Here is a 57,671-nt window from a genome sequence, read left to right as displayed (position 1 = left end):
AAAAGCATAATGATCATTTTTAGCTAATTAAGAACCACAAACTAAAATGGCCCGGGCACACTGCATAAACAGAGTAACACGAGCCATTTAATCGTTAGCGAGCGCTTAAGTCAATGACTTATTATGCACCTTGCTGTGGATTCATGATGTCATCAAATGCTTTTTCAACATCAGTCACAGTTGCTTTAGCTAAAATAGCTTCAACAGCTTGCTCTTCCATTGCTACATTACGCATTTGTTGCATTAGTTGATCATTTGCTTTGTAGTATTCTACTACTTCAGTTGGATCTTCGTATGCAGAAGCTACAGTAGCAATCAATGCTTCAACTTTAGCGTCATCAACTTTGATGTCATTCGCTTTAATCACTTCACCTAATAATAGGCCAGTTTTAACACGTGTTACAGCTTGTTCGTGGAACAATTCAGCTGGAAGCTCTGGCATGTTTTGACCATTGCCACCAAAACGTTGAGCAGCTTGCTCACGTAGAGCGTCAACTTCTTGGTCGATTAATGCTTTAGGCACTTCAACTTCGTTTTGCTCTAAAAGACCTTTGATTGCTTGGTCTTTTACGTTAGCTTTAACCGCTTGGTCTAGCTCACGCGTCATGTTCTTTTTAACTTCTTCTTTAAGCGCGTCTACGCCGCCTTCGGTAACACCGAATTTAGTTGCAAACTCATCGCTTAATTCAGGTAATTCTTGCGCTTCCACTTTTTTCACTGTGATAGTGAATTGAGCCGCTTTACCTTTTAAGTTTTCAGCATGGTAATCTTCAGGGAAAGTTACATCAGCAACCACTTCTTCGCCTGCTTTTTTACCAACGATGTTATCTTCAAAACCTGGGATCATACGACCTTGCCCAAGTTCTAATGGGAAGTCTTCAGCTTTGCCGCCTTCAAATTCTTCGCCGTCGATAGTACCAACGAAATCAACCGTTACACGGTCGTTTGCGCCAGCCGCTGCATCAACATCAGCCCAAGAAGCGTGTTGCTTACGAAGTGTTTCTAGCATGTTTGCTAAATCTTCGTCCGTAACTTCTACCGCTGGTTTTTCAACAGCAATTTTCTCTAAACCTTGAACTTCAATTTCAGGGTAAACTTCAAATGTTGCTGAAAACTCTAAATCTTTACCTGCTTCAAGCGCTTTAGGAGCAAATGTCGGTGCGCCTGCAGGGTTAATTTTTTCAGCAACAATTGCTTCAATGTAATTACGTTGCATTACTTCGCCAGCAACTTCTTGACGAACAGCTGGTCCGAAACGCTTGTTGATTACTGATACTGGAACTTTACCAGCACGGAAACCGTCGATACGCTGCGTTTTTGACAGTTGTTGTAAGCGTTTTTTTACTTCGGTCTCAACGTTCTCTGCAGGAACGGTGATGGTCAGACGGCGCTCAAGGCCTTGAGTCGTCTCAACAGAAACTTGCATGATTTACCTCAATATTCAATTTTGGCGACTGTTCGCCTTCCTTACAAACAAAGTAATCTATAGGCGTCTTGATAAAATTCAAGCTTTGGGCTTAAAAAAATCCGTCGCTACCAGGAGATACCATTGCTGCTCTGCCCTTCGGGCACTATATTATTAAACAAATAGACGCGGCATTATAACCTAATATTTATGATAGTCGAGTGTAGGGGGCAATTATTTGGGGTAGATCAGGGTAGATAACGACTAAGCGAATAAAAAACAGACTAATTAAGTGAAAATACGATTAGTAAAGAAAAAATTAAGGGGGTTGCGTAATAAAAGTAGAATTTAGATGTGTTTTACTTAGGGGAAAATGGTCGGCGATGCAGGATTTGAACCTGCGACCCCTTGGACCCAAACCAAGTGCGCTACCAAACTGCGCTAATCGCCGATGTAGATATTTTCTCGAATACTCAAATTTAGGATTTAAGACCACTTATAATAAAGTGGTCGGCGATGCAGGATTTGAACCTGCGACCCCTTGGACCCAAACCAAGTGCGCTACCAAACTGCGCTAATCGCCGATATTCTTTTTTGTAAATTGGGGTGACTGATGGGGCTCGAACCCACGACAACCGGAATCACAATCCGGGGCTCTACCAACTGAGCTACAATCACCACGGCATTACAATGTTTTCAAAATGGCGCACCCAGAAGGATTCGAACCTTCGACCGACGCCTTAGAAGGGCGTTGCTCTATCCAGCTGAGCTATGGGCGCATCGAAAACTTCATAGTTCACTAGTAAGTTAAATTGTTATGAGTAAACATAAAAATGGTCGGCGATGCAGGATTTGAACCTGCGACCCCTTGGACCCAAACCAAGTGCGCTACCAAACTGCGCTAATCGCCGATACTTACTATTGTCTGCGAGTGACCTCGTTGACAACGGGGTGCATAATAGTGATTTGACCGGGTTAGGTCAAACGTTTTTTTAAAAAAAAAATCAATTGCTCATTTTTAGTTCATAATGCTCAAATATTACGATACAGGGATAAATTTTAAACTCTTTTTTTATAATTCGGAGGCTTATAATTTAAAAGCAACTTGGCGCTCAACCGCTTTTCTGCGAAAATAGTCGCCATATTAAAAAATGAGTAAGGTAAAGGTGTTTTTCTTTATCGGCATTTTAACCCCTATATATGCATTCGTTTTTTAAATGTATCGGTATCAAGTTAATTAACCTAATTAAAGGTCACCCATGACGGCAAACATCATTGATGGTAAAGCAGTAGCAAAACAAGTACGTAGCGCAGTGGCTGAACGAGTTTCAGAACGTGTTGCACAAAACCTAAGAGCCCCAGGATTAGCTGTGGTGCTGGTTGGACAAGACCCAGCAAGCCAAGTTTACGTTGGTTCAAAACGTAAAGCCTGTGAAGAAGTTGGTTTTATTTCTAAATCATTTGATTTACCCGCAGACACTACAGAGCAAGCACTATTAGCATTAATTGATGAATTGAATGTTGATGGCGAGGTTGACGGTATTTTAGTGCAACTTCCTTTACCTGCAGGCTTAGACGCGGAAAAAATTCTTGAGCGTATTACCCCGCATAAAGATGTCGATGGCTTTCATCCTTATAACATTGGTCGTTTGGCGCAGCGTATGCCAGCCCTTCGCCCATGTACACCTAAAGGTATTATCACCTTATTAGATTCAACTGGCGTGCGTTACAAAGGCATGCACGCAGTGGTTGTGGGCGCCTCTAATATTGTAGGTCGTCCTATGTCACTTGAACTGTTGTTAGCTGGCTGTACTACTACTGTTTGTCATAAGTTTACCCAAGATTTAGAAACCCATGTTCGCCGTGCTGATTTACTGGTTGTTGCCGTAGGCAAACCAGAGTTTATTCCTGGCGATTGGATAAAAGACGGTGCGATTGTTATTGATGTGGGTATTAACCGTTTGGACAGCGGTAAATTAGTGGGCGACGTTGAGTACGCCGTTGCAGAACAAAAAGCTGACTTTATTACTCCTGTACCAGGTGGTGTAGGCCCGATGACAGTTGCCAGCTTAATTGAAAATACATTAGAAGCGTGTGAGAAATATCACAGCTAATAAGCAAAAACAAAGCAATGAAGAGCCCGCTTAATTGCGGGCTTTTTGTATCATCATTCTACGTTTTATTAAGTCCAAGCCTTGTGGCAAAACCGAAAACACAATCATTAATAACATAATCGCGTATTGCCAATTTGCATACTGCTCGTTAATTAATATACCTGCACATAAAATACCGGCAATTGGGTTGGCTATAGTGCCAAAAGTAAATTCAACTACTGACATTCGTCCTAATAACCAAACATATAGGATGTAAGCCAAAGCAGTGTTAGGTATCACCAGCCAAAATAACGCCAGCCATTGGGTGCTAGTTATTGATGTAGTTAAAAATTGATACTGCTGTGGAGCAAAATAAAAAGCTTGAACCATAGCGGCAATTGCTAACAAGCTACCGCCAATGATTAACTGCCAGGTGAGTACCGTCCACCAGTGTACTTTAGCGGTTACTTTTTTTACCAGCGTACTGCCTATAACAATAGTTAATAGCGCCCCTAGCAGTGCCACTACTCCCAATATATTAAGTGCTACATGTTGTGGATCAAATAAGCGCCATGCTAAAACCACTAAAGCAAGGGCACAAAAACCTTGCACTAGCGCAGGCTGTTGGCGTTTAACAAGCCAGGCATACAATAATGCCACTACCGGTACAGACACCATACCCACGCCTGCAATAGCTGCAGGTAGGTTAATTGCCATTACAAAAATAAAACTAAAAAATAGCGCAATATTAATCGTGCCGATTAAAAAGATACCAGGCCATTGCTTTGCTGTTGGCCAAGAAGGTTTAAATAACAGCAATAATAAACCAGCAGGCAGTGCACGTATGGCTCCTAATAAAATTGGCGGCCACTCTGGGGTTGCGTATTTAGTTACCGCATAAGTTGTTCCCCATAAAAAAGCAGGGATCATGGCAAGTAAAATATTCATTAATTTTCCATTTTTAAACTGATGAATGCGAGTTTAAAACCTCAACCATAATTGAGGTCAAGAATATCAATTTTATTAAAAACATAATCAATTTAATGCAATTGATATAACCAAAAAAGGGTTACCCTATGGCAACCCTTTTTTTGTGATCCGCGCGTTATGGCTAAATCCGCAAAGGTTAATAACCTCTATGCTTTACGCCACGTTGTTTTTCCCGCTGAATCTTCAAGTATTACACCCAGTGCATTTAAAGCATCGCGAGCTTCATCTGCTGCAGCCCAATTTTTACTCGCACGTGCGTCATTACGTTTTACAATCAGTGCCTCAATTTCAGCCACTTCATCGTCGTTTTGACTGCCTTGTAAAAATGCCTCTGGTGCTTGTTGAGCAATACCAAGTATTTCACCTAAGCTACGTAGAATAAAGGCTAAATGTCCTGCTTTTTCGCTATCACTGTCTTTTACTCGATTTAGCTCTTTAGCAACTTCAAATACAACCGGTAATGCTTCTGGCGAATTAAAGTCATCATTCATAGCTTTTCTAAACTTAGCCACATACTCATTATCTTCAAGCTCACATTCAACTGGCTCAACACCACGTAATGCCGTGTAAATACGCTCAAGTGATGAACGTGCTTGGTCTAAGTTTTCTTGCGAGTAATTAAGCTGGCTGCGGTAATGGCCTGATATTAAAAAGTATCGAACCGACTCAGCGTCATATTGTTTTAATACTTCACGGACAGTAAAAAAGTTATCTAACGATTTAGACATCTTCTCTTTGTTAACTTGTACCATACCGGTGTGGATCCAAGTATTAACGTATTGGCCGTTATTTGCACAGCATGATTGCGCAATTTCGTTTTCGTGATGTGGGAACTGTAAATCTGAACCACCACCATGAATATCAAAATGCTCTCCTAAGTGCTTTGAACTCATCGCTGAACATTCTATGTGCCAACCAGGGCGACCCTCACCCCAAGGTGATGACCACGACGGCTCCCCTGCTTTGGCTTTTTTCCATAAAACAAAGTCAATTGGGTCGTCTTTATCTTGTGCTACTTCAACACGCGAACCTGATTGCAACATGGTTAAATCTTGTTGCGAAAGCGCTCCGTACTGCTCAAAGGTAGAAACATCAAACAATACATCACCATCGGCTGCAACATAAGCGTGGCCTTTGGCAATCAAACGCTCAACCATAGCAATAATTTCATCCATGTGGCCGGTTACGGTTGGCTCTATATCAGGACGTAGCATATTTAAACTGTCAAAGTCTTCATGCATGGCTTTAGTCATACGCACGGTTAAGTCGTTAATCGCCTCACCGTTTTCATTTGCGCGCTTGATAATTTTATCATCAACATCGGTAATATTACGTACATACTTTAAATCGTAACCTAAGTGGCGAAGGTAGCGAACAATTACATCAAAACCCACAAATGTGCGTGCATGGCCAATGTGACAGTAATCATAAATGGTGATACCACACACATACATGTCGATTTTTCCATCGACCATAGGTTTAAACTCTTCTTTTTGGCGTGTCAGTGTGTTGTATATTTGTACCATTTAGTTGCTTTCCTTCACGATTAACAGAAAAGCTATGTTACCACTTGCTAAGCACGGGCTCTAGCGGTTTATAACAAACCTAACATCTACTTTGTTAATCTGGGTCAACTACGATAAAATAGCGCCAATATTTAAACTAGCTATAGGAAACCTCATGGTTGTTCTACACACAAACTTTGGTGATATCACCATTAAAATGCACGAAAGCGAAGCTCCAAATACAGTAAAAAACTTTTTAGAGTATGCAAACTCAGGTTTTTATAACGGCACTATTTTTCACCGTGTAATTGATGGTTTTATGGTTCAAGGCGGTGGTTTTGCATCTGGCATGGAGCAAAAAGAAGTAAACGACCCAATTGAAAATGAAGCTAACAACGGCCTATCTAACAAAGTAGGTACTTTAGCAATGGCGCGTACGCCTGATCCACACTCAGCTACAGCGCAATTTTTCATTAACGTGAATAACAACGACTTTTTAAATCACAGCAGTGAAACATCACAAGGCTGGGGTTACTGTGTGTTTGCTGAAGTAGTGGAAGGCATGGACGTAGTAAATAAAATCAAAGGTGTTGCTACAGGTAGTAATGGTTTTCACCAAGATGTACCACTTGAAGATGTGGTAATTGAAAGTGTAACTGTAAGCTAAAACCTCCTTATTCTTCACAGAATACATAAAGCGGGTATTCACCCGCTTTTATTTAACTGGAATCACCATGACTCGCCAAACCTACTTTATTGCCGATTTACATTTGAGTGAAAATCGCCCAGATATTACAGCGGCATTTTTTAAATTTTTACACTCCCATATTGTTCCTCAAAAAGTAGACGCCCTATATATTTTAGGTGATTTTTTTGAAGTTTGGGTTGGTGACGATTATGTTAGCGAACTCTCAGCAGCAGTGGCAGAACAACTAAAAGCGGTTAATAACTTAGGTATTCCTATTTATTTTGTACACGGTAATCGCGACTTTATCATGCGAGAACAGTACGCCGATATGGCAGGAATGACCTTACTGAATGAGCAAACAGTGATCGACCTCTACGGCACTCCTACTGTCATTTTGCACGGTGATGAAATGTGTACCCAGGATGTTGAGTACCAAAAGTTTCGTCGAAAGAGCCGTGGTTGGTGGTGGCCTAAACTTATGCTTGCTATGCCATTGTGGTATCGTAAAAAAATAGCCCGTGATGCACGTGAAAAAAGTAAGCTCAGCCAAGCTAATAAGCCAATAGAAATACTGGATGTGGTGCAAAGCGCAGTACTCGAAACCTTCGCCAAACATAACGTGGCTAATATGATCCACGGCCATACTCACCGCCCTGATGTACATACCTATGAAGTTAATAACCAAACGCTTACTCGCACAGTATTGGGCGATTGGTATACTCAAGGATCGTATTTAGTGGTGACCCCTAATTTTCAAGAGTTAGTTTCGACCCCCTTGTAGGGTTTTTAGCCTTTATTGACTAATCGTAATGAGACTTTGCTTTTAAGTCAGGTAAAGTAATAATAAATTGTGTTTTAGAATAGGTATCGCTTTGTGGTTCTGAATGAAGTTTGATGTCCCCTTTTAAAACCTGGGTTACCCATTGATAAACTATATATAAACCTAAACCCGTGTTACCTTTACCTCTAGCTGTAGTATAAAAGGGTTCAAATATATCTGCCTTTATCTCACTATTAGCACCTTTGCCATTATCTGACACGCTCAGCCTCACCCTATTATTAGTCGCTTGTTCGACTTTTATTTCTATTACCCCTTCCTGCTTTTCATCAAAAGCATGGTTTAGCGCATTAACCACTAAGTTTTCGACCACCTGAGAAATAATACCTGGCAAGCTAATCATCTGTTTATTAAGTAAAAAATAGTTTTCACTTTTATTGGCGAGTTTTTAACCTGCAGTTTAATGACAATAATAGCTCTTCAATAATTTTTTCAATATCACATGCTATAAATTCATCATTATGGCGATCAATCGCCATTTTTTTTAAACTTTTTAACCTGAACTCTGGTTAAGAGATTTACTAACATATTGAATCAAAATGATATTTATTTTTATTTTCTCAAGCTAGAGATTTTTAGTGAAAACAAGGCGAAATTACGCGTCAATAGCTAGCCTATTGCAAGTAAATTCAACACAGTTAGCGCTGAAAATAGCTGCTTGAGATGGATTTATTATCCGGAGTTCAGGTTTTTTACTAATACGGCGGTTTTATTTAAATTAATTTTAGCCAGCGCTAGGCTCTCTCCAATACTTGTTGTAATACTTTCTAACGTTGATTTAGTCTGCCCCTGTTTCATCGCTTCATTTAATTTATTCAATGCCATATCTGCATTTGAAACAGAAATAACGGTTCCACCGATAGGCGTATTCATTTCATGAGCAACACCTGCCACGAGCAACCCTAATGAGGAAAGTTTTTGCGCTTCAATTAACCCTTCTTGCAGTTGCTGCTGCTTAATTGTGGCATCAAGCTCACGGTTAACGATATCTAGTTCTATCTTTTCAATATGTAATTTATGTGACAAGGCTAATAGCTGATTTTGAAACTGCTAATCTCTTTAAGCACAGCATAGGAAAGAGGACATATCGTGCTTAGCGTTAATACTTCTAGATGCTTCAAGTACCAGCTATAAACCTTGCTTAGCTGACCTAATTTGTGAAATATACTCCCATGTACGTATGTTACTATTAACAATTGATTGCAGCTTATCTGCTGTAATATCTGATTTATTCCAGTATTCATCGATATCGAGCATTTTCATGATATCGCTCTCTGGTGCAAAACCAGGTTGCCTCTTAACAGCACAATACGCATTTCTGCGTTACCGATGACCTCTCGAATAGTATTCACTAAACGCAGACCCGAGTCATCCTCCTCCATCACCACGTCTATAAAAAAAGTGCAATATCAGGGTGCATGCTCAACGGTTAATATTTTCCAAGTTTTCAGATCTGTATCTGCTTGTTCTGCTTCAGCTGCAAATACAAATAATCCTCTTTATCTTGCATACATTCTCACCCAATAATAAATAAGGTATGGCCCTTTTATTAAAATGAATCACAAAGCAATGTAAGCACTCAAATATACTAAGCACTTTTACTTAACGGTGTTCCACTGTGAAACTTAAAGTCTTCGTCATCAGATAAAATTAACTGTGCTTCTATTTCAGCAAATTCTTTTACCCGCTCGGTGATATCAAAATCAGCAATGTCTTGAGCAAGGGTTAAATAATCTTGGTAATGACGTGCCTCAGAGCGCAGCAATGAAATATAAAAATCCCCTAAGCGTTTATCTACATGCGGGGCAAGCTTGGCAAAGCGTTCACACGAGCGAGCTTCTATGTAAGCACCTACAATAAGCTTATCAACTAAGGCATTAGGCTCAAACGTTTTAACATTGCGTAGCATGCCTTTGGCATAACGACATGGCGTTATACTTTTATATTCAACACCGTATTCATCCATAATTTCGAGGACTTGATAGAAATGATGCAGCTCTTCTTTTATCAGCATTACCATTTTATCAATTAAATCTTGGCCATAAGGCGAGTTAGATTTAGGGATAATGGATTTAGTGAGTTTATTTTTAGCCGCTAAATCACGCCAATTTCCCTCACGTTTATAAATAAGCGTTTCAAACGGTTTAAGCCATTCAAGCAGTGCATCACTGCTGTCTTTATCTACTGCATACTTACGAATTAAAAACATGGCACTTTGCGCCGCTTTTAATTCACATATTAAGTGATCAATTAATATGATGGGTAAGTTTTCTTTTTTGATTGCTTGTTCAACCCACTCATCGGGAGTACTGCATAATAAAAAATTGTTAATTGGCTCTAAAAGCTGGCTATGTGGCACGCTGACTACTCATTGCTAAAAATTGCGATTATGGCATTTTAACATGAAATATTACGCTGAATAAAATAAACACTCGCTCTTATTGCAAGCATGTGGATAACTTGACTTTGTATACTTACTGAACCATAACTAAATGGACTGTATAAAAACAAACCAATTATAACCAAACAGTAATATATCCTTTTATGGAGAGCACGCAATGATACTAAATCACCTATGGGGCTTATACGCCCACCCACTCGAAGAATGGCAAACAATTGATAACCGTCACGAAAGCTTAACCTATAGCTTATCGCATATTTTGCTTATCGCTTTATTTCCCTCAGCAATGGGGTACTACTCATCGGTTTACTTAGGCTGGAGTATAGGTACAGGTAATCCGGTATTTTTAACCCATGAAAGCGCACTGATGATTGGCGCAGCCATGTATTTCGCTTTAATTGGCGGTGTATTTGCACTGGCCTATTTAGCCCATTGGATGGCGGTTACTTTTGGTGCTAAACCGACTTTTACCCAAACAATTGAGCTGGCAGCTTATACCGCTACACCGGTATTTATGTCAGCATTGGCTGCTTTTTGGCCTGAGCTGTGGTTTGTGGTGTGTGTTGGGTTAGTGGCCCTGGCCTACTCAGTTTATTTACTGTACACCGGCGTGCCAATTTTGATGCACATTCCGCAGGAGCGCGGCTTTATTTATGCAAGCTCTGTTGTTACATGCGGGTTAATTTTACTGGTTATTATATTAGCGCTTACCGCTATGCTATGGACCAACGGCATTATCAGCCCCATGTTTACTTAAATATTCCTTTATCATAGACGCAAAAAAGGAGCTGTTAAGCTCCTTTTTTTATTAGCCTTAAAATACTATCAGGCTAACATTACATTATTAATCAGATTCGTTTTCATCTTGATTATGTATTTCTAAACCAGATGACATCGCGTTTTCACGGATGCTTTTAGCTGAATCGTTGCGCAGCTTATCTATACGGTTTAAGTAATCTTGATCAATGTCGCCAGTAATGTATTGTCCGTCAAACACTGATGTTTCAAACTTAGTGATCTCTGGGTTTTCTTGGCTAACGGCAGCAATTAAATCGCTTAACGATTGAAAGATTAAACCATCAGAGCTAATGCTTTGGTTAATATCTTCTACTTCACGGCCGTGTGCAATAAGTTCTGCCGCAGATGGCATATCTATACCGTATACATTTGGAAAGCGTATTTCAGGTGCTGCTGATGCAAAGTAAACATTTTTAGCGCCTGACTCGCGTGCCATCTCTACAATTTGTGCTGAGGTGGTACCACGTACAATTGAGTCATCAACAAGTAGGACATTTTTACCTTTAAACTCACGGTCAATCGCATTGAGTTTTTGGCGAACTGATTTTTTACGTAGCTCTTGACCTGGCATAATGAACGTACGGCCAATATAGCGGTTTTTAACAAAGCCTTGGCGATACGGTAAGTCAAGCACGCGTGCCATTTCTAATGCAATATCACACGAGGTTTCAGGAATAGGAATAACCACATCAATGTCTTTGTCTGCCCATTCACGCGCTACTTTTTCACCTAACTTAGTCCCCATATTTACACGCGCTGCATACACTGACATACGGTCAATGGTTGAATCCGGTCGCGCAAAATAAACAAATTCAAAAATACACGGTGAGTAAGACACTTTATCTGCACAGCTTAAAGAGTGAAACTCTCCATTTTCAGTAACATAAATAGCTTCGCCTGGGGCAACGTCACGAACAAATTCAAAACCGTCAGGCTTTAATGCTACGCTTTCTGAGGCAAACATGTATTCAGTGCCGTTTGCTGATTCACGTTTACCAAACACCAATGGACGAATACCGTTTGGATCGCGAAACGCCACAATACCATGACCGATAATCATGGCGATAGTGGCATAACCGCCACTTACTTTATTGTTGACTTCAGTAACCGCGGTGAAAATGTCTTCAGGGTCTAATTTTAGTTTGTCTGATTTACTTAGCTCATGCGCCATGATGTTAAGTAAAATTTCAGAATCAGAAGTCGTATTAACATGGCGACGTGCCTCTGAAAATAACTGCTCTTTTAACGACTCGGCATTGGTTAAGTTACCATTATGCGCAAGCGCTATACCAAATGGAGAGTTTACATAAAACGGCTGAGCCTCTGACGAGCTTGAAGAACCCGCCGTTGGGTAGCGCACATGGCCAATGCCAATGTTGCCTTGCAAACGTTTCATATGACGAGTGTGAAATACATCTTTCACTAGGCCATTTGCTTTGCGCAAGCTAAATGTATTGTTCTCAATAGTTATGATACCCGCAGCATCTTGGCCACGGTGTTGCAAAACGGTTAAGCCATCATAAATCGCCTGATTAACTGGCGATGTTCCGACTATTCCAACGATACCACACATGTAATTTATCCTCGCCGATTAACGGTTTACTGAATTTAAAAAGCTCGAGTTGTTTTCTAGGTACGAAAAGAACCATTCAACTACAAAGCCAAATTCTGGAATCAAAATGGAGTTGCCCCACCAATGCGTATTAGGCGCACCAGTAAAAGCATCAAGAAAGAAGAGTAACGCGCTCACGACCAACACGCCTCGAAGAGCACCAAACACCACACCAAAAACACGGTCTGTGCCGGATAATCCGGTTCGCTGTACAAGCTCACCTAAAATATAGTTTAGTAAACCGCCTAACAATAGCGTCGCAAAGAATAATATGGCAATGGCCGCCGCATTTCTTAAAAGGGGTTCAGAAATGGATGTTAGGAAGGAAGCTAAATATTGATAAAATAAGCTGGAGATGATGAAAGCCCCTGCCCATACCGCTAATGACATAGCTTCTTTAACAAAGCCGCGTATTAAACCGATGATGGTAGAGAGTGCAATAATGCCAATAATGGCGTAATCAACCCAGATCATAAGAACCAATTAGTCGCTAATTTTGGGCGCATTCTATACCTAAACCTCCTTGTGATGCAAGTTTAAGCGTGAGATTACAGGTGAGTAAACACACACCATTATTAGATTAAAAATAGCGCAGATTCACCATTATAAAAACAACAAACATTTTGTTTATAGCGCATCTATTTTGCTATTTTTGTGTGGGCATTGATAAGTAAAGGTAGCGAGCTAAAAATGGGATAAAGGTCTAGTTAAACGTATAAAACAAGACGAGGTAAGTGTGTAATATCTTACGATAAACACACTTCCTTTTATTGAATTTATTTGGTCACTTCAAATTGAGTAACTTTACCGTTTAGTTTAGTTAGCTCTTTCAGCGCGGGAAGTTGAGACTGCAGCTCATTTTTATTTAATGACGGCCCTACAAATACTTTAGTTAAAGTACCATTTGGCGTTTTAATTGGCCTAGTAAAGCTTTTAAAACCTTTCGTTTTTAGCTTTGCCTGCAACGCTTTTACATTTGCCGCATGAGAAAAACTACCAAGCTGAATGACATACGCCATACTTGTTAAGTTTTCATTAGTATTACGCGTAGCGTTATTTTGCCCGGTAGTTACTGTGCCTTGCTTTGTATCGGCTATGACCGCTTCAACCATTGCTGGCTGTGCAGTAACGTCAGTTTCAGCAGAGCTGTTTTGTTGCTCAAATGCAGCATCATCAGGCTGAATATCTTCAATTTCATCCTCTTTTAATGGTTCTGTATTTGCCACTTGCTGATCAATTGATTCTTGTAAATCAATGGTCTTGAACTCAGAGCGTTCTGGAATCGCTTTAAAGCCTTCTTTATAGTGCGCTTTTTCACCATCGAGTATATTGGGAATAAACACAATTGCTGCGATCACCACAATACTTGTACCGACTAAGCGATTAATAAAACCTGAGTTCACCGACATCCTCTCTATTTTTTAAAGTAATGAATAGCGCCAGCCACGGTAAAAAATGAACCAAATACAATTAATAGTGTGTTACTTGGCTGGTTTGGCAAGATAGTATCCAATGCTGCCTCTACGCTATTATAACCCTGTTTAAAATAACTATTAGGAATACTTAAAAGTGCCTGATGTAGATTAGCAGCGCTATCGCCGCGTGGGCCCTCTAAGCTCGCAAACGACCATTCATCTACTACATCACTAGCTTCTTTAAGCACACCGACCTTATCTTTATCAGCAAGCATAGCGGCTAATGCATGAATTTTAAAGCCTTTATCTTTATAGCTTGCTAATTTAGTCGCTAAATAGCGAGCTGATTCAGGGTTATGTGCCACATCGGTATACACTAATGGCTCTGCACTTAGTTGTTGAAAACGTCCCTCAACGACTAAGTTCACTAAACACTGAGTAATCACCTCATCGCTCGGTAATAAGTTTAATACCGATAGTGCGGTTAGTGCCGTGGCTACGTTTTGACATGGAATTGCTGGTTTAGGTAACTCAAGATTATGCTCTTTAAATTGCCAACTAAAACTCTGCGCGTGCTCTTTAAAAATAAAGTCGCTGCCAGATAACACCATATTAGCGTTAATTTCTTTACCATAATCGGTCATTGTATGCGGAATATTTAAGTCCCCAATAATTGCAGGAGTACTCTCTCGAAAAATACCCGCTTTGTCATAAGCAACTAATTCACGCGTGTCACCTAAGTATTCTTTATGATCTAAGTCAATCGTGGTAATGATGCTGGCATAGGGGGTAACAATATTGGTCGCGTCAAAACGCCCGCCTAAACCTACCTCTAACAGCACGTAATCAACCTCTAAACGCTTGAATATTGCTAACGCGCCTAAGGTGCCATATTCAAAATAAGTCAGTGGGGTGTCACCACGACCTTGTTCTAATAAATTAAACGCATCGACATGGTATTGATCATCAAGCTCTGCGCCATTAACGCGCACTCGCTCGTTGTATCGAATTAAATGAGGGGAGGCATACGTACCTACGCTGTAACCTTGCGCAATTAATAACGATTCTAAACAGCGCGCAGTTGTGCCTTTGCCGTTTGTGCCGCCAATAAGAATAATTTTGCTGGAAGTGTTTAATAAGCCAATGTTGTTTGCAACAGTAGCGACGCGTTCAAGTCCCATCTCTATATTTGCAGGGTGAACACTTTCTAAATAACAAAGCCAATCATCAAGGCTTGATGATTGGCTAGGAATTGTTTTTGTCATAGCATGTAATCAGTAAAGCTGAAATTTACGCTACTCTATGCTCTTGTTCCGTAGAAGGCAAGTTCATAAATTTAGCAAGTACGCGTGCTAGCGTATCGCGCATTTCTCGTCGGTCTATAATCATGTCGATTGCGCCGTGTTCTAACAAGAATTCACTGCGTTGGAAACCCTCTGGTAGCGTTTCGCGAACAGTTTGTTCAATAACACGCGGACCGGCAAAACCAATCAAAGCTTTAGGCTCTGCAACGTTAATATCACCAAGCATTGCCAATGATGCTGATACACCACCCATTGTTGGATCTGTCATTACAGAAATAAACGGTAGACCTTTTTCAGTCATTTTAGCCAGTGCCGCACTGGTTTTAGCCATTTGCATAAGTGACATAAGGGCTTCTTGCATACGTGCACCGCCCGATGCAGAAAAACAAATTAGCGGCATATTATGCTCTAAACATTGGTCAACCGCGTCAACAAAACGGGCACCCACTACCGATGCCATTGAGCCACCCATAAATGAGAATTCAAATGCAACAGCAGCAACCGGAATACCTTTTAGGTTCCCTTTCATTGCGACAAGCGCGTCTTTTTCACCGCTTGACTTTTGAGCTGCATTGATACGATCTGAGTATTTTTTTGAGTCTCTAAATTTAAGCACATCTTTAGGCTCGTGTTGGGCACCTAACTCGTGACGATCGCCTTCATCTAAAAACTGTTCAAGACGTTTACGACCACTAACACGCATATGATGATCGCATTTAGGGCATACGTTCAGTGATTTTTCTAATTCTGCTTTATATAAAATTGAATCACATGACGTACATTTAGCCCATACACCTTCTGGAATTTCTTTACGACCTGAAGACTTAGTCGTTTTTGGTAAGATTTTTTCTAGCCAACTCATTTGCAACTCTCTTAATGCTGTTCTGTGTCGCGAGTCTACATGTTAACCATGCAAACAAATTTTTCCAATTAAAACATGAATTACGCTGTCACGGTATAAAAAACTGGTCTTAGTAGTTAGCAATACGAATAACAGCGTATAAATTTAGCCTCAAAATATACGCACCTCGTTACTTATCAAATATCACTATCGGCTAAAAACAATGGTCCTAGCGGCGTTCTAGGGATATTAAAATGTTCTGGATAATCAACATCCACTAAATATAAACCTGCTGCTTTTGCTGTAGCGCTCGCTTTAGCTCGCTCTTTAACATCTAGCAGCTCTTTTAACCAAATTGGTTCATGTTTATGTAAGCCAATATCCATTAAACAACCCGTAATATTACGTACCATATGGTGTAAAAACGCATTAGCTTTAATATCAATAATGACATAAGCACCTTGGCGCTGTACCGATAAATGATGAATCGTTCGCGTTGCCGTATTAGCTTGGCAGTGCAGCGCTCTAAACGAGGTAAAGTCATGCTCACCTAGTAAATATTGACACGCCTGCTGCATTTTCATTTCATCTAATGGGTGATGAAAATGTGTAACACCTTCATTTAATACCGCACCACGAAACGCATAATTGTAAATAACATAACGATAACGACGAGCAGTTGCACTAAAGCGGGCATGAAAGTCTTCCGCCACAGGTTGTGCAAAACGAATAGCAATATCTTTGGGTAATAAGGTGTTCATGCCTAATGTAAAGGCCACCATTTCACGTTCAGCATGTGTATCAAAATGCACTACTTGTCCAGTGCCATGTACACCGGCATCGGTACGCCCTGCACATACAATTTCAACTGGATGATTACAAATGCGCGACAACGCTTTTTCTACTTCTTGTTGTACACTATTTACGTGTGATTGACGCTGCCAACCACTGTAACGTGCGCCATTGTATTCTACTCCAAGTGCTACTCGCATAATTACTGCTTTACCTACTGTGCTAATCGACGCTGCATTTTATGCTATATGGCGTTCCAATAAAAGCAGCGAACTAAGGTTCCTAACTATGCGATACAAAAAACCCGTTATTAGTGTTAGCCAATAACGGGTTTTACAGCTCAGATATCCTTTTCAGGATTAGCTATTGTTAGTTTTTCAGCTTAGCTTTTAGGTTTTGTGCTTCTTCTTGCACATCGTCTGGGCCATTATTAATAATCTCATCTAAGATTTTAACTGCCGAGTCAGCATCATCTATCTCTATATATGCGTGAGCAAGATCAAGCTTTGCCGAGTAACCACCACTTTGAGTATCGACATCCATAGGGTTATCACCAGCAAGTAATGAATCGTAGTCACCTAAACCAACATCCATATCGACGTCGGTGTAGGGCTCGTGATCTATATCCGCATCATCACTTTGCTCAAGTAATGCATCTATATCAACAAAGTCATCTTGATCTAATGGCTCAGTAACCTCAGGTTGCTCAATGAGCTCTTGCAACGATGGTGCTTTATCATCAGCTAAATCTTCATTAAGTAAGCTATTAAAATCAACATTGAATTCACTGCTGTCGCTTAAATCAACATCATCAGGTTCAGCCAACTCATTCAGTAATGAATCAAAATCTGTTTGTGTTAAATCAGCCATGAACTCATCATCTAGTTCATCATCTGAAATCATTTCTGATTCTGACGGTACTGACGTTTGCGTTAAATCAGCTTCACGATCAGCATTTGTTTGCTGATCGGTAAATTCAGCTGACTCTGTTAACGCATCAAATTGATCATCGTCAAAATCATCATTAGAGCTAACAACTTGCTCATCTGCAGCTTGTTCAGTCAGATCTGCAGACTCTGAAATATCATTACCTAAAGCTTGCTCTATATCTAACTCTGAAAACTCATTGTTAAGTAACAGCTCATCATCAAACTCATCTTCTAAACTATCCAGGTCGTTACCTGCTGATAGAGCATTAGCAAGATCTTGCTCTGCTTGGCTGGGTGACATGCCTGTGGCATCACCATCTAAATTATCACCTTGTAGCTCTTCTGGGGTTAGTGATTGTTGTTCCTCATCAGATAAAGGCAGTTCATCATCCAGCTCTAACTCAGGATACTCCCCAAGTTCTTCACTTGGGGTGATTATTTCAGGCTCATATAGCTCATCGTCTTCTGACGATAAATCGTTGCTTTGGATATCGCCAGCAAGCGGATCATCGCCTAAATCAATTTCCTCTTCATCAAGATCATCGTCTAAGTCATCCATTGACCAATCAGGTACTTGTTCATCCTCATCGCCTGTTACCTCAAGCTCACTTAAAAGATCATCAACACTTTTGAAGTTTTCATCATCGTATTCGTCAGGCGCATCTTCTGGGTCGAGTAAGGTTGAAGACGTATCGGTTAAATCACCTTCTGATCCAACATCAGGCGCTGCTTCAAGCCCTGGTTCGGCTTCAAGCCCTGGCTCTGCTTCAAGTTCTGGCTCTGTTTCTGATTCAGATTGCTCATCTAAGCCATCAACTGACCAATCAGGTGCTTCTACATAATCATCACTTGTTTGTTCTAACTCGCTCAGTAGCTCATCAGCGCTATCGAGATTTTCATCGTTGTACTCATCAAGCGCGTCTTCTAGATCGAGTAAATTAGATGACGTATCAGTAAAATCATCTTCTGATTCAACATCAAGTTCAGGCTCTGCTGCAATTTCTTGCTCTGCTGCAATTTCTTGCTCTGCTTCAGGCTCAGGCTCAGCAAAAGATGAAGCGATAGATTCTACATCTTCACTATTTAACTCTTCTTGCGCGTCAGTTAAATCTTCAATTGAGTCCGCTAATGCATGATCTATTTCAGAATCATGAACATCACTTTCAGGTTGCTCTGTATCTAGTACATCGCCAATATCTACTTCGTCTTCATCAATTAAGCTGTCAATATCTGGCTCTTCAGTTTGAGCCTCATTAGACGGTTGTTCAGCATCGAGCAATTCATCAATATCAACTTCATCGTCTTCATCAACTAAGCTGTCGATATTTGGCTCTTCAGTTTGAGCTTCAGTAGCCGATTGCTCTGCATCGAGTAAATCGTCAATATCAAATTCGTCATTTTCATCAACTAAGCTGTCAATATCCGCGTCTTTACTCTCTACATTAGCGGGTTGCTCTGCATCGAGTAAATCGTCAATATCAAATTCGTCATCTTCATCAACTAAGCTGTCAATATCCGCGTCTTTACTCTCTACATTAGCGGGTTGCTCTGCATCGAGTAAATCGTCAATATCAAATTCGTCATCTTCATCAACTAAGCTGTCAATATCGGTTTCTTCACTCTGTGCAGTAGCGGGTTGCTCTGCATCGAGTAAATCGTCAATATCAAATTCGTCATTTTCATCAACTAAGCTGTCAATATCCGCGCCTTTACTCTCTACATTAGCGGGTTGCTCTACATCGAGTAAATCGTCAATATCAAATTCGTCATCTTCATCAACTAAGCTGTCAATATCGGTTTCTTCACTCTGTGCAGTAGCGGGTTGCTCTGCATCAAGTAAATCGTCAATATCAAATTCGTCATCGTCTGCTGATGTGTCAGTTGCCTGCTCATTATTTTCATCGAGTAAATCATCAATGTCGAAGTCTTCGCCCTCTTCGGCGAGCTCTTCACTGAGTGCAGCCATATCATCATTCGATTCACCTTTAGGTTCATCTGGCAGAGCATCGTCATCTTCTTCATCAAGCAGGCTATCTAAATCATCCGCACTTAAAATATCATCCGATTCGTCAAGATTAATTGCATCGCCCGTGTCATCTTCATCAGGGCTATCAAAATCTTGTTGCATGAAAACATCAAGTTCATCGCTCTCAGTATTTTCATCTTCAAAAACAACATCATCATTAAGTAAGCTTTCTAACTCATCTTGATCTAATAAACTGTCATCATCGAGATCATCATTAAACTCCACTTCATCAAGTAATACGTCATCCATGTTCTCATCTAACTGCACACTTAAATCATCAAGTGGATCGGGAGCAGGCGCTTCGTCAAGCGTGGGTTCTGGCATTTCATCTAGAGGGTCAGTATAAGCAGGCGCTTGTGATATAAATTCATCATTGTTACTCTCAGGCTCTTGGTTATTACCACGCTTACGCAGCCACATAACTACAGCAAAAATAATCAACAACGCTGGAATGGTCATTAATAAAATGAGTACCAAAGGATTCGAGAGTAATGCAGCAAAGCTAAATTCATTCTCTTGCTCTGCATCTTTTAATTTTTGCTGCGCAATAATCTCGTTTTGCTTAACGATTAATTCTTTTAACTGTTGTTGAATTTCACTATCTTGGCTTAGTTGTAAACGAACTTTTTCTAACTCGTTTGAAATACCTGTCAGCTGTTTTTTAAGATTGTTGTTTTCAACTAAAATCTCTTCTACGTTACTAACCGAACTTTTAAACTGCTGCTGAAGCTCAACTAATTTATTACCTTGATCTGTTTTAATCGCTTTTAATTCTTGTTGTAATTCTTTTTTGGCTTCATCAACGTCTGCTTTGCGGGCTTGGGTTACTTGTGTTTGTGCTGAATTGATCTCTGCTTGAGTGAGTGTGCCATTTTTCTTTTTTTCCCACAGTTCATCGTCTTGCTCAGAACGTTGCTTAGCTAATTGCGGGTTTACTCGTCTAATTTCTGCCAAAGTAGGTATTTTTAAATACGAACCACTTTGCATGTGATTTAAGTTTTGTTCTAAAAATGAGTTGGGGTTTTTGTTATACAAGGCCTGCATTACTTGATAAATGCTGACTGAGTTATCTGGGCGAACTTTAACGGCAATACGCCAAAGTGTATCGGTTGGTTTTATTGGCCCAATAGAGCGACTCTGCGCGCCATAATCTGCGCCTTTAGGCCCTCTTAATTGGGTACTGTCTTGAGAGTAAACAGTCGTCACCATCAGTGCAGACGCTAATATAATAAGTGAAACGAAACCGCGCATGCTGATCCTTTAATGTTTAAATGTTAACGCAGCGCTTTAAAATTGGCGCTTAAACATTGATTATTCTTGCCGTTGTTAGCCACGTGGCCAACGCACATTTTTATTACAATCTATTTTTATTGCAAGCTCTATTCCAGTTACAAACTATAAACCAGTTAAGCCATAATATCCATCGCAACGCATTGAAAATAAATACCTTAAACATCATGATAAAAATGTTTTTATGTTGTTTATCAAGATGTTTACACTCTCTCAGTTAATAAGTGGCAAAAAAATGGCGGTTAAAGCATAAAAAAACGGCAAACCACTGTGGTTTGCCGTTTATTGAAATCATCACTATTTTCAGGCTAATTACATATAATTAGCAATCAGTTCTTCTGCTATTTGTACACTATTGGTTGCAGCCCCTTTACGGGTATTATCACTTACTACCCACATATTTAATCCATGTGGGTGTGAAATATCAGCACGTAAACGGCCGATATAAACAGTATCATTACCACTGGCATCTGATACAGCCGTTGGGTAGTCGCCAGCATCATCAATTAACTCAACACCTGGCGCATCACTCAAGAGTTGCTTTACATGCTCAAAATCATAAGGCATACGCGTTTCAATATTAATTGACTCAGAATGACCAAAAAATACAGGGACGCGAACACAAGTCGGGTTTACCGCAATGGTTGTATCGCCTAAAATTTTATGCGTTTCGTTTACCATTTTCATTTCTTCGCGCGTATAGCCGTTATCTTCAAAGCTATCGATTTGCGGTATCACATTAAACGCAATTTGCTTAGGAAATATTTCGTTTTCCATTGGGCGTGCATTCATTAAATTTGCAGTTTGTTTAGCCAGTTCATCAACTGCCTCTTTACCCGCTCCCGACACCGCTTGGTAAGTTGAAACGTTAATACGATCAATGCCGTATGCATCATAAATAGGCTTAAGCGCAAGCATCATTTGAATGGTTGAACAATTAGGGTTGGCAATAATATTGCGATTTCTAAAATCGGCTAAGCTCGATGCATTTACTTCTGGCACAATAAGCGGCACTTCAAAGTCATTTCTAAAGTGCGATGTGTTATCAATAACGATACAGCCAGCGTCTGCGGCAATAGGGGCATATTTTTCAGATACACTGCCACCAGCAGAAAATAAACCGATATGCGCTTGGCTAAAGTCAAAGCCTTCAACATCACGTACTTCTATGGTCTCACCACGAAACTTTATATCTTCGCCAGCACTGCGGCTGCTTGCTAATAAAAACAGCTGATCGACCGGAAATTTACGATCTTCCAAAGTTTCAATGATTTGACGACCTACAAGGCCTGTAGCGCCGAGTACGGCAACGTTATATTTTTGCGACATATTTCATCCTCTGTAAGCACGATTAAAACAACCGTGCTAATTAAATTAGTTTGCTGTAGTAAAACCAAGCTGCGCAAGTGCAGTAAGCTCGGTGCTATCACCTTCAACCACCACGGTGCTAAATTCACGTCGGGTTGGATAATTTTTTCGTAAACTGTCAAAGCCTTCATCGGTCAAGTGACGCAGTAAAATGCCATCATCACGGCGTACGTCATAAACTAAATGCACTAAACGAGCTATATCTGTTTCGCTAAAACTATTTCCTAGGGCGACTTTTTTAATTGCAGGAGGCGGTAAAAAATCATCAAGCGATTTTATTGCGTTAACCCCTTTTAGCTCACACAAGCTTTGATACAACATTTGTGTGCCCCGAGCTTTACCCTCAAGAGTATGTCCGCCAATGTGCACACTGGCATAGCGAACATGCTCAAGTAACTCGGTTAAAATGTTAGGTTCGTTTTCCCACACATCCAACACTAAATCGAGCTCAGCGCCGGCTTCCATCACCTCAAGTAATGCTTGATTATCAATCACATCACCTCGGCTGGCGTTAATTAAAGTAAGCCCAGGTTTAAGCGTAGTTAAGCGTTTTTTATCAAGCATGTGCAGTGTTTTATGCGTACCTGTTTTTACTAACGGCACATGAAACGTGACTATATCTGACTGCGCTAATAGCTCATCAAGCTCAACGTGCTCGGTTAATAGCCCTTGCTCATGCTTTATTGGGTCGCACAATAGTAAATTAACGTTAAGTGCTTTTAGCTTGTGCGCGAGGCAACTACCAATATTACCCACACCCACAATACCAATTGTTTTCCCGCTTAATGGGCTGGCGTTTTCTTGACTTAATGCAAATAAACTACTGATCACATACTCAGCAACCGCAATCGCATTGCAGCCAGGTGCACTGGTAAAATCAATATTTTTTGCGTTGAGCAAATCGGTATCAATATGATCCACACCAATAGTGGCTGTACCTACAAAGCTTAGCTTATTAGCCTGTGCTAATAATTCACTATTGACCTGGGTGACTGAACGAGTCAGTAATACATCAACATCAATGAGTTGTTCTGGAGTTAATTGCCTGCCATCAAATCGCTCAACCTCACCCATATCTTTAAAGAATTGCTCAACTAAAGGCATATTTTGATCGGCAAGAATTTTCATTGTGAATCCGTTTGGCAAAATGAGACCCTATTGTAACGAACAACCGCCTATTTGCACAAACGAAAAAGCCGAGCATTTTGCTCGGCTTTAAAATAGTTAACGATTAACTTAACCTTTGTATTTGCTCATCACTAATGTGGCATTGGTGCCGCCAAAACCAAAACTGTTAGACATAACCGTATTTAGTTCAACGTCTTTGGCTTCAGTTACAATGTTCAAGCCCGCTGCTTGCTCATCTAACTCATCAATATTGATAGATGGCGCAACAAAACCATGCTCAAGCATTAGCAATGAAAAAATGGCTTCATGTACACCTGCCGCACCCAGTGCATGGCCTGTCATTGCTTTAGTTGCGCTGATCATTGGCGAGTTACCACCAAATACTTCTTGAATAGCGCCTAGCTCTTTAACATCGCCTACGGGTGTTGACGTACCATGGGTATTCAAGTAATCAATGCTGTCAACGTTTTGCATAGCTTGGCGCATACAACGTGCCGCACCTTCACCCGATGGTGCAACCATGTCGTAACCATCTGAGGTTGCGCCGTAACCGGTAATTTCAGCGTAAATGTGCGCGCCACGTGCAAGTGCGTGTTCCAGCTCTTCAACAACCACAATACCGCCACCGGCTGAAATTACAAAACCATCGCGGTTTGCATCATAAGTACGTGATGCTTTTTCAGGTGTGTCGTTGTATTTAGTAGAAAGCGCACCCATAGCGTCAAATTCCATTGCTAACGTCCAGTGAAGTTCTTCACCCCCACCTGCAAAAATAACGTCTTGCTTGCCTAGTTGAATTTGCTCAACGGCATGGCCAATACAATGCGCAGAGGTTGCACACGCAGAGCTGATTGAATAGTTAACGCCTTTAATTTTAAACGGCGTTGCTAAACAAGCCGAGGTGGTGCTCGCCATAGTACGTGGCACCATGTAAGGGCCAACGCGCTTAACGCCTTTTTCGCGAAGGATATCGGCCGCTTCTACTTGCCATTTTGATGAACCGCCGCCAGAACCCACTAATAAACCAGTGCGCTCGTTTGATACTTGTTCGTCGCTAAGACCCGCATCTTCAATAGCTTGCGCCATTGAAATATAAGAGTAAGCCGCCGCATCGCCCATAAAGCGCATTGCTTTACGATCAACATGCTCTTTAACATCAATATCAATTTTACCTGATACATTGCTACGCAATTTGTAATCAGCAAATTCTTGATTAAAAGCAATGCCACTTTTACCCGCTTTTAGTGACTCTAATACTTCTTCTTTATTATTGCCGATGCTTGATACAACACCGATGCCTGTTATTACGGCTCTTCTCATGGGTAATTCCCTTAGCTTAATACTTAATTGGGTTCTATTTTACGCGAATTTAATCATCTAAGTGGTCAGCTTTCTAGCGTACACTTGTACTCTGAACCTAAAGCTTATAAATAACGCCAGACTATTTCAAAGAAAACACGTAAAATAATTAAAAAATTATCTATAAAATTGAATTGGTCATGATAAAAAACGCCCATATACACTTTAACGACTTAGGCACACCGGTTGCTAATGACTTTGATGATGTTTATTTTTCTAATGACGACGGCCTCGCTGAGTCTCATTATGTGTTTTATCAACAAAACAATATAGAGTCACGGTTACAAAATCATGACCGTGAGCACTTTGTTATAGCCGAAACCGGTTTTGGTACAGGGCTTAATTTTTTAAATGCATGGCAGCAGTTTTATGACCACCTGCAATGCCCACAAGTTCAAAGTCAACAGCCTAATAACGTGCAACGACTGCATTTTATTTCTTTTGAAAAATATCCACTTAGCGTAAATGATTTAAAACAAGCCTTGCAAGCTTGGCCTAGTTTAAGTCATTTAAGCGCCCAACTCGTCTCCCACTACCCGATTAATTTAACCGGTTGTCATCGCCTTGAATTTGCCAATGGCCTTGTCGTGCTCGACCTCTACTTTGGTGATGTACTCGAATGTATTAACGCCATGAGCTACCCACAAAGTGGGCTGGTTGATGCCTGGTTTTTAGATGGCTTTGCGCCAAGTAAAAACCCCGATATGTGGCAGCAAAGTGTATTTAATGCCATGGTCGATATTTCCAGAAGCAACGCCACATTAGCCACATTTACCGCTGCGGGCTTTGTGCGCAGAGGACTAAACGAGGCAGGCTTTAGCATGCAAAAAGCTAAAGGCTTTGGCCGAAAGCGTGAGATGCTAATTGGCACACTCGCTCAGGCTAATCTAAAACAATCAGCCCCCGCCTATTTTGAACATCACCACACTCCCCTTACTAATGTGGCTGTTATTGGCGGTGGTATAGCGAGCAGTTGTATTCTTTATAGCCTCGCCAAACGCGGTATACCAAGCCACTTATTTTGCCAAGATAAACAACCGGCTATGGGTGCATCACATAATATACAAGGGGCGGTATATCCACATTTACAAGCAAAAAATTCGCCACACAGTGAACTATTTGCCCATAGTTTTTTATACGCAAAGCGGCTTTACAATCAATTACTCAACAATGGCTTTTTGTTTGATCACCAGTGGTGTGGTGTGCTGCAACATGCAGTAAAACAGCCATTGGCAGAGCGTCATCAAAATCTCGCTGATAAACAGCTGTGGCCAGAGCAGCTTATGCGAAATGTGACTGCTGATGAGGGTGATGCTATCGCTGGGGTTAAAACAGGTTACTCAGGGGTGTTTTTTGAACAAGGCGGCTGGGTTAATCCCCCCCAGTTAGTCTGTGCTATGTTAGATGCCGCACAGCAATTAAATGAGTTTGAGAGCCTATTTAATTGCCACATTGAGCAACTTAACAAACAACCCGATGGCTGGTACTTAACCACGCAAAAACAAACATTTGGCCCCTTTAGCGATGTGATTATTTGCGCCGGTGAGCACAGCGATGCATTTGCGCAAACTAAAACGCTCCCTATTGTTGGCGTACGCGGACAGGTGTCACATGTTCAAGCAAGCACGCAATCACGTAAGCTAAAAACCGTGTTGTGTCACAAGGGGTATTTCACCCCCGCTTACTTAGATCACCATTGTATGGGTGCCACCTTTGAAAAAAACAGTAAAAGTCGTGAAGTGACCGAGCAAGATAATCAAACTAACCGTGAACAATTACTGAGTTTTTATAACAACACTGAATTTGCCACCAGCTTAGGCAAAATTAGCTCAGCTAAAGCCGCTGTTCGCTGTAGTTTTATTGACCATTTACCTATGGCCGGTGAATGGATGGAGCAAACTGACTATACACATGCATTTGCTAATTTACGTTTGGGTAAGCGCTATCAATACCAAGCATTAAAAAAACCACAACAGGGCCTGCATATTTTTACCGGCTTTGGCGCGCGAGCATTATGCAGTGCACCGCTATCTGCCGAGCACTTAATTAGTAGTTTAAACAATGAACCTCGCCCACTAAGCGAACGCGTAAGCCAAGCTATTCACCCAGGCCGCTTTATTGTTCGTGACCTTATTCGCAATAAAATTTAAAGGTAATAATACCTACAAAGCTATTTACTGTAATTACCAAGAACGCAGTGTACGTATTGGCTTATACCACCGTAGCTTTGTAACCGAAGTAAGTATAATGATCGAGTAAAAAGTTCTAAAAAACGCCTTAAAAAATAGCTAATTTTAATACTCAGTTAAGTAATAACTTTTCACTAATATGTTTTTTTAAATAAGCTCGTTTAAATCCCATTTACTCTTTAAAAATAATTTCCTACCCCAAGGTCTGTTTGTACGAACAATCTTTACACCATATTGAGAAGGAATTAATTATGAGTAAGACTTTAATTATTGGCGCAAGTGGTCAAATTGGTAAAATGGCTACCAAACTACTTTTAGAAAATGAGCAAAATGTTGTTGCACTTGTAAGAGACAAAAGCAAACTGCGTGATTTAGATAGCCCATTTTTAAGTATTGTTGAACAGGATTTAGAAGGTGACTTTTCAAATGCCGTTAATGGCTGCGACCAAGTTATCTTTGCAGCAGGTTCAGGTGGAAGTACAGGCACAGATAAAACCGTACTTATTGATTTGTGGGCAGCGACAAAAGCAGCAACTTATTCTAAAGAGCACGGTGTAAAACACTTTATTATGGTCAGCTCTATTGGTGCAGACGATCCTGATGCGATAGATAGTGACTTAAAGCCTTATCTTGTAGCAAAACATATGGCTGATGAGCATTTAATTCACAGTGGACTCAATTACACAATTGTCCGCCCAGGAACATTAACTGACGAAAGTGCCTCTTTGGAAGTAACAACAGAGCGCCCTAGCGATCAGTCAAAGGCTAAAATTAGCCGCGAAAATGTAGCCAACGCATTGCTTCACGTTGCTACAAACTCATTTAATAGCAATCGTATTTTTGAGTTATTTGATGGCGATAAACCAATAAAAGCCGCTACTAAGTAAGCATTACACTCACCCCTTGCCATGCAAGCTGCATGGCAAGCAGAGTTAAAATCACTTTAAAAATAACCCTAAAACGCGCCACCGAGAGCCGCTTAAGTAAACGAATGCCTAACCAGGTGCCAATGGCTCCGCTTAAAATCATCGCCAGTGTTAACGGCAACCATTGCCAAAAGCTAAAACCTAGCCCCGCATAAACAACGGCTTTTAAGCTATGCTGCAAGGTCATAATACTTGAAAAAGTCGCGGTAAATTTAAGCTTATCGTAATGATTAATGTGTAAATAACTTGCCACCAGAGGCCCACTTGCTCCCACAAAAGTAGAAATAAATGCCGTAATTACACCCGCTATTAAACGCCCTAATCGTGAGTCTTTATTAAATTCAGGGATTGTTCCCCACAGTAAATAAATCACAAATAAAGCCACAAACAGCTTCATGCTATCAAGGTTAATATCGCTCACTACTTGGCTTGATAACCCGGCACCAATTAACCCACCCAGAGTAAAATACAACAACATAGGCTTATCAAGATGAGCAATACTTAACAATAATCGATTGGCATTAGAGCCTAACTGCACTAAACCATGAACAGGCACCACCACCGCCATCGGCATAACCGACGCCATGACCACCAACAGCATTAACCCGCCGCCCGCACCAAAAGCCGCCGATACAAACGAAGTAAACCCCGCCAGTAAAATGAGTAAAAGCGAAATTAAAGGGGAAATGTGTTCAGCTGTAAAAATATCCATATCAAAGCTCGCAGTTAATCATTGGCTCATAATACAAAAAATAGGTAAGTAAGCGACTAGTCTTTTAGTGGTATGGGGTTCGGGGTTCGGGGTTCGGGGTTCGGGGTTCGGGGTTCGGGGTTCGGGGTTCGGGGTTCGGGGTTCGGGGTTCGGGGTTCGGGGTTCGGGGTTCGGGGTTCGCAAGATAAACCAAAGCACAATAAATTCAATCATTTTAGCCATAAAAAAACCCGCGACTTGATTGCTCAAGTTGCGGGTTTTTTAGGGTTTTTAAACAAACGAATTTAAAAACCGTTATTGGTGGGCTGGGGTCATCTTAACCAACAACCTAATCACTTGAATAAAAATAAAAAAAATAAAATAAGACACATGAAGTACTACCTACGGTACTACTTGCATTAAAACTCAAATACATATTTTAGCTGCATGAACCTAAGTACGATTTAGATAATTTAAGCAACGATAGATGTATTCAGATTTTTTATGCTTAAAGTAGCTTTAGTCTCTTTATGAAAATCTATACATTTTTTTCGAGTTGATGCACCATGCTTTGGTATACGAGTAGTTACAGCGAAACACTCTTTACTGTAATCCTTGTATTTATTCCTAGTATGCACAAGTGTTGATTTTAATTGTGAAATAGCTTTATCAACGTCACACCCCTTAAGCTCTATGAATAATGCACGCTTATTAAGGTTATTAACTTCGATGATCCAATCACATTTTTCTCTGTGGTCATTTATGAGACACCCATCAACCTGAACTTTTTTTAAACTTTCACGCCTGCGATTATTAACTTCAAATCGGCTTCTATTCTCTTGAACGACAACCTTAGAATCTGTTGTTTCTGTACTACATAAATCATAATCCATTGATATTAATCCTTACTACAAGATAATAGCTTGTTCATAACCTCTTCGAAGTGCTCAGATATATTATCTAGTATATCTCCACCTATCATACGATAGCTTTCATCAGCAATGTTCTCAGTTTTTCCCTCAATAATAGTATAAGCAGATACATCCTCAAATTTAATCGGAGATCCAGTACCGTTGATCTTTTTAAATTCATCTACGGTTATTGCTTCTTTATCAAGAGTATCTCCAGCTAAAATAAAGTTGTTTAGCGCAGATAAAATATATGGACTATGCGTAGTTATAAAGAATTTTGTATCTAGAGATTCATGTAATAACGAAAGTATCGAAATAATATGACCTTGCGAAGTAGGAAATAGGTGAGCTTCAGGCTCTTCTATAAAGCATAAACCATTATCTTGCCCAGAAAGAATAGGCCAAACAGCTAGAACAAGTAACATAGGCAATGACTCTTGCTGTCCAGATGAGGCGTTAGCTAGGTTTATCTTTCTTCCTTTAGATATTAACCAATCTTGCTCGTCATGATACTCATATTCACCTTGAACTATTAATTCAATCAGTTTGTACAACTCATTTAATAAATTTTTATGATGGCGAACAAACATTTCATCCTTGTACCAGAATTTAGAGTTTTCATACATTTGACCAAACTCTTTCAGATAAGGGTCAATATCTAAGTTACTGGCTAAGAATGTAAAAATATTTTTTTGTAGATTTGCAAAAAAAGACCTAGACGCTGGTATGAAGAAAGAGTCAGAGAAAAAGCAAGGGTACAACTCTTTCAAAGGCTCATTTATATGCTCTCGCAATATTTGCCTTTCAACATGTCTAATACTAGGATTTTTTTTTCGAAGTTCTTTTTCTTCTTGTAGTTTTTTCTTAAATGCGATTTTTTTACTTTTAAACTTATTAGCTAAATCACTCGAATATTCGAGTGATATTAATGTTTTATTTTTTTGATTCTTTTTACCAGTAATTGAAAATTCTAAAGAGTCAACTTTATAAGTAATAGTAAAACTAGTACCCTCCCAAGAATACCTTGGAAATCGAGCTTCAAATTTTAAGATTATACTCCTGTCCAAGGCTCGCTTAGTATCACCTGTTCTAACTCCTTCAATAAACTCATGTGATAGGCTATTAAAAAAAGAAATTAGCTTAGCAATTAAGCTTTTACCATTGGCTTGAGGCCCAATAACCACGTTTATTTTTTTTAATTCGACTTCAGCATCTTTTATTACTAAGAAATTTTTAATTGTTAAACATTCACTCATATGAAAATCCCATTTTCTGATTGACCCCTTAAAACTATTAACAAAGTATATTCTCTTTATAATACATTACATTATAAAACTATTTATTATTAGCCCCAACTAATAATAAAAGTTATTAGCTACAATCATTATTTTTAAGTTAGGCTGTTTTTTTATGAATAAAGAAAAAACTCCCTCATGGTGTTACTTGGAAGTCTATCCTTAGAGCTACAACAACTGTAAAATTTAATTAGAGTGGCACTATTACCAACAGAAATAGCTTAATCACTTATAAGCCATTTAATTGCGACTTCATGTATCCCGGCGCTTTTTTCAAATCTAAAGGTCGAGTTGTTTGATTATAGAAGTCAGTTTTCAATGACTTTGCAATACCATCAAGTCCTGGGTAAATGGTTGATTCATTGATACCTAATAAGCTTAGTTTTATTTGGATTTGTGATTTAAGCTCGCCCGGAATTACAAACTTGTGAAGTTCACTTGTATCAAAGGCATTTCTAGGTTTATGGTGAACTGTGAACAAACCAGTTTGATTAACTACACGCTCAGATATACTAGGTCCATAGAACTCTAACGTTTCGGTCAAAGCAAACGGATTAGTGTGATAACTAGAATCGATATGTATATGGCTAATCAAACCGTAAACCGCACAATTACTAAGAACTGAAGAGCCATATAACTCCTCCGGTGAGTGCGCTGTTGCAAAGTAAAGTGCAACTAAGGGATTTACACTCCAATCGAGAAGGCGCGTTGGTAAACCATAGTGTTGAGCTAAGCTCAACCACTCCCAATCGTTTGATGGTAAGCACTGCACTCGAAGCGAACTTTTCATTTTGAACTGCTTCAGTAATGCCTTTTCTCTATCTAATTCTTCATCTAAGCTCTCAAGCTCTGGGAGACGACCCACAGATGGAATGAGTTCATATTCAGAGTTGATTACTCCTCTGAAAACCATATGATTATGAGGAACAAACTGAGTAGCGAAATTAAAAACTTTTTCAATCGAGTCAAGACTATAATTTTTCATTTAACCTCCATGGCTTATGATGCCTTTGGTGTGAACAATCATTAGCTAAATTGCAGAAAAACAATATGTTAACAGCTATAAATCTTACTCAATAACCTTTATCTGTTTAAATTTACACAATTGATTGTCTATCGAAAACAAAATAATTTGAACCCCTAATTCACATAAACAATTTATTGTTGCCTCATTTTCTAAGGGCTCTGGTAACACGACTATTCTATTAATGTCAGGTATACCGATACCATGCATGAATAGTTGACCAACTGCTGTATAGATTGATTGTGTATCGACTGATGTTTTAACTTCAAAAATTGATGTAATTCTGCCATTAAATTCAATTGCCAGGTCAATTTTTTGAGTATTAAAAACAGCCGAATATTTAAAGTTTTTTTCAACAAATTGTTTTAACTGGTCGACAACATACCCATGCATAACATTTGATTCAATAGGAGCTTTAGACTTTATTATTTTCTTACCGCTAAATTCTGAAGAAAAATATCTAGATCCAGACTCTTTAACTTTATTTATCTTCTTTTTTTCTATTTTGGAATCATATGATTTAATTGCTAAAGGTCTTATACGATTCCAGATTTCTGTATCAGTCAATCTTTGGAGGCGGTCAAATACTTCTTGATTAGCAGCAGAAAGTTTTTGTGGATGACTATCTTCACTCATCCAACCTGTGCGTTTATTATCTAGATGGCTATCAAAATGATCTCGAATGTTTTTTAAACTATTCTTAAATTCAACTTCAGTTTTATCACTACCAAAAGTAGCATAGAATTTCGAGTATGCTTCTTTCCATGAAGAAGCTTCAAGAATTGAGGGCGGCTCTTTGACTCCATACCTCGATAAAAAATAACCAACCTCAATTAGTCGTATATCAAGAATACTACTCATAACGTCCCTATTGACCTAACAGTTTACTCTACCCCATGCTGTAATTTATAACATACCAAAACGTCGGTTAATAATATTATTGAGGATAATTTCGAATTTTAATAATGTTCAATAATATTGTGGGTATGTACTTATGCGCCTCACAACTTATAGAAAAACTACAATACCTTGACTTAAAGAGCAAATCGTTAAAATGTGCTGTATGCGTTCCAAAAAATAAAAAATAAGCAAACAATATCAGTGACTTAACTTTCCACATTTGTTCCGAATTGTTCCGCGTTGTTCCTTTTTTTCTTAGCATATTTACTACTCTATTATGAAACTAACTTACTCTTAATACGGCTCGTCCCATAGTTTTTTGTCTGTGGTGGTTTGTTGCTTTTACTTCTTACTTTAGCCAAATAAGAAATACGCCATATAGCCTCTTGGAGTGAATCGAAATCACCTCGCATAATGTTGTAGTAGCAGTGCTTTGGGGTATATTGTGAACCTTGTAGCTGGTACTCCCAGATAGCTTTTACCTTAATCAAAATATCGTGCGGATGACGTACTTTATGACCATCGAGCATCAAAACGTAGTGGTAATGTTGTTGCTTAGCGGTTTCAATTTCACGGCACCAAATGAAGCCTATGCGCTTTAATTGATAAGAGCGTTTGAGCCATTTAAATAGAATTCGATTAAATTTAGTGATCACTTGGTTATTCGGCGAGTACTCGTAAAGGCGAAGATCAAAGCGAATTAGGTGTACTTTGCTATGGTGCTCTAATATCGTATCAACTTGGTTTATCATCCTCTTAGCCATAGTTAAGTAAATACCACTATGCTGACCGTTAACCCAAAATACCTGATTATTTACCTCAATAGCCCTAACCTTAACCTTATAAGACATACAACACTCAAGAGATATTATTAATTACCTAGTAGCATGTTAGTCACTACTAACGCTAATCAATAAGTGTGAATTTATAGCACCAGCGTTTTGCTAATAATTTATGGGGTTAAAAACCTATAATTAGCGACCAATAAGCGTTTTTTAAATCCATACATAGCACCCAAAGTAAGCGAGCACTAACATTGTTTAGGCAGGTAATTAGCGTTATGCTTAAAAGTGCTGGTGGTTTAACTTCCACATTGCGCCACCAGCACACCATTTATAAGTCGCATTGAAATTAACTTTCTTTGCGGCTTTCCTCGTTTTTATACAATGCTTGCTGCTCTTTTGTCATCGACAAAACCAATACCGGAAATGCTGTTAACCGCCCCGTTGAAGGGCACTCGGCCTCTTTATCTTCTACGGTAAATAAGTAGCCTTTTCGTTTAAGTGCATATACCACATCTTTCAGGTCATCAATTCCAATATAACGAGCCATGTTAGTATTTATTGTTAGCCCTTGGCTTATTACACTCAACACATAATTCGACTCTTTTTGGCAATCGCTTGGCTCTGGCAAGCCTAGCTCTAAGCATTTATTTCTACGGATCATAACTGCAACTCCTTTATGCCACGATTACTAATAATACTTTGTACTAATGCTTTTAATTGTTGCTCTGTGTAACCTGCAATCATCGCTTGGACTACTTTGTCACATTCGCTTTCCACAAAGCCAACAGCTCTTACTCCCAAGCTTATGGGCGTAGGAAATAGACCTTCATTAATGCGGTTATAGAGTGTCGATTTTGACCAGCCAGTTTTATTTAAAACTTCAGGTCTGCGGATAATTTTAGAAAAACTTTTAATGTTCATTTTTAATTGCCTTAGTACGTTATGAAATGGTTCAGGCACATTAAAACGAATGAATTCTGGGTTAGGCTAGTGAGTGAGTCAAAAAAAAATTAGGGTAACTCGAGTCACCCTAATCTTGAATAACTAAATTGGCTTGATAATTGACGCAATTGCTTTTATTTTTACCTTACTCATATGATGGTACGTTACACCCCGAGTCGCATGTGTTATACCTCGTATTTTACTTTCTGCTAATAACCACTCTTTAACTATATAATTCGGCGGGTCCTCTCTTTCTAATTTATCAACATAAAAGTATTTGTATGCATCTAGTATTAATTGCAATTCTGGTGGGTAAGTTGCTGGAATATTAGTCATATCTTCGTATTGTTCAGTCTTCTTATTTAGAGTCTGCTCAAAGGTACTTTTTGGTTTTTCTTTAGTTATTAGAGGAACTCCTAATCGATCACAACATTCAATGAACTCTATGTAATTAAAATAAATAGTTCTCTTTTCATCTTGAGCACAGGACTGCGTCATTAAGTCAGTCGCATAGCTTAAATCTGGGCGTGAACAATATTCACCACATTCATATGTGTAATGATAAATATTTTTCATTGAGTCACCGTCAACAAGCTTCTTTTTTTGTTTAATAAACCCGGCCACATAAGTTTTAATGTAGCCATCATCAAATGGAATTTCACTTACTATGCCTTCATAATAAATATAAGTATTAAGATCATTCATAACGTCATGAATCGGTATATTAATTAACGACTGTAGCTGCTCTTTGGTAAAAAAGTCATTTTTAAAATCACTTTCCATATTCATTTCTTTATTATCCATAATAACCTCAACCAACTATTTTTAGGGTGGTATTAGAGCTTCCTACTTTGCCTTGCTTAGCTAGTTCAATATATTCAGACCACCAGCTCATCATTACTCGTCTGCGCTCTAGATAATCAGTTCGGTTGTATGCTCGCCTTACCTCGTCTTTATCAACATGTGCTAGTGCAGCTTCAACTACATCACCTTCAAAGCCATGTTGATTCAGTGCTGTACTGGCTATAGCTCGCATGCCGTGAGCAACTAATCGATTTTCATACCCCATGCGCTTTAAAGCCATGTTAGCTGTTTGCGCATTAAGGTGAGTTCGAGGGTTTCTATCTCCTGGAAATACATGTACACGATGACCACTAATAGGCTTTAGTCTATCTAGTATATCTATTGCCTGATCCGTTAGTGGAACAGTATGTCGTCGCTCCGACTTCATTCGTCCAGCAGGGATCTCCCAGAGCTTATTTGCAAAATCGATTTCAGACCATTCTGTTCCTGCAGCCTCACTGGGCCTTAGCATCGTATGTAACTGCCACTCAATTAAGAAACGAGTAACAACCTTAATACTTGCATAATGAATCGCCCCGTGTTTGCCAGAGACTCAATAACTTGAGAAACTGGAACTATGAAAAAATCAAATCGCTATACATCAGAATTTCGTGAACGTGCAATTAGGCTTGTTACCACACAACAGCATGAATACCCTTCTCTTTGGGCTGCGCTCGTATCGATTTCAGATAAACTGGGATGTACCCCAGAAACACTTAGAGCATGGGTCAAGAAATCTCAAGCTCAACCGTCTAAACCCTCTTCTAATACGCAATCAACTGAAGAACGCCTTGCCGTCTTAGAGCGCGAGAATAAAGAGCTCAAGCGAACGAATGATATCCTGAGGCAAGCTGCCGCTTTTTTCGCCCAAGCGGAGCTCGACCGCAAACAGAAGTAATAGTGGATTTTATTGATGCTTGCAGAGAGCATTACGGTGTCGAGTCAATTTGCAAGGAATTGCCGATTGCACCATCAACGTATTATTCTCATAAACAGATACAAAGAGAGCCTGAGCGACTGTCTAACCGCAAAAAGCGTGATGCTGAGCTGATAATACTCATTCGCGAAGTGTGGGAGGATAATATGTCAGTTTATGGTGCAAGAAAAATATGGAAGCAGCTACAGCTTGACGACCATCAAGTCGCCCGCTGTACAGTCGAACGATTGATGCGAGTTATGGGAATTCAAGGTGTTCGTCGGGGTAAAGCACATAAGACAACGATACCTGACGAGCAACAAGATAAGCCACTTGATTTAGTTAATCGTCAATTTACTGCTGAGCAGCCAAATCAACTTTGGGTAGCTGACATCACCTATGTTGCCACATGGAGTGGGTTTGTTTATGTCGCTTTCGTGATAGATGTTTTTTCACGATACATTGTAGGTTGGCGTGTATCAACGACAATGCACACAGAGCTTATTCTTGATGCGTTAGAGCAAGCTATTTGGCATCGTGGCAACCCCGAAGGGTTAATTCACCACAGCGACAGAGGCAGCCAATATTTGTCTATACGATACACTGAGCGACTTGCTGAAGCTGGAATTCAAGCGTCTGTAGGCAGTGTGGGTGACTCTTATGACAATGCATTGGCTGAAACAATAAATGGATTATTTAAAACAGAGATTATTCGCAGAAATGGCCCGTGGAAGAATGTTGATGCTGTTGAATACGCAACGTTAGAGTGGGTCAATTGGTTTAATAATCAACGCTTATTATCTTCAATTGGGTATATTTCACCAGCTCAATATGAAACAGACTACTATGATAATTTAAACGAGTCAGGTAAAGTGGCCTGACTTAAACAAACTGGTCTCCGATGAACTCGGGGCGATTCATAACTAAGATCCTTCATCAGCTCAGGGAGTTCTTCTGGTGGGATAGTAGGCATGTTTTCTTTTACTGGCTTTTGAAATGCAGATTTTAAACCAGATAAAGGATTAGCATGTATTAACCCTGTATTGACAGCATAGGTCATAATTTCATTTAACCTCTGGCATAATCGCTTGACCGTTTCCAAAACCCCTTTAGCGGCTATAGGCTTAATTACATCAATAACTTTTGGTGCAGTTATTTTGCTTATAGGTAACTTTCCTAACTCTGGAAATAGGTGGTTTTCTAACGAGCGCCATAAATCAATTCCATAATTTTCGCTGACTTGTGTTTTCTTTATTTCAAACCAATTAGTAGCAACATGCTTGAAGGTGTTTGATACGGCCTCTAACTGTATGCGGTTATGATCTTCTTTGTATTCTTTGGGGTCGATGTCTTTAGCCAGTAACTCTCTAAATTTTGATTTTAATTTACGGGCATCCGCTAAAGATATAGCTGGGTAACCCCCTAAACCAATACTGGTCCGCTTTTTTGTGTAAGGTTTGTAATAGTCTAACAACCAAGATTTATTGCCGTTAGGCTTAACTCTAAGTTGCAAGCCGTCGCCATCAGATAATTTATATACCTTCTCTTTTCCCTTGGCTTGCTTAACTTCCGTATTGGTTAGTGGTTTTGTTTTTGCCATAAAGTAGTACCCGATTTACTTTAACTGAAGTAGTACTACCAAATGTACTACTTTAGAATCTGGATGTCACTGTTCATTAAAAACTCTAATTGGAACCTAAACCAGCAGGAAAGTGAGCTATACATGGAATTTAAGGAAAAAAAAAGACGCCTAAAAGGCGTCTTATTTTTTGGTTTGGTGGAGCTGGGGGGATTTGAACCCCCGTCCGAAAAGCCTCGACCGTCGGTACTACATGTTTAGTATTGTCATTTAATTAACCTTTAAATCCCGGACAAACACGGTAGATAAAGGCGAGGCCGCTTAGTTTTAACGCTTCAACCCCGGCCAGGGTTTCCGTCGCGATCAGGTGTTAGGGTGACACTCCAAAATCCAGTCCACAAGAATACATGGAAGGAGCGCTAGCCAGCCTAAGCTGCTAGAGAGTAGTTATCGTCGTTTGCGATTACTTTAAATTGCGGCTTTTTTACGAGGCAAACCGCACCTCGACATGCACCTCGGGCTTCTTGAATTCCGTCGAATCCTAATCAGCCCCTGAATAAGGTTACTCATTCAGAGTGTGCAAGCAGTATAACCGAGTAACCTACGAATACTCAACACCTTAGGCGTTTTATTTTATCAATTGGTTAATCATGCATCAAACACACATGTAAATGTAAAATATTGAACAATTAAGAAACAATTACTTAACAATAATGGTGCTTTATGCTCAAATGCAAGGCTAGACCTTGGTCTAATAAATTATAAAAAATAATAACAGACATATTACCTAGAGGATTTATAAATGTCGGTTTTTTCTTTTGATGAGCAAACGGGGTATATCTCTTTAGTTTCACACCCTCATGTTTCAGGTTTAGCCTCAACAGCAACACAGCTTATTGAATTAATTGGACAGTCAGAATATTGCGAGTGTGAGGTTATTGCTAGCAATATTGGTAAGCTGTTTGCTCAAAATAACGCCGAAGAAGCCCCCTCTTTAGTAATTGCTCAAGCCATTGATGCAAAGCTAACCATTAACATTGATGAAAAAAATATGCTTGTTGAAGCTACTCTTATTACTGCCAAGGGCGGTAAATTACTTAACATGGAACAAGCAATTGACGTGTTAGCTCAGGCAGGGATTGTAAAGGGTATTAGCTCTCATGCATTAGAACAGTTATTGGCGCAACAGTTTGAACAACTCTCAGGAAGCACGCATTGCGCTGAAGTCGCTTTTGGTCGTGCACCTAAAGTGGGTAACGATGCCAAATTTGTGCGTCTTTGCTGCACAGCGCAAGACCGCGTACTTAGCCCACAAGCTAAAGGCGGTGGTAAAGTCGATATGAGAAACCTAGGTGATATTATTACTGTAAAACCTGGTTGTGAATTAATGCGGCGCATTCCAGCAACATCGGGGGTTGATGGGTTTACTGTGTTTGGAGATGTGCTAACTGCAATCCCTGGCAAAGAGCATAAATTACAACCTTTTGACGGTACTAAAATTGCGCCCGATAACCCCAACTTACTAATTGCCGACTGTACTGGTGTACCGGTTGCCCTTCCCCGTGGTATGCGTGTTGATGATGTTTTATGTTTTCATAATATTGATCCCAGTACTGGCCATGTTGAATTTGATGGCAGTATTATAGTCAGTGGTGATATAAAAGATGGCATGCGCGTGACTGCTACCGGCGATATTACTGTTTTAGGTTTTGTTGAATCGGCGCAGTTAAAAAGTAATAGCGCTATCACAATAGTAAAGGGAGCAATTGGCAGAAAACGAGAAGCCGATGAGCCATTCACATGTTCTATTTTTGCTAAACGAACTGTTGCACTTGGTTACTCTCAATACTGTGACATAAAAACGGAGCAAAACTTATTAATAGAACGCCAGTCATTACATTGTGACTTGAGTGCTGGAAATTTAATTAGGGTTGGCAGCGCAAAAGCTCCTAAAGGGAAAATTATTGGTGGCCATATTCTAGACGCAATGCGCATTGAAACAGGTGAATTGGGCGCACCAGCAGGAACTAAAACCCGTGTTTGCATTGCACAGCGGTGGTATGTGCTAAAACAAAAACAAGCGCAAATCACTGACTTTGAAAAAGTTTTAATCAGTAAGTCAATTGAACTACAGCAAGCGCGCCAGCGAATTAATAAACAAGTTGCAAGCGCACAGCGTCAGCAGTTCTTGAATAAAATAACATCGAATGAAGAACACATAGCAAACCGAAGCGCCAGTATCAGTCAGGAAAAGCAGTTGCTAAGAAAGAAAATGGCGCAGCTTTTAGCGCTCAGTCGTTTAAAAGTTAATGAGCTTATGCACCCCGGGGTGGAGCTTAAAATTGCACGAGAATCAATTAGCTTTTCGCGTAATTATCCACCACATTTAATCACTCACAGTGAAGGTAAAATAACGCAATCTTTTTAATAACGCTTATTAAGACTGGCTCAACCCAAAAGTAAGTATTCACTATTGTGAACTTAATCTTGGTTACTTGCTTCGTCTAAGTTTTGTTGTGTTTCATCTATAGCAAGTGGCCAACCACCTAGTTGCTGCCAACGATTGACAATTAAACAATATAATTCAGCGGTGCGTTCTGTATCGTATAACGCAGAGTGTGCTTGTTTGTTATCAAACTCTATTCCTGCCGCGCGGCACGCTTTAGCCAATACTGTTTGCCCTAATGCTAAGCCTGCAAGTGATGTGGTATCAAAACTAACAAACGGATGAAATGGTGTGCGCTTGATGTTATTACGCTCAATAGCGGCATTTAAAAAGCCATGGTCAAAAGCGGCATTATGAGCAACCACCACAGAGCGCTGACACCCTGCGGCTTTTTGCGCTTTGCGCACTACTTTACAAATTTCTTTAATCGCCTCTTCTTCAGGGACAGCCCCTCGAAGTGCTGAAAAAGGTTCAATACCATTAAACTCAATGGCGGCTTGTTCAATGTTTGCGCCCTCAAACGGTTGCACATGAAAATGAACGGTATGATCGATACTAAGCAGTCCTTCGTCATCCATTTTTAAAACGGATGCTGCAATTTCTAGTAGTGCGTCGGTTTCTTTGTTAAAACCGGCGGTTTCAACATCAATAACCACAGGAAAAAAGCCACGAAAGCGTTGTGCGAAAAGTGTTTGCTCAGTATTTGCCATAGTATTCTTGGTTTATAGGGATTAGCTGTCTATTATGTCAAAATTGAGCCCCTGTCGGCTAGGGGATTTATTGATTAATTGCAGTTAAACTATAGGCATGTTACTTGCTAGGTAATTAACGTTTGCGCTGAATTATTTGCTGTTGCGTAATATTTTACGGTTTTTGTCACTTTTTTGGCAGAGCTAGATAACTGGAGAATTCTCGATGAAGTGTAAGTTGTTATTTATTAGCCTAGGCATTAGTAGTGTGCTGTATAGTTTGAATACAACTGCGGCAATGCGCCAGTACACGGCTAACCAAGATAATTCAAACTGGAACTTGGTTAAAACAACTCGCTTACAATGCCAATTAAATCATGAAGTTCCCTACTATGGTGAAGCTGTTTTTAAAGCATCTGCAAGTAAAAACAAAGATCTTACCTTTAATTTAGACATGGTGGTACGCCCAGAAAATTACGCGATTGCCGGTTTAAAAGCGGTGCCACCTAGTTGGCGAGCAGGTCGCCCTGCCCGTGATATTGCTGATATGAAATTACTTAAAAAGTTTGATGGTGAACTAGGTAATAAAACAGCGTGGGAAATGCTAACTGAACTTGAAAAAGGGAACCAACCTACCTTTTACTATCAAGACTGGCAAAATAGTGCCGACAAAATTGCCGTGGGAATCTCTAATATCAACTTTAAACAAGCTTATTGGGCCTTTTTACAATGCCGAGACGAATTGCTGCCATACAATTTTGAAGATATTTCGTTCACTATAATGAACTACGAATCGAATAGCAGTAAATTAACCAAATCATCGCAGCAGCGCCTTGATAAAATTGCTGAGTATTTAAAAAACGATCCCAGTGTAGAATCAATTAGTATTGCATCGTACACCGATAGTTATGGCGGTCGTTGGAATAACCTCGATTTATCAAGAAAGCGTGCTAAGGAGATTAAAGATTACATGGTTGGCTTAGGCGTTGATGAAGCTAAAGTGGTTACTGAAGGCTTTGGTGAAAAACGCTTTGTAGATACTAATGACAATATTTTAGGCCGTGATAAAAACCGCCGCTTAGTGATTCAAATCGCTAAAATGTAAATTGTCGTATTCCTTTTCGACCGACGGTGTAATGGATAACGCTTTCGGTCAATACATACCATTTTTGTGATGCCTATTTTATACATAGCAAACAGCCTCCCTTTTAATTATTAACATTTAGCTTTTTATTTTTTCATTTATATTAATAAGTTAAATTTCCTTTTTTTGATGATTTTGGCTTTTTTAGTACAGTTGTAAATAGAAGATTACATTTTATTTTGTCTCTTTTATGACAAAACTATTTAAGTTTTACACAACTAGTTATATCTTGCGTGTCTCTCACGTTTGATCAGGATCATTAAGTGCTTAAAAATAAAACAATAGGTAGCATGTTAATTGTTGCAGGAACCACCATAGGTGCAGGTATGCTTGCCCTGCCTATCGCCTCTGCAGGGCTTGGATTTAATACCGCGATGGTATTAATTATCGGTTGTTGGTTACTTATGACCTACACCGCTTTACTTATGTTGGAACTACATCAATACGCCCCTCGCGACGCCACTTTAAATACCTTGGCTAAGCTTTGGCTAGGTAAACGCGGTCAGTATGTGGCTAACTTTTCAATGATATTTTTATTTTATGCGTTATGCGCGGCCTACATAGCAGGTGGCGGAGCCCAGCTACAAGAACGTATAAACACTGGTTTTAACTTAAGTATTGCCCCACAGTTAGGCTCCGTTATTTTAGCGGTGGTGATTGCAGGTGTTGTCACTTTAGGCACCAGCAAGGTAGATAAGCTTAATAGAGTGCTGTTTAGTATAAAAATAGTGGTATTGGGTAGCTTATTTTATATGCTTACGCCTTATGTGCATGGCCAGCACTTACTTGAAATGCCGGTTGAGCAAGGGCTGATACTTTCGGCTATTCCTGTGGTATTTACCTCTTTTGGTTTTCATGGCTCTATCCCTTCTATTGTTAAATACGTTGGCCTTGAAATAAAAACTTTACGCAAAGTAATGATTGCAGGTGCCTCTTTACCACTGGTTATTTATGTATTTTGGCAAGTATTAAGCCAAGGCATAATGAGCCAAGCCCAACTTCTCGAAAGTGAAGGCTTAAGCGGGTTTGTAGCCAGTGTGGCAAATATTGCTAACAACACGAGCGTTTCTACAGCGGTTAAGCTTTTTGCTGATTTAGCGCTGGCTACGTCATTTTTGGGAGTGAGCTTGGGGTTATTTGACTTTTTTGCTGACACATTCAAAAAAGCAGATACGGGCGCAGATAGAATAAAAACCGCATTTATTACCTTTATCCCTCCTCTTGGGTTTGCCTTATTTTATCCGCAAGGGTTTATTATGGCATTAGGTTATGCCGCTATTGCATTGGTGATATTGGCTGTATTTTTGCCGGTGAGTATGGTGTATAAACAGCGTCAAGGTGTTGAAAAAAGCGGTTATAAAGTACGAAGCGGTAATATTGGTTTAGCCATAGCAGCATTGTGTGGCATTTTAATTATTAGTGCGCAATGCCTGCAAATGGCAGGCCTAATACCTGCAATAGGTTAATACCCAATAATAAGTAATATTCTATTGGCAATCTCCCCAAACAAGAGTTTGGGGGGATTGCCATGCAAACGCTAATGTTAAAACACGATTGCTTTTCCTCTACCGCTTTGCTCTGACGCCGCATCTAATTTACCATTACGATTAATAATCATATGCATATCACCAAAGTGGCGTTCGTCCACTGTGTAACCCATTTTTATCAGCTGTTGTTTTACTGATGGCTCCAAGCCGGCATGTGCTCTGATCACATTTTTTGGCCATAACTGATGATGAAAACGCGGGCTATTTACCACATCATCGGCGCTCATATTAAATTCAATCGCGTTGAGTATCGATTGATACACCGAGCTAATAATAGTAGTGCCACCTGGCGACCCTGTTACCATTTTCACTTGGTTATTACTGAGTAAAATAGTGGGGGTCATAGAGCTGAGCATACGTTTATGTGGCTGAATTTCATTTGCTTTGCCGCCAATGGCACCAAATACATTCATAACCCCGGGTTTAGCGCTAAAGTCATCCATTTCATCATTTAAAATGAAGCCTGCGCCTTCTACGACTACGCCACTACCAAACCCTAAATTGATGGTGGTGGTATTAGCTACAGCGTTACCCATGTTATCGACAATGGAAAAGTGAGTGGTTTGCTCGCTTTCTTTTAAACCGGGTTTAATGTTTTCGGTGGTTGAAATAGCCTTTAAATCTATACTGTTACTACGGTTTTTAAGATAGTTTTCTGCAAGTAGTTTTGCTGTAGGTACTTGGTAAAAATCAGGATCGCCTAAGTACTCTGCTCTATCGGCAAATACTCGCTTACCTATTTCAGCCAATAAATGCACATACCCTACTGAATTATGTTGTTGTGCAGGCGTTGGTTTTTTAAGCTCATACATTTTCAGCCATTGCAATATAGCAATGCCGCCTGAGCTTGGTGGCGGTGAAGTAAGCACTTGGTAGCCATTCCAATTCGCTTTTATAGGAGTCCGCGATTTAGCACGATAACGTTTTAAATCATCTTGGTTAATGATCCCGCCATGTTGGTGCATAAATTTTGCAATAATTGCGGCAGTTTCACCTTGATAAAAGCCATCTTGACCCTCATCGCGAATGCGTTTGAGTGTGGCAGCTAGCTCTGGTTGTTTAAAAAGCGCACCTGCCGTAGCGGTTGCAAAATAACTGGCAAAATTTACATTAATGTTTTTATTATTTAGATGCGCTATATAGCCTTCAATCAGCTGAGCCAACTTTTCAGGCACAACAAAGCCCTGCTCTGCTAATGTTACCGCAGGTTGCACTAACGCTTTCCACGGTAACGTACCATGCTTTTTATGGGCTAACCACATTCCTGCGACACTGCCAGGCACGCCACTAGCGTGTATGCCGTAAATAGATTTATTTTCAATTACTTGCCCCTGCTCATCTAAATACATATCACGATGCGCGGCACTGGGCGCAGTTTCGCGGTAATCTATAAAATCACCTTTTCCATCTTTATGGATAAGCATAAACCCACCGCCACCAATATTACCCGCTTCGGGAAGCGTAACGGCTAATACAAACTGAGCAGCAATAGCGGCATCAACCGCGTTGCCGCCTTGCTCTAATACGGCTTTTGCAGCGTGCGCACTAAATGTGTCGGGCATCGCCACCGCACTTTGTTTAGCCGCTACATTAAAAAAGCCTACTTGTATTATTAAGACACTGCTAATAATTAGCTTGCGTGGTGAAAAAAGTGATCCCATCCCATATCCTTAGGTTATTTTTATACATTGATGGCAAACATTAATGCACAGTAACAAACACGAGGTCAATATTTATAGGTCGCATTTAAAGAGCCTAGGATTGTTGTTAGATTATCCACATGACTTTGAATAAAGCACGGCTGTTAAATTTGAGCCATCCTCTGTATGAATATAATAATGTTTAAGCTGCATACCGAGTTTTTTCATAACATTAATTGAGCCAACATTTGAGGTCAGTGCTGTAGCGCTAATTGCCTTTACTTGGCGTTGTTTTTCAAGCTCTGAACAAATAGCGCCTGCAGCTTCAATAGCATACCCTTTGCCCCAACTCGCTTGCTTAAACCGCCAGCCCACTTCAACATCACTAAAATCAGGCGTATCTGAAAAAAAGCCCATCGGCCGAACAAGCACCCATCCTATAAAGGTATTGCTTTCACGCAATGTTACTTGCCATAACCCCCACCCTTGTTGCTCATTACGATAAGCAAGCATTCTAGGAATACTGACTGTTTTTATCTCTTCAAGCGAAGTGGGTTTACCTTGTGTTAAATGTTGCATAACGGCTGGGTCTTGATCAAGCTCGTATAATTGCAGCCAATCATGTTCGTCCATTAATTTAAAACTTAATCGTGTTGTTACAGCTATGTTCATTTTCATTGTTGTATAGTTACCCCTGAAATATAATTTTCTCTAAAGGAGATAGTAAATGAAAAAATTAGCAGGTTTAGCTTTATTAGGCACTTTAATTACGTTAACTGGCTGTGAAGATGCCAACGAAGTAAAACAAGATGCAAAAGAAACAAGCGCTCAAGTGAAAGAAAAGCTTGATGAAACTTGGAATGAAGTAAAGGAAAAAACCAATGAGCTTAAAAATGATGAATCATTTAATGAGCTACTTGAAGAGAGTAAAGAAATGGGCTTAGACATGTACGATGACGGCAAAGAAGTAGCTGTTGATGCATGGATTAAAAGCAAAGAAGCGGCTGGCGAGCTGACTGAAAAAACCAAGCAAAAAGCACGTGAAATTGCCGCAGAAATTGAGCAGGCACGTAAAGAACATAAAGAAGGTTAATTATTTTTAACCATAAAAAAGGTAAGCCATGGCTTACCTTTTTTGTTTTACTTTTAAAGTAAATAGACTTTGGTAATCTCTGAATAGTAAAGTCATCAGTTATTGCAATTGTGGTTCAAGTTCAATACATTGCGCTTTAGACTGACCTGCATTCTCAACGATAGTTACAAAGCCACCACACCCGCAGTTGGATCTGAGAATGGTAGTGCTAAGTCAGTGTAGTCGGTAACAAACATCGCAAGCATCATAGACACATTTTAATGTACTTGGCCTTTTAAACCAATTTCGTAGTTAACTGCTTTGGTTTCATCAAACGATACAAACTGATCTGGACCACCAAATGGGCGCGGAGGGAAACCGCCTGTTTGGTAACCTTTTTGAATTTGACCATAAACATTCATGTTATTGCTGATTTGATACGATGCATTTACATCCCATGTTACAGCGTCAAACTCTGCACTTACGTACTTACGTTCAGCGAATGTTGGAAAAATCGCATCGGCATCTTTCTCATCTTTAGAATAACGAAGGCCACCGCCAATTGTTAAATCATCCGTTAAGTCGTAACTACCGTTAATGTAAGCTGCGTATGAGTTTGTTTCTTGATTGATTTCAAAAAATCACGTTTACGAGCTGTAACTTCGATTTTTTCAAACGCGTCTTGTTTGGCAGTGGTTTTAGCTTCTTGTGCATTTACTGTGGTAGTAAGTGCAGCAATAATTGCTAGGCTTAACTGTGAGAGTTTGCGTAGTTTCAAAATTTTCTCCAAAGGATACCGCATAATTTAGTTATGCAAACTTATTGACTTAAGCAATAAGTTTTAGGCATAAAAAAAGACGCCTAATAGCATCTTTCCTCTGGATGGGTATTGTATTGCATATTTGTGAATAAATGTATAAGGTTTTCATTTTATAAACATATAGGTGCAAATTAATTATACTTTTGATTATTTTTGAATAACCTGTACTAAATAAAACCGCTTAGCTAGAAAGTGAGCGCGTTATCCGTACTGCGTTTGTGCGTACCTTAAATATTTACATACAAGCCTATCTTTATTCTATAAATAGCATCAATCTACATCCAGTTTAGTTTATTGAACTATACACTATGATTGATATTAACCAAAAATAGCAATATAGTATTAACAATACTTCTACGGACAGAAATTATGGATATTAAAAATACTCCAATACGCAATATAAAGTGCTTTAATAGTCCAGACTATACCTCACTCTTTTGTGTGGCAGCTAACTACAACATTTTATTAGTTAATTACCAAGCACTTAACGTAATAACAACCTACGACCTTATTAATCAATTTATGCAAGATAACGGCTACACAAACTTAGTTATATTTGATGTACCTAAAAATAGTGACGTATTAGCCTTAAAAGAATGGCCTAATTTAAAGGGGCTTTTTTATGAAAGTTCAGATGATTCACTTTTTCAACAGGGCCTCGAAGCCATTGAACAAGGAAAACTTTGGTTTCCACGCGATGTCACTGACAGCTGGATGAGACAAATGTTAGCCTCTGAACAGCAAACGGCCCTGCAATCAAGTAATCTCACTTGCAAAGAAATTAAAGTATTAAACTTACTTTTCTCCGGTCTACATTCCACCGCTATTGCAGATAGCCTATTTATAAGTGAAGCCACTGTAAGAGTACATCTACACAAGATTTACCAAAAAATATCTGTAAAAAACAAACAACAAGCATTGCTCTGGTGCCAAAAAAACTTAAGTAAAGTTAATAATTAAGTGGGCTTATTTGAAAACGAATAACATCTGAATATTCACCGGCTGCTTGGCGAGTGAAATCTTCCAGCTGAATGCTAAGCGGAATGAAAAACTCAGACTGACCAGAATAAGCAAAGTTTAAATTTGAAGCCTTTGCTAAGTTAATTTCTTCTGAACCTAGCTGTAATGTATAGTTAATACCATATTTAGTACTAAACACTGTGTGTATTAAACGGCTTTTATTCTCTGAGGTTACATTCAGCTGGATATCGGTATTTGTCACAATTTGTAAGCTAGGTAACATAGTGTATTTTTCTGCAGGACGCAGCTCCCCTAAAAAAACAGTACTAGAAAAAGTGTTATAGCCTAATAAAGATAAGCTTGTGCGAGGTTGAATAGTTGTTTCTATTTCAATTTCTACTTCATCAAGACTTTGCTTGTTCTCATCATAAAGTTTCAACTGAAGTCTATCTGTATAGTACCCTGCTTTTACAGGGGTGCCTGCAGGGATCACTAACCTGATATCTACTGAATTATTGTTAAGTTTAACTTGATTGTTGGTTTTGCTTAACAACTGATTTTCTAAACGAATTTGGTAATTAATAAATTGAGAATTACCTTTAAGCGCCCCTTGGTTTTGCGAAGAAAGACTAAAATACAAGGTACAATCCGTCGTATTTATTGTATCTACTCGAATTGTTTTCTCTGCATCGTTTTGTGATTTTACGTGATAAAAAGATAAGTCATCAAACAAATATGCTATTTCACCAATACTCGCATCGCACTGAGCATTAACTCTATTTGCTATAGATAGTAAGACTATACTTATTGCTAAATACACAATTTTAATGTACATAAATTACCCCTTTTCTTTGCAACTGTTCACCATCACGCACATCTATTGAAAATGTAGTTTTATCTTTATTTTGTAAAGTTACCTTATAATGGCATGGAGCAAGCCCTGTTATTGCAAAACGGCCTCGCTTGTTCGTAAAAAAAGTATACTCTTTGTTCGTTACTTTATTTGGGCAAATAGCCTTTCCAACCACTAAAGCTAAGGGTGACTCGTCTCGACTACGAAGAGTCGCAATAACAGAAATATTTGCTGCAGTACCAATTATTGCTTTGTGCCCGGTTTTGTATTTTGGGTAAAAGCTAAGCATTCCAGAGCCGATATCATAACCTGGGGCTAGATCATCAATATCTACAGGAATGTTGATATTGTCATATGAGCTCAAATCATTAAGTAATATGGTTTTGAAGTCTCTATTATCAGCTCTATATTCATTTTCAACTCGGCCTAACGTAATTACTTTGTTTTCTAGGCTTTTATGAGCGTTAACCAAAGCAAAGCTATCGTATATAGGCTTTCCAAATGCCCATGTATCATCTGCAAAAGCTATGCTAGATGCAAGACTTACACGGCTTTGATGATAAGCAGAGCGCGCATTTAAATCTTTATAAAAACTTGCATGTTCAAGGTTAGCAGCAAAACGGTTTGCGTTATATTGCATGTTTAAATCAAAGATTGTTTTATTTAAATCATTACTTTCTAAGCCAGCACGCAAGTTCAACGCACCAACAAACCGCTGGTTACTATCTTGCGTAAACTCAAGTCTCGTTTTATCACGTCTAGATCGGTGCGATAGTTTAACCCTATGCTGATTATTAAATTTATAAGTAAATGATAAACTTACCCCCCACTCTCTCTCGCCTCTAAAATCATCCCATTGCGCTCCGGCAGTATACCTCCACTGGCTATTAGCTAAGTCGCCCGAAAAATTAATACCTAGAGATTTATCAAACTGAACGCTCTCATGATCACGGGAAATATTAGTAAAAAAAGAGGCTAATGTTCTATCGTTAACATAATAGCTATAACTCGCCTGCAGATAGTGCTCTTTATAGCGGTTATTGAACGTTTCTTGGTTCCTGAATCCGAGCGCTGTAAAATATTTTGAACTATATTCATAACCCAGCGTAAGCTCACTTCCTAAGTTACTCGTGTTATAACTACTATAAACAGTACGATAGGCATACCCTTGATGCTCAGCGAAGCTAAAAGCCCCCTCAAAAGCTAGTTGACCTACCTTAGCTGCATAGATTTGTTTAATGCCTATTTGCTGAGCGTATTTATCCCCTTGTACTGTAACCCCAGCAGTCCAACTAGGTGTCAGACCATAGTCTAAATAAGCACTAAGAAAAGGATCATCTGGTTCATATTCGAGTTTATCGCCAGCGTTAGCAGGCACGCCTAAGTGAAGCTCATATTCAAGCTGCCCTTGTGCGAATAGGTCTAAACCAGTTGCAACATCAAAGTTTACATAGCGCACAACGCCAGCTATATCAGTAATTTTTAGAGAGATATTATTGCTGCCTTCGCTCAAAGGTATGTCATCTAAAGAATAAATACCCGCCACCAAATTAAGTCGCTGAATAATACGCTCCTCTACATATACCTCTACACTTGAGGGCGTTTGAAGAGTAAAACTACGCGAAGCGGTTGGCCTTATAGGCCTATCTGATAATAAAGAAAAATCATGTGCTATAGAAAAACCTAACAAGCGAGAGGAGTTTTGAAAATAACCGCCTGAACTAAAGTTATCCCCTAGAGAAAGGCGCATGCCTAAGCTAGGTAGATCATGAATTAATCTCGTTCCTTGGCGTTTTAAACTTGATGAGGCCGGCTGCGATACTTTACTATATTCATATTCATTCTCTAACACCCACCCTTGCCAACTAGCGACGATTTCTGAGCGTAGTGCATATTGCTCTTGAACTTGCTGCTGCTCCTTATCGTTCTGATGAACGTAGCTTGCATAAGCGTTAACAAAGCCACTTGCGTTAGCAGGTTCAATTGCTTTTAACTTTTTCCTTCTTTTTTGTGCACTTAATTTCTGTGGGCGAGTAAGCTCTATGGGAACAACAACGTCCAAACTAAAATCGCTCATATCAAACACAACACTAAAACCCAGTTCCCTTAATGAAGATACCGCTAAAGTATTGCCTTTTAATACCTTAAATAGCTCGCTCTCTTTTTCTTCAAGTAAAATTTCGCGAAGATACGGCTCTAGTTCGTTCCACTGTAAAAAAAGGGCATCGTCTTTATCAACTTTAAGTGAGACTTGACCTATTGGACTTTTATTTAATTGAACTGACACATTAAGTTCAATTGTCCTACTAGAAGGATTTATTTTTGCTAACACGTTAAGTGGTAAAAAAAATATAGCGAAGAGGAACACTGCTGAAGTTTTCATTGCACTAAATCTAAACTTAAATGCTCTACCTCACGGCTCTCAATATTTTCAGGTAGCTTAACTTTTATGGTCTGTGTGGCATAAGGTGCAAAAAAAACATCGTACCCCTTCTCCAATAAAGCGTGTTTTTCAAAAGTAGTTACAACGGATTTATTTGTAGTTACTTTAATTTTATAGTCACTGAGTCGCGCAGCCCCCTCTCCTTCATTTTTGATTTGGGCTAAAAGCTCCCCTTTTTCTAGTTTAGAAGTCAGTATTTTTAAGTTTGGTGAATATATATCCCTGTCTACGTGAACAACTAAATTTACATTCATTAATATTTTAAGTTGTGAGGTATCACTACCAATATTAGAAGCCAAAGGCTGCTCAACTAAACTGACTTGATAACTTTTATCATGTTTCGGAAGCTTCTCTGCAACCCACCTAAATTGAATTTTCTGGCCTTGCCCCTCTTGTAAAAATAAAGAGGGAGGAAAGACCCATAATGGAGAATCTTCCAGCTTTTTTAACGATGGGCTCGATTCAGAAAAATTAATTTCAAACACTTCAATATCAAATGCAATCTCTCTAGGTAATTGATTGTAAATAAAACTAGAAGGTATTTTTGAGGGTTGATCCGGTGATAATGTGATCACCATAGGTGTCACTTCCAGAGCCGCTACCGAAATAGAAATATTACATATTAGTATCATTAAACATCGGGAGAACCACTGAACATAAAACATTAGAATATAACCTCTAACTCACTATCAGCAGCTTGAAACTCTTTTGGTATTGAAATTGAAATATTGCTTTTTGAATTTGGAAGTAAAATTTTACCTGATAGGGCTCTACTTAGATCCATTCCTTCTAAAGTTAACACTTTACCCTTAGATTTAATATTCCACTGAGCTTTAGAAAGGCGTACATATTTATTCCCTTGGTTTTCTAACGACACACCCCATTGATTTTCTGCTAATTGTTTTTTCTCTTTTATTATTAGGTTAGCTTTAGCATTATCGGGAACAACGTTAAAGAGCGTTCTAAAACTAAGTGACATACCAACACCAGATTGGGCACTATTGTTCAAATCAACCGACACTTGCTCTACAGTGATTCTATAAGACTTAGAGTGCTCAATTATAGGCTCACCAATATAACGAACAATGACCGATTGACTACTCCCTGGTGGGATAATCGTAGTCATAGGAATAATTAAGAAATCTTCTTCATTAATCTCTAAAGACTCAACCCCCGTATCACTTATACTCATATTAAAGGCAGAAACATCAATTGTTAGCGGTTTATCCGATGGGTTTATGATTCGAAGTGTTTGTTGTGATTGGCTCCCCTGAGCGCTGAGATCGGCTACCATAGGCCTGACTTGAAAGGCATTAACTGAAAATGAAAACAAACAAAATATAAATATAAGTAAAATATGCATAGAATTCCCTCCTAAATAAAGGCAGTGGATAACCACTGCCTTTTGATTTAACTTTAATTTGCCGTAACAGTCAGCATTAGCGTATCAGCATACGTACCTGCGTATACCGGTGTCTGAGTTACTTCTAAGTCAATCATTCCTGCGACGCCTGTCGTTGCTAATGTGTTATTTCCACCATTGCTTTGAGAAACACTTTGATCATTGATGCCATTATCAGCTGTCAAAGTAAAATCATACGCGCCTGCTGTTAAGCGAGCAGTGTACCCTACACCTCTGTCTTCATGATCAGCATTTTGAAGGTGCCCCTCAGAAGTAGTTAAAGTAAGTGTTGCACCATCCACATCATTACATTTCAAATCAAAATTAACTGTTTTTGAATTACCCAACGCAAGAGCTGGAAAGTAGTGTGTTGTTGCAATATTGCTTACTTCACATACGGACTCGACTGCACCGCCTACGGTTAAGTTTTCTGCTAGTGCTGAACCTGAAGATAGTGCTGCGATTGCTGAAATTACGATTAGTTTATTCATTGTTATATTCCTTATCCATGTGACATATAGTTTGTTTTGTTAAATAAATGTGCGTTTAAAGCACGCCACCCGATACTACTGATGGTGTCATTTCTATGCGGATCACATCCTGGTAGCTTCCTGCATATATTAAGGGTTCATCAAGAGTTAACTGAATTTCAGCAATGCTATTAAATAAGATATCATCAATATTAAAGCTATATGTCGATTTGGTTGCCTGTGCCGATACAGACACACTTTTGTTGGCACCTTCCAATGACCAGTTAATATTATATGAACTTATTCTACTGCTTTGCTCATGACTCAAACCGCCATTAATTGACTGCATTGATATTCGCATTGGCGAATTACAGTTAATCTCTAATGAAGTATTAGCAACGCCATTAGAAGAAAACTCTAGATTAGTATTTTGTGAGGTAAATTCACACACTGGAGAAATATGCCCCACCAATGTAATACTTACTTCATCGTTACTATATGCATTGGATGCAAAGCAACATAATACTAACCATGTTAGTCTCTTCATCACTGTCACTTCCTTTGAACTACCTTGCTAATACAGTGGTAATGTTAAGCTAAAATTCAGGTTTAGGAAGTTGTTATTTGATTACGAAACAAGGAGTAAGACTAAATACACTGTAACTAAGCATACCGTTTGGTATAAACATTTAAGTTATTCTTAGCCGATAATGGTCGCCTTTTAATTTTCACCACTTTGTTATAATCCGCTAAAGCGCTATGTTTAATGTTTATAAACAGGAAAAACATAAGATAAATCAGAAATAAACAATCATCTAAACAGCACTTACTATTTTATAAATTATGAACTAAACAACTTTAATAAATTCAAATGATTTTGAACTTCAATTAAATCAAAAGCTTTAACTACGAAAACCTTAAAACTAACAATTGTAAACTTTAATATAAACTAAATGCTCACTTCTTTTTTTACTAACTAGCTAAAGTTATTAGATAAATATTAAAATCACTTCTATAACCCTCCTAAAATCAACATTTAAATAACAAATAGGAAATACATATGAAAAAGCTATCTGTAGCAGTAGCAATATGTGCCGCACTTGCATCTAGTTACACAAACGCTGAAGTTCGTATAAATGGATTTGCTTCTATAGTGGGTGGAAAGAGTCTAGACAGTGATCAAACCTTATACGGGTATGACGATGAAATCTCATTTAAAAACGAGGTAAGTTCGCTTTGCAACTCTCAGCTGACCTTCCAGCAAAGCTTATAACGGCCAAAAGAGCTGCATCTTTGTCGCAGAGCCAAAGCGCTGTTTAACGCAGTAGAGAAAGCTTAGGCTACCGTGAGCTATGTAAAAACTTACGCAAAGAAGGTTTTAAAATAACACGCTACAAAACGCGAAAGTTAATGGCGAAGCTCAGTTTAGTGGTTAAACAACGAGTAGCTTATAAAGTAACAACTAAGCGTAAACACTCTGATGCAGTTGCAGATAATTTGCTTAACCAAAACTTTAACCCGGTCGCATCCAATCAGATTTGGGCTGGCGACGTGACATACCTGAAAACTGGCGAAGGCTAGATGTACCTTGTTGTTGTAATGGATTTATATTCTCGCCGAATTGTTGGCTGGCATATTGATAAACGTATGACGACTGATTTAGTAATGAAAGCCATGACTAGGGCTTGTAACCTAAGAAAACCAACCAAAGGCTTGGTATTTCATTCTGATAGAGGGTCTCAGTATACAATTAAGCGATATCGCAACCTATTAAAGCATTATGGTATGCGAGCAAGCATGGATGATGTGGAGGCGTGTTGGGATAACACTGTTGTTGAAAGGTTCTTTGGCGGCTTGGAACATGATTGGTTGTTAAAAGTGGCTCAGCCAACGCGTGAGCACATGAAAAATGTCGTTACTAAATATATGAAATAATACAATCTGGAAAGCCTGCACTTAGCTAGTAACGATCAGCCACCAGTAGGGTATGAAAATTCTTTAAGAAAAGTGTCCGGCTGGAGTTGAATAGAACACTAAGCGAGTTGAGTTTTTTCTATTAGTGCTTCACACACCGCGATTACTTCAAGTACAGTTTTTCAAAAGGGCCATAAAGGAGTTGAACTTGATTGATACTTGGCCAATTTCATCCTCTGAATTTACGCGCAGATTAGTGCTCAGTGATCCTTTACCATTTGCCAGTAAACTGAGGTTATTCGCGGTATCACTTGCTAGTAGCCATAAAATTAACAACACAATAGATACTACCAGCATCAATGTGAGTGCCTGATCTGAGCGCTCTTTAGTACTTGCAACCAACTTAAAAAAGTGAGCATCTGCTTTTGCCTGAGCTACTTTAAATTTTTCAAGCACATCATTGTACAGCGATGCTTTTCTTTGCGCCTGTTGCTGGATTTTACTAAAGTCGGCCGTGCCATTTACCATACCGTTTGCAATATTTGATGATATTTTTTCGTAATTTGCTAACTGAACTTTTGTGTCACTATGAATATACGAAGCGTTTATTTGCTCAACCGCACTTATGTTGCTGATTTATGTGTTGTATATATTAACAGCTTTCTCTATTAACTCTTGCTCGTCAAATGTAACGGCTGCGTATACAGCTCATCGAGTTTTCCGACAGGCTAACATTAGCAGAAGTAAGCTTAACAACTTGATAGGAAAGCTTTTCCATTTCATCAAGTGCAGCCCTATTATCATTCATTGCAAAGTAATTGATTAAAACAATTACTAAAAATGCGACTACAGCGATACTGGTCATAGTATGAATTTCTTACTTATGCTGAGGTTTTTAAAAGAGAAACCTGAAGCTATATTCATTTACTCCGTTTAATTATCTATAGTGATTATCGGCTTAAGATGCAGAAATGTTAACTTTATTTTTAACTTTAGACGCTTTTTATACATAAAGTTAAATACCGTAACATTCGTTCGTAAACACTAACAATTGAAATATAGAGTGTTCTACTCAATGATCAACATTACTCCTAAAAGAGTTGTTTAATATTTTAAATTTTAGGCACAAAAAAACCAGTAACATTGCTGTTACTGGTTTTTGTATTTGGTGCGGATGGGGGGACTTGAACCCCCACGCCCGAAAGCACTACCCCCTCAAGGTAGCGTGTCTACCAATTCCACCACATCCGCATTTTTTAAGCTATTGCTTAGTGCTAAGTCAGCATGTTTATTTGAGGGAAATAAACAACTTAACGATTTAAAACTAAATTAATTTGGTACGTCAGAGCTTTGCTCTTTAGTTGATGTTACTGGCACATCTTCTTCAATTGGAGTCACTGTTTCAACAGCTGGAGCCGCTTCTAGGTTTTCCCATTCGTCAGTCTTTTTAATTTGACCGGCAGTTAGGTTACCTAACACAATACTAAGCACAAAAAAGATTGTAGCTAGTACCGTTGTTGTTTTCGTCATGAAATTTCCAGCCCCAGAAGAACCGAAAACTGTAGACGATGCGCCGGCACCAAATGATGACCCCATGTCCGCACCTTTACCTTGTTGGATCAAAACCATACCAACAAGCGCTAAAGCTACAATTAAATACACTACTAATAAAATTTCGTACATCTTATACGGTCCCTTTTGCACTATTGCAGATGGCAGTAAATGATTCTGCTTTTAAACTTGCGCCTCCAATTAGGCCGCCGTCTATATCTGTTTGCGCAAATAATAATTCGCTATTTTTTTCATTAACGCTACCACCATATAAGATGGTTAGCCCTTGTGCTAAATCGCTATCTAGTTCAGCAATTTTGTCACGGATAAATTTGTGAACGCTTTGTGCCTGTTCAGGCGATGCAGTCTTACCTGTGCCTATAGCCCAAACGGGCTCATATGCTATCACAGATTCTTTTAGTGCTGCTACACCTAATTTATTAATTACTGCGTCAATCTGCGCAGCAACTACTTGTTCTGTTTGACCGCTTTCTTGCTCTGTTTCGCTTTCGCCAACACATAAAATAGGCGTTAGACCTACTTGTTGCGCGCGAGCAAATTTTGCAGCAACGGTATCATTGCTTTCTTTATATATACTGCGTCGTTCAGAGTGACCAACCAGTACATATTTCGCACCTAGCTGCTTAATTAGCTCTGCATCTACTTCACCAGTAAACGCACCTGGGGTATTCTCAGACACTGTTTGCGTGCCTGTTGTTACACCACTTGCAATCATTGCTGGGACTAGAGGAAACGGAGGAAATAAAACAATGTTTACTTCAGAAGATTTAACATCGTTAATAGCATCAGACAGTTGTTGAACGAGTTCTAATGAACCATTCATTTTCCAGTTGCCTGCGACCATCGCTTTGCGTGCTGCCATTTTTCCACTCCACATTAGAAAGCGGGCGAGATATTAACTCGACTCGCCCAAAGT

General features: G+C 39.3%; 50 protein-coding genes, 6 tRNA genes, 1 other RNA gene, 6 pseudogenes and 1 other annotated feature. Of the genes and pseudogenes, 14 read left to right on the top strand and 49 right to left on the bottom strand.

The window, feature by feature from the left end; translation table 11 throughout:
• Positions 1-121: 121 nt before the first annotated feature.
• The 6 genes from tig to LOC50_RS03820 form a co-directional block, all read right to left on the bottom strand.
• Positions 122-1,426: a trigger factor gene (gene tig, locus LOC50_RS03845; RefSeq protein WP_036981899.1), complete on the bottom strand. Its 1,305-nt coding sequence runs from the start codon at positions 1,424-1,426 to the stop codon at positions 122-124.
• A 353-nt stretch (positions 1,427-1,779) separates the two neighbouring features.
• Positions 1,780-1,856: transfer RNA gene (locus tag LOC50_RS03840), tRNA-Pro, on the bottom strand.
• A 56-nt stretch (positions 1,857-1,912) separates the two neighbouring features.
• Positions 1,913-1,989 (bottom strand) — tRNA-Pro (locus tag LOC50_RS03835).
• An 18-nt stretch (positions 1,990-2,007) separates the two neighbouring features.
• Positions 2,008-2,083: transfer RNA gene (locus tag LOC50_RS03830), tRNA-His, on the bottom strand.
• 24 nt (positions 2,084-2,107) lie between these two features.
• Positions 2,108-2,184 (bottom strand) — tRNA-Arg (locus tag LOC50_RS03825).
• Positions 2,185-2,239: 55 nt separating this feature from the next.
• A tRNA-Pro gene (locus LOC50_RS03820) sits at positions 2,240-2,316 on the bottom strand.
• Positions 2,317-2,664: 348 nt separating this feature from the next.
• Between LOC50_RS03820 and folD the strand changes: the two genes are divergently transcribed.
• Entirely contained in the window at positions 2,665-3,519 is an 855-nt protein-coding gene (gene folD / locus LOC50_RS03815; protein ID WP_036981898.1) for a bifunctional methylenetetrahydrofolate dehydrogenase/methenyltetrahydrofolate cyclohydrolase FolD, read from the top strand.
• A 30-nt stretch (positions 3,520-3,549) separates the two neighbouring features.
• On the opposite strand, the gene LOC50_RS03810 is transcribed toward folD, so the two are convergent.
• Both LOC50_RS03810 and cysS read right to left on the bottom strand, forming a co-directional pair.
• Entirely contained in the window at positions 3,550-4,446 is an 897-nt protein-coding gene (locus tag LOC50_RS03810; protein ID WP_250653652.1) for a DMT family transporter, read from the bottom strand.
• 188 nt (positions 4,447-4,634) lie between these two features.
• Positions 4,635-6,014 carry a cysteine--tRNA ligase gene (gene cysS, locus LOC50_RS03805; protein WP_250653651.1) on the bottom strand — a complete coding sequence of 460 codons (1,380 nt, stop codon included), beginning with the start codon at positions 6,012-6,014 and terminating at the stop codon, positions 4,635-4,637.
• 154 nt (positions 6,015-6,168) lie between these two features.
• Here cysS and LOC50_RS03800 point away from each other — a divergent pair, with 154 nt between their 5' ends.
• Positions 6,169-6,660, top strand: a complete 492-nt coding sequence (locus LOC50_RS03800) for a peptidylprolyl isomerase (protein ID WP_008111051.1) — start codon at positions 6,169-6,171, stop codon at positions 6,658-6,660.
• Between the two features lie 67 nt (positions 6,661-6,727).
• On the top strand, positions 6,728-7,462 hold the full coding sequence (locus LOC50_RS03795; RefSeq protein WP_036981895.1) for a UDP-2,3-diacylglucosamine diphosphatase: 735 nt from the start codon (positions 6,728-6,730) through the stop codon (positions 7,460-7,462).
• Between the two features lie 19 nt (positions 7,463-7,481).
• On the opposite strand, the gene LOC50_RS03790 is transcribed toward LOC50_RS03795, so the two are convergent.
• The 4 genes from LOC50_RS03790 to miaE form a co-directional block, all read right to left on the bottom strand.
• The gene (locus tag LOC50_RS03790) at positions 7,482-7,862 is read right to left on the bottom strand and encodes a sensor histidine kinase (RefSeq protein WP_250653650.1); all 381 of its coding nucleotides are present in this window, start codon (positions 7,860-7,862) and stop codon (positions 7,482-7,484) included.
• 329 nt (positions 7,863-8,191) lie between these two features.
• Complete coding sequence (locus LOC50_RS03785; RefSeq protein WP_502934578.1) at positions 8,192-8,545, bottom strand: hypothetical protein; 354 nt, start codon at positions 8,543-8,545, stop codon at positions 8,192-8,194.
• 102 nt (positions 8,546-8,647) lie between these two features.
• Positions 8,648-8,782, bottom strand: coding sequence for a hypothetical protein (locus tag LOC50_RS17350; protein ID WP_282447287.1), 135 nt, complete (start codon positions 8,780-8,782; stop codon positions 8,648-8,650).
• Between the two features lie 325 nt (positions 8,783-9,107).
• Entirely contained in the window at positions 9,108-9,878 is a 771-nt protein-coding gene (gene miaE / locus LOC50_RS03780; RefSeq protein ID WP_069438646.1) for a tRNA isopentenyl-2-thiomethyl-A-37 hydroxylase MiaE, read from the bottom strand.
• A gap of 199 nt (positions 9,879-10,077) precedes the next feature.
• Here miaE and LOC50_RS03775 point away from each other — a divergent pair, with 199 nt between their 5' ends.
• Positions 10,078-10,677, top strand: coding sequence for a Yip1 family protein (locus LOC50_RS03775; protein WP_250653649.1), 600 nt, complete (start codon positions 10,078-10,080; stop codon positions 10,675-10,677).
• Between the two features lie 87 nt (positions 10,678-10,764).
• Here the strand turns inward: LOC50_RS03775 and purF are convergent, their stop codons facing one another.
• The 10 genes from purF to fabB all read right to left on the bottom strand — a co-directional run bounded on the left by purF (position 10,765) and on the right by fabB (position 24,743).
• On the bottom strand, positions 10,765-12,291 hold the full coding sequence (gene purF, locus LOC50_RS03770) for an amidophosphoribosyltransferase (protein ID WP_013465461.1): 1,527 nt from the start codon (positions 12,289-12,291) through the stop codon (positions 10,765-10,767).
• A gap of 18 nt (positions 12,292-12,309) precedes the next feature.
• Positions 12,310-12,804, bottom strand: a complete 495-nt coding sequence (locus tag LOC50_RS03765; RefSeq protein WP_008111063.1) for a CvpA family protein — start codon at positions 12,802-12,804, stop codon at positions 12,310-12,312.
• Positions 12,805-13,106: 302 nt separating this feature from the next.
• On the bottom strand, positions 13,107-13,733 hold the full coding sequence (locus LOC50_RS03760) for an SPOR domain-containing protein (protein WP_036981892.1): 627 nt from the start codon (positions 13,731-13,733) through the stop codon (positions 13,107-13,109).
• 11 nt (positions 13,734-13,744) lie between these two features.
• Positions 13,745-15,010, bottom strand: coding sequence for a bifunctional tetrahydrofolate synthase/dihydrofolate synthase (folC, locus tag LOC50_RS03755; protein WP_069438648.1), 1,266 nt, complete (start codon positions 15,008-15,010; stop codon positions 13,745-13,747).
• Between the two features lie 25 nt (positions 15,011-15,035).
• Positions 15,036-15,911, bottom strand: coding sequence for an acetyl-CoA carboxylase, carboxyltransferase subunit beta (accD, locus tag LOC50_RS03750; RefSeq protein WP_069438649.1), 876 nt, complete (start codon positions 15,909-15,911; stop codon positions 15,036-15,038).
• Between the two features lie 176 nt (positions 15,912-16,087).
• Positions 16,088-16,882 carry a tRNA pseudouridine(38-40) synthase TruA gene (gene truA, locus LOC50_RS03745; RefSeq protein WP_036981890.1) on the bottom strand — a complete coding sequence of 265 codons (795 nt, stop codon included), beginning with the start codon at positions 16,880-16,882 and terminating at the stop codon, positions 16,088-16,090.
• A 169-nt stretch (positions 16,883-17,051) separates the two neighbouring features.
• Complete coding sequence (locus LOC50_RS03740; RefSeq protein ID WP_250653648.1) at positions 17,052-20,888, bottom strand: FimV/HubP family polar landmark protein; 3,837 nt, start codon at positions 20,886-20,888, stop codon at positions 17,052-17,054.
• 351 nt (positions 20,889-21,239) lie between these two features.
• Entirely contained in the window at positions 21,240-22,256 is a 1,017-nt protein-coding gene (locus LOC50_RS03735; RefSeq protein ID WP_013465468.1) for an aspartate-semialdehyde dehydrogenase, read from the bottom strand.
• Positions 22,257-22,301: 45 nt separating this feature from the next.
• On the bottom strand, positions 22,302-23,423 hold the full coding sequence (locus LOC50_RS03730; RefSeq protein ID WP_250653647.1) for a 4-phosphoerythronate dehydrogenase: 1,122 nt from the start codon (positions 23,421-23,423) through the stop codon (positions 22,302-22,304).
• Positions 23,424-23,531: 108 nt separating this feature from the next.
• On the bottom strand, positions 23,532-24,743 hold the full coding sequence (gene fabB, locus LOC50_RS03725; RefSeq protein WP_036981886.1) for a beta-ketoacyl-ACP synthase I: 1,212 nt from the start codon (positions 24,741-24,743) through the stop codon (positions 23,532-23,534).
• Positions 24,744-24,922: 179 nt separating this feature from the next.
• On the opposite strand from fabB, the gene mnmC reads away from it, so the two are divergent.
• Together mnmC and LOC50_RS03715 are read left to right on the top strand one after the other, a co-directional pair.
• On the top strand, positions 24,923-26,932 hold the full coding sequence (mnmC, locus tag LOC50_RS03720) for a bifunctional tRNA (5-methylaminomethyl-2-thiouridine)(34)-methyltransferase MnmC2/FAD-dependent 5-carboxymethylaminomethyl-2-thiouridine(34) oxidoreductase MnmC1 (RefSeq protein WP_250653646.1): 2,010 nt from the start codon (positions 24,923-24,925) through the stop codon (positions 26,930-26,932).
• A 290-nt stretch (positions 26,933-27,222) separates the two neighbouring features.
• The gene (locus LOC50_RS03715) at positions 27,223-27,858 is read left to right on the top strand and encodes an SDR family oxidoreductase (protein WP_036981882.1); all 636 of its coding nucleotides are present in this window, start codon (positions 27,223-27,225) and stop codon (positions 27,856-27,858) included.
• Here LOC50_RS03715 and LOC50_RS03710 read toward each other — a convergent pair.
• From LOC50_RS03710 to LOC50_RS03665, 10 genes and pseudogenes are all read right to left on the bottom strand, one after another.
• Positions 27,851-28,609: a sulfite exporter TauE/SafE family protein gene (locus LOC50_RS03710; protein WP_250653645.1), complete on the bottom strand. Its 759-nt coding sequence runs from the start codon at positions 28,607-28,609 to the stop codon at positions 27,851-27,853. The two genes, LOC50_RS03715 and LOC50_RS03710, sit on opposite strands and share 8 nt — an antisense overlap.
• A gap of 452 nt (positions 28,610-29,061) precedes the next feature.
• Positions 29,062-29,481 carry a hypothetical protein gene (locus LOC50_RS03705; protein ID WP_250653644.1) on the bottom strand — a complete coding sequence of 140 codons (420 nt, stop codon included), beginning with the start codon at positions 29,479-29,481 and terminating at the stop codon, positions 29,062-29,064.
• Positions 29,482-29,486: 5 nt separating this feature from the next.
• Positions 29,487-30,755, bottom strand: a complete 1,269-nt coding sequence (locus LOC50_RS03700; protein ID WP_250653643.1) for an AAA family ATPase — start codon at positions 30,753-30,755, stop codon at positions 29,487-29,489.
• A gap of 268 nt (positions 30,756-31,023) precedes the next feature.
• Positions 31,024-31,779, bottom strand: coding sequence for an FRG domain-containing protein (locus LOC50_RS03695; RefSeq protein WP_250653642.1), 756 nt, complete (start codon positions 31,777-31,779; stop codon positions 31,024-31,026).
• 84 nt (positions 31,780-31,863) lie between these two features.
• Entirely contained in the window at positions 31,864-32,679 is an 816-nt protein-coding gene (locus LOC50_RS03690; protein ID WP_250653641.1) for a hypothetical protein, read from the bottom strand.
• A gap of 314 nt (positions 32,680-32,993) precedes the next feature.
• Positions 32,994-33,569 carry a YagK/YfjJ domain-containing protein gene (locus LOC50_RS03685; protein ID WP_250653640.1) on the bottom strand — a complete coding sequence of 192 codons (576 nt, stop codon included), beginning with the start codon at positions 33,567-33,569 and terminating at the stop codon, positions 32,994-32,996.
• 280 nt (positions 33,570-33,849) lie between these two features.
• Entirely contained in the window at positions 33,850-34,164 is a 315-nt protein-coding gene (locus LOC50_RS03680) for a hypothetical protein (RefSeq protein WP_250653639.1), read from the bottom strand.
• Positions 34,161-34,424, bottom strand: coding sequence for a helix-turn-helix transcriptional regulator (locus tag LOC50_RS03675; RefSeq protein ID WP_004588382.1), 264 nt, complete (start codon positions 34,422-34,424; stop codon positions 34,161-34,163). The genes LOC50_RS03680 and LOC50_RS03675 overlap by 4 nt, the downstream gene beginning before the upstream one ends.
• 123 nt (positions 34,425-34,547) lie before the next feature.
• Complete coding sequence (locus LOC50_RS03670; protein WP_250653638.1) at positions 34,548-35,249, bottom strand: hypothetical protein; 702 nt, start codon at positions 35,247-35,249, stop codon at positions 34,548-34,550.
• Positions 35,250-35,256: 7 nt separating this feature from the next.
• Positions 35,257-35,820: pseudogene (locus tag LOC50_RS03665) on the bottom strand (tyrosine-type recombinase/integrase); the annotation flags it as partial.
• Between the two features lie 45 nt (positions 35,821-35,865).
• On the opposite strand from LOC50_RS03665, the gene LOC50_RS03660 reads away from it, so the two are divergent.
• Positions 35,866-37,085 (top strand): IS3 family transposase gene (locus tag LOC50_RS03660; RefSeq protein WP_223230517.1). Its coding sequence is split into 2 segments (ribosomal slippage): positions 35,866-36,154 and positions 36,154-37,085, totalling 1,221 coding nucleotides; the frame shifts between segments, so codons are not numbered across the junction.
• Positions 36,144-36,260 (top strand) — a sequence feature (AL1L pseudoknot). It overlaps the preceding gene by 117 nt.
• A gap of 14 nt (positions 37,086-37,099) precedes the next feature.
• Here LOC50_RS03660 and LOC50_RS03655 read toward each other — a convergent pair.
• Positions 37,100-37,804: pseudogene (locus tag LOC50_RS03655) on the bottom strand (phage integrase central domain-containing protein); the annotation flags it as partial.
• Between the two features lie 175 nt (positions 37,805-37,979).
• Positions 37,980-38,336, bottom strand: a transfer-messenger RNA (tmRNA) gene (gene ssrA / locus LOC50_RS03650).
• Positions 38,337-38,585: 249 nt separating this feature from the next.
• On the opposite strand from ssrA, the gene LOC50_RS03645 reads away from it, so the two are divergent.
• The gene (locus LOC50_RS03645; RefSeq protein WP_250653637.1) at positions 38,586-40,211 is read left to right on the top strand and encodes a flagellar assembly protein A; all 1,626 of its coding nucleotides are present in this window, start codon (positions 38,586-38,588) and stop codon (positions 40,209-40,211) included.
• 53 nt (positions 40,212-40,264) lie between these two features.
• On the opposite strand, the gene rnt is transcribed toward LOC50_RS03645, so the two are convergent.
• A complete protein-coding gene (gene rnt / locus LOC50_RS03640) occupies positions 40,265-40,939 on the bottom strand; it encodes a ribonuclease T (protein ID WP_069438664.1) in 675 nt (224 codons plus the stop codon).
• A 205-nt stretch (positions 40,940-41,144) separates the two neighbouring features.
• On the opposite strand from rnt, the gene LOC50_RS03635 reads away from it, so the two are divergent.
• Positions 41,145-42,023: a flagellar protein MotY gene (locus tag LOC50_RS03635; RefSeq protein ID WP_138627690.1), complete on the top strand. Its 879-nt coding sequence runs from the start codon at positions 41,145-41,147 to the stop codon at positions 42,021-42,023.
• Positions 42,024-42,325: 302 nt separating this feature from the next.
• Positions 42,326-43,528 (top strand): aromatic amino acid transport family protein, encoded by a 1,203-nt coding sequence (locus LOC50_RS03630; RefSeq protein WP_083238629.1) that lies wholly within the window; start codon positions 42,326-42,328, stop codon positions 43,526-43,528.
• 77 nt (positions 43,529-43,605) lie between these two features.
• On the opposite strand, the gene ggt is transcribed toward LOC50_RS03630, so the two are convergent.
• Both ggt and LOC50_RS03620 read right to left on the bottom strand, forming a co-directional pair.
• Complete coding sequence (gene ggt / locus LOC50_RS03625; protein ID WP_250653636.1) at positions 43,606-45,270, bottom strand: gamma-glutamyltransferase; 1,665 nt, start codon at positions 45,268-45,270, stop codon at positions 43,606-43,608.
• A gap of 111 nt (positions 45,271-45,381) precedes the next feature.
• Complete coding sequence (locus LOC50_RS03620) at positions 45,382-45,927, bottom strand: GNAT family N-acetyltransferase (protein WP_250653635.1); 546 nt, start codon at positions 45,925-45,927, stop codon at positions 45,382-45,384.
• A gap of 49 nt (positions 45,928-45,976) precedes the next feature.
• Here LOC50_RS03620 and LOC50_RS03615 point away from each other — a divergent pair, with 49 nt between their 5' ends.
• Positions 45,977-46,342: a hypothetical protein gene (locus LOC50_RS03615; RefSeq protein WP_036981858.1), complete on the top strand. Its 366-nt coding sequence runs from the start codon at positions 45,977-45,979 to the stop codon at positions 46,340-46,342.
• Positions 46,343-46,364: 22 nt separating this feature from the next.
• On the opposite strand, the pseudogene LOC50_RS03610 reads toward LOC50_RS03615, so the two are convergent.
• Positions 46,365-46,959, bottom strand: a pseudogene (locus tag LOC50_RS03610) (TonB-dependent receptor domain-containing protein); the annotation flags it as partial.
• A complete protein-coding gene (locus LOC50_RS03605) occupies positions 46,899-47,099 on the bottom strand; it encodes a hypothetical protein (protein ID WP_036981856.1) in 201 nt (66 codons plus the stop codon). The pseudogene LOC50_RS03610 and the gene LOC50_RS03605, both read right to left, overlap by 61 nt.
• Positions 47,100-47,510: 411 nt before the next feature.
• On the opposite strand from LOC50_RS03605, the gene LOC50_RS03600 reads away from it, so the two are divergent.
• Positions 47,511-48,101, top strand: coding sequence for a LuxR C-terminal-related transcriptional regulator (locus LOC50_RS03600; RefSeq protein WP_036981855.1), 591 nt, complete (start codon positions 47,511-47,513; stop codon positions 48,099-48,101).
• Here the strand turns inward: LOC50_RS03600 and LOC50_RS03595 are convergent.
• The 6 genes from LOC50_RS03595 to LOC50_RS03570 form a co-directional block, all read right to left on the bottom strand.
• On the bottom strand, positions 48,091-48,936 hold the full coding sequence (locus tag LOC50_RS03595; protein WP_248532838.1) for a hypothetical protein: 846 nt from the start codon (positions 48,934-48,936) through the stop codon (positions 48,091-48,093). The two genes, LOC50_RS03600 and LOC50_RS03595, sit on opposite strands and share 11 nt — an antisense overlap.
• On the bottom strand, positions 48,926-51,241 hold the full coding sequence (locus LOC50_RS03590) for a fimbria/pilus outer membrane usher protein (protein ID WP_250653634.1): 2,316 nt from the start codon (positions 51,239-51,241) through the stop codon (positions 48,926-48,928). Before LOC50_RS03590 ends, LOC50_RS03595 begins: the two co-directional genes overlap by 11 nt.
• Positions 51,242-51,333: 92 nt before the next feature.
• Complete coding sequence (locus LOC50_RS03585; protein ID WP_250653633.1) at positions 51,334-51,975, bottom strand: fimbrial biogenesis chaperone; 642 nt, start codon at positions 51,973-51,975, stop codon at positions 51,334-51,336.
• Positions 51,976-52,061: 86 nt separating this feature from the next.
• Positions 52,062-52,760, bottom strand: a complete 699-nt coding sequence (locus tag LOC50_RS03580) for a fimbrial biogenesis chaperone (RefSeq protein WP_036981849.1) — start codon at positions 52,758-52,760, stop codon at positions 52,062-52,064.
• A 53-nt stretch (positions 52,761-52,813) separates the two neighbouring features.
• Positions 52,814-53,290 (bottom strand): hypothetical protein, encoded by a 477-nt coding sequence (locus LOC50_RS03575; RefSeq protein ID WP_250653632.1) that lies wholly within the window; start codon positions 53,288-53,290, stop codon positions 52,814-52,816.
• A 55-nt stretch (positions 53,291-53,345) separates the two neighbouring features.
• Entirely contained in the window at positions 53,346-53,816 is a 471-nt protein-coding gene (locus LOC50_RS03570) for a hypothetical protein (protein WP_036981847.1), read from the bottom strand.
• Between the two features lie 513 nt (positions 53,817-54,329).
• Here LOC50_RS03570 and LOC50_RS03565 point away from each other — a divergent pair.
• Together LOC50_RS03565 and LOC50_RS03560 are read left to right on the top strand one after the other, a co-directional pair.
• Positions 54,330-54,538: pseudogene (locus LOC50_RS03565) on the top strand (hypothetical protein); the annotation flags it as partial.
• Between the two features lie 51 nt (positions 54,539-54,589).
• Positions 54,590-55,294, top strand: a pseudogene (locus tag LOC50_RS03560) (IS3 family transposase); the annotation flags it as partial.
• Between the two features lie 6 nt (positions 55,295-55,300).
• On the opposite strand, the pseudogene LOC50_RS17575 reads toward LOC50_RS03560, so the two are convergent.
• From LOC50_RS17575 to tpiA, 4 genes and pseudogenes are all read right to left on the bottom strand, one after another.
• A pseudogene (locus LOC50_RS17575) lies at positions 55,301-56,101 on the bottom strand (methyl-accepting chemotaxis protein); the annotation flags it as partial.
• 248 nt (positions 56,102-56,349) lie between these two features.
• Positions 56,350-56,434: transfer RNA gene (locus LOC50_RS03545), tRNA-Leu, on the bottom strand.
• A gap of 78 nt (positions 56,435-56,512) precedes the next feature.
• Complete coding sequence (gene secG / locus LOC50_RS03540; protein WP_036981843.1) at positions 56,513-56,866, bottom strand: preprotein translocase subunit SecG; 354 nt, start codon at positions 56,864-56,866, stop codon at positions 56,513-56,515.
• A gap of 1 nt (position 56,867) precedes the next feature.
• Positions 56,868-57,617 carry a triose-phosphate isomerase gene (tpiA, locus tag LOC50_RS03535; RefSeq protein ID WP_036981841.1) on the bottom strand — a complete coding sequence of 250 codons (750 nt, stop codon included), beginning with the start codon at positions 57,615-57,617 and terminating at the stop codon, positions 56,868-56,870.
• Between the last annotated feature and the right edge of the window lie 54 nt (positions 57,618-57,671).

The sequence above is a fragment of the Pseudoalteromonas sp. SCSIO 43095 genome, from assembly GCF_023650455.1.
Classification (GTDB): Bacteria; Pseudomonadota; Gammaproteobacteria; order Enterobacterales; family Alteromonadaceae; genus Pseudoalteromonas; species Pseudoalteromonas tetraodonis.
This window is presented reverse-complemented; position numbering and strand designations above follow the sequence as displayed.

Coding starts and splice junctions, on each gene's coding strand:
- secG (WP_036981843.1), bottom strand. CDS start 56,866: ATGTACGAAATTTTATTAGTAGTGTATTTAATTGTAGCTTTAGCGCTT.
- fabB (WP_036981886.1), bottom strand. CDS start 24,743: ATGAGAAGAGCCGTAATAACAGGCATCGGTGTTGTATCAAGCATCGGC.
- purF (WP_013465461.1), bottom strand. CDS start 12,291: ATGTGTGGTATCGTTGGAATAGTCGGAACATCGCCAGTTAATCAGGCG.
- LOC50_RS03735 (WP_013465468.1), bottom strand. CDS start 22,256: ATGTCGCAAAAATATAACGTTGCCGTACTCGGCGCTACAGGCCTTGTA.
- LOC50_RS03695 (WP_250653642.1), bottom strand. CDS start 31,779: ATGAAAAATTATAGTCTTGACTCGATTGAAAAAGTTTTTAATTTCGCT.
- LOC50_RS03680 (WP_250653639.1), bottom strand. CDS start 34,164: ATGATCCGTAGAAATAAATGCTTAGAGCTAGGCTTGCCAGAGCCAAGC.
- folC (WP_069438648.1), bottom strand. CDS start 15,010: ATGACAAAAACAATTCCTAGCCAATCATCAAGCCTTGATGATTGGCTT.
- LOC50_RS03790 (WP_250653650.1), bottom strand. CDS start 7,862: ATGATTAGCTTGCCAGGTATTATTTCTCAGGTGGTCGAAAACTTAGTG.
- truA (WP_036981890.1), bottom strand. CDS start 16,882: ATGCGAGTAGCACTTGGAGTAGAATACAATGGCGCACGTTACAGTGGT.
- LOC50_RS03710 (WP_250653645.1), bottom strand. CDS start 28,609: ATGGATATTTTTACAGCTGAACACATTTCCCCTTTAATTTCGCTTTTA.
- accD (WP_069438649.1), bottom strand. CDS start 15,911: ATGAGTTGGCTAGAAAAAATCTTACCAAAAACGACTAAGTCTTCAGGT.
- LOC50_RS03585 (WP_250653633.1), bottom strand. CDS start 51,975: ATGGTGATCACATTATCACCGGATCAACCCTCAAAAATACCTTCTAGT.
- LOC50_RS03795 (WP_036981895.1), top strand. CDS start 6,728: ATGACTCGCCAAACCTACTTTATTGCCGATTTACATTTGAGTGAAAAT.
- LOC50_RS03595 (WP_248532838.1), bottom strand. CDS start 48,936: ATGTACATTAAAATTGTGTATTTAGCAATAAGTATAGTCTTACTATCT.
- LOC50_RS03670 (WP_250653638.1), bottom strand. CDS start 35,249: ATGGATAATAAAGAAATGAATATGGAAAGTGATTTTAAAAATGACTTT.
- LOC50_RS03800 (WP_008111051.1), top strand. CDS start 6,169: ATGGTTGTTCTACACACAAACTTTGGTGATATCACCATTAAAATGCAC.
- LOC50_RS03635 (WP_138627690.1), top strand. CDS start 41,145: ATGAAGTGTAAGTTGTTATTTATTAGCCTAGGCATTAGTAGTGTGCTG.
- LOC50_RS03765 (WP_008111063.1), bottom strand. CDS start 12,804: ATGATCTGGGTTGATTACGCCATTATTGGCATTATTGCACTCTCTACC.
- mnmC (WP_250653646.1), top strand. CDS start 24,923: ATGATAAAAAACGCCCATATACACTTTAACGACTTAGGCACACCGGTT.
- LOC50_RS03690 (WP_250653641.1), bottom strand. CDS start 32,679: ATGAGTAGTATTCTTGATATACGACTAATTGAGGTTGGTTATTTTTTA.
- folD (WP_036981898.1), top strand. CDS start 2,665: ATGACGGCAAACATCATTGATGGTAAAGCAGTAGCAAAACAAGTACGT.
- LOC50_RS03600 (WP_036981855.1), top strand. CDS start 47,511: ATGGATATTAAAAATACTCCAATACGCAATATAAAGTGCTTTAATAGT.
- LOC50_RS03685 (WP_250653640.1), bottom strand. CDS start 33,569: ATGTCTTATAAGGTTAAGGTTAGGGCTATTGAGGTAAATAATCAGGTA.
- tig (WP_036981899.1), bottom strand. CDS start 1,426: ATGCAAGTTTCTGTTGAGACGACTCAAGGCCTTGAGCGCCGTCTGACC.
- LOC50_RS03615 (WP_036981858.1), top strand. CDS start 45,977: ATGAAAAAATTAGCAGGTTTAGCTTTATTAGGCACTTTAATTACGTTA.
- cysS (WP_250653651.1), bottom strand. CDS start 6,014: ATGGTACAAATATACAACACACTGACACGCCAAAAAGAAGAGTTTAAA.
- LOC50_RS03715 (WP_036981882.1), top strand. CDS start 27,223: ATGAGTAAGACTTTAATTATTGGCGCAAGTGGTCAAATTGGTAAAATG.
- LOC50_RS03570 (WP_036981847.1), bottom strand. CDS start 53,816: ATGAAGAGACTAACATGGTTAGTATTATGTTGCTTTGCATCCAATGCA.
- LOC50_RS03620 (WP_250653635.1), bottom strand. CDS start 45,927: ATGAAAATGAACATAGCTGTAACAACACGATTAAGTTTTAAATTAATG.
- LOC50_RS03740 (WP_250653648.1), bottom strand. CDS start 20,888: ATGCGCGGTTTCGTTTCACTTATTATATTAGCGTCTGCACTGATGGTG.
- LOC50_RS03645 (WP_250653637.1), top strand. CDS start 38,586: ATGTCGGTTTTTTCTTTTGATGAGCAAACGGGGTATATCTCTTTAGTT.
- LOC50_RS03810 (WP_250653652.1), bottom strand. CDS start 4,446: ATGAATATTTTACTTGCCATGATCCCTGCTTTTTTATGGGGAACAACT.
- LOC50_RS03775 (WP_250653649.1), top strand. CDS start 10,078: ATGATACTAAATCACCTATGGGGCTTATACGCCCACCCACTCGAAGAA.
- rnt (WP_069438664.1), bottom strand. CDS start 40,939: ATGGCAAATACTGAGCAAACACTTTTCGCACAACGCTTTCGTGGCTTT.
- LOC50_RS03700 (WP_250653643.1), bottom strand. CDS start 30,755: ATGAGTGAATGTTTAACAATTAAAAATTTCTTAGTAATAAAAGATGCT.
- LOC50_RS03575 (WP_250653632.1), bottom strand. CDS start 53,290: ATGAATAAACTAATCGTAATTTCAGCAATCGCAGCACTATCTTCAGGT.
- LOC50_RS03705 (WP_250653644.1), bottom strand. CDS start 29,481: ATGGATTATGATTTATGTAGTACAGAAACAACAGATTCTAAGGTTGTC.
- LOC50_RS17350 (WP_282447287.1), bottom strand. CDS start 8,782: ATGAAAATGCTCGATATCGATGAATACTGGAATAAATCAGATATTACA.
- tpiA (WP_036981841.1), bottom strand. CDS start 57,617: ATGGCAGCACGCAAAGCGATGGTCGCAGGCAACTGGAAAATGAATGGT.
- ggt (WP_250653636.1), bottom strand. CDS start 45,270: ATGGGATCACTTTTTTCACCACGCAAGCTAATTATTAGCAGTGTCTTA.
- LOC50_RS03580 (WP_036981849.1), bottom strand. CDS start 52,760: ATGCATATTTTACTTATATTTATATTTTGTTTGTTTTCATTTTCAGTT.
- LOC50_RS03730 (WP_250653647.1), bottom strand. CDS start 23,423: ATGAAAATTCTTGCCGATCAAAATATGCCTTTAGTTGAGCAATTCTTT.
- LOC50_RS03675 (WP_004588382.1), bottom strand. CDS start 34,424: ATGAACATTAAAAGTTTTTCTAAAATTATCCGCAGACCTGAAGTTTTA.